The organism is Massilia rubra (genome assembly GCF_011682065.1).
Classification (GTDB): Bacteria; Pseudomonadota; Gammaproteobacteria; order Burkholderiales; family Burkholderiaceae_D; genus Telluria_A; species Telluria_A rubra.
Genome location: NZ_VUYU01000001.1, coordinates 286,232 through 343,902, shown reverse-complemented (window position 1 = coordinate 343,902; position 57,671 = coordinate 286,232). Strand labels below are relative to the sequence as shown.

The window sequence follows — 57,671 nt, the reverse complement described above, 5'->3', positions numbered from 1 at the left end:
AATTGCCGTCTTCCATGCGCAGCGCCACGTTGGCCATGCCGGGACCGCGATCGAGCGCGATCACTTCGACCCCGGCGCGCTCGCCCGCATGCAGCGCGCGCAGCAAAATCTCGCCTTCGCCGGCGTGCTTGACGATGTTGGTGGCCGCCTCGGTGATCACGATAGCCAACTGGCCGGCGCGCGTCTCGTCAAAGCCGAGCTGGCGCGCCAGCGTATTGCCGGCGCGGCGCGCCGCTGCGATCTCGCTCGATTCACCCACATGAAAGGTCGCCTGCCTGCCTAATCTGTTCAAAACAACTTCCATTTCGCGATGGTGACGGTGGTGCCTTTGCCTGGCGCGCTGTCGAGAATAAAGTCGTCGGCCAGGCGGCGCGCCCCGGACAGGCCCAGGCCCATCCCGCCGCCGCTGGTATAGCCGTCGGTGAGGGCCAGGTCGATATCGGCGATGCCGGGACCTTCATCGATGAAGCTGACCTGGATGCCGCGCTTGCCGCCGCGCTCGACCAGTTCGAGTTCGGCGCGCCCGCCGCCGCCGTAGCGCAGCGTATTGCGCGCCAGTTCGCTGGCGGCGGTGACCATCTTGGTTTGTTCGATCAACGAAAACTTGAGCGCGACCATTTCGTCGCGCACCAGCTTGCGCAGGCGGACCACGTCTTCATCGGTGATCAGCACTGCGTGGACCAGGCCTTCGGCGGCGGCGCTCACGGCGCGCTCCGCCGCTGTACCACGGCGGTCATTCCCGTTCCTGCTGCAGCAGGGCCAGTCCGCGTTCCACATTCAGTGCGGTGCTCACGCCTTCGAGCGTCAAGCCCAGTTCCACCAGCGTGATCGCCACGGCCGGCTGCATCCCCACCAGCACCGTGCGGGCGTCGAGAATGCGGGCCATGGCCGCCGTATGGCTGATCATGCGGCCGATGAAGGAGTCGACGATGTCGAGCGCCGAAATATCGATCAGCACGCCGGTCGCGCGGTCCTTGACGATGCGCGCGGTCAGGTCGTCCTGCAGGGTCATGGCCAGGCGATCGTGCATGTCGACCTGGATCGTCACCAGCAGCAGACGGCCCATTTTCAGGATCGGTATGCGTTCCATGCTTAGCGCGCGTTGTGCGGATGGGTGATGGTCGAACCGGTGCGCTTGAGCGCGACCACGAAAGCGTCCGCCAGGGTGGCCTTGGTGACCACGTCTTCCAGGTTCACGCCCAGGTGCACGATGGTCTGTGCGATCTGCGGGCGGATGCCGCTGATGATGCAGTCGGCGCCCATCAGGCGCGCGGCCGCGATGGTTTTCAGCAGGTGCTGGGCCACCAGGGTGTCCACGGTCGGCACGCCGGTGATGTCGATGATCGCGATCGAAGCGCCGGTATCGACGATTTTCTGCAGCAGGTTTTCCATCACCACCTGGGTGCGGGCGCTGTCGAGGGTGCCGATCAGCGGCAGGGCCAGCACGCCGTCCCACAACTGCACGACGGGGGTGGACAGCTCCAGCAGTTCCTGCTGCTGGCGCAGGATGACCTGCTCGCGCGCCTTCTGGTACACCTCGATGGTAAACAGGCCGAGGCGGTCGAACAGCGCGCTGGTGGTGGCGGTTTCCTCGACCAGCCGGATCGGATTGTCGGCCAGCGCGGTGCGCAGGTAGGCGAACAGCGGCTCTTTGAGGGCGAAGATGAAGCTGGCCGTCTCGATCGACGAGAAGCCCTGGCGCACGCGCGCCTGCGAGATCTCGGTGAGCATGTGGCGGGTATCGTCCCAGGCCGCGCCTTCGATATCGGTGGTGGCGCCGCGTTCGAGGGCGCGCACCAGCAGGGGCAGGAAACGGGTGGCTTGCTGGCGCAGTTCGGCCTCGGCGTTCTTATCGCGGCGAATCATACGCGTCATCAATCCCGACAGCCACACTTCCAGCAGCTCATGTTCGAACTGCGTAATAATCAGGGCTAACTGGGTGCTTTTGTCGTTGCTCATTGGATCCTTAGGGATAGTTCGGCTGAGATTGGGAAGGCATAGGCGGACCGGTCCCGGTCACGGCGATACCCCTGATATTATATAGATAGTCGACAACGTCCCGTGCACAATTAGTAAACCATGCGTAAACACAATACTCTCCACCAGCGGGGGTAGGAAGCCTGATTCCCCGAAGCGCGGCAAACGCCTACAACCGGGGTCAGAGCTTTATCTAGAAACATTTCCTCGTCCTGGCCAGCGTTGAACCCAAGATCGTCAAAAAGCGCGACATCCGGCCATTTTTTGTATAAAAGCGACACCTTCACGGATGGCTGACGTAAAAAAACCGGGAATCTTCCCGGTTTTTTGAAACTATTTCGTGAAATGTTTCAAGTTAAAGCTCTGACCCCGGTTGGGGCTCCATGAAATGTTTCAAGTTAAAGCTCTGACCCCAGTTGGGGGCTCAGAATTCTTCCCATTCCTTGTCGCCAGCGGCAACCGGGCGCGCCGGGGCGGCTTTGGCTTTGCCGGGCGCCAGCCGCACCGCCCCCGCGCGGGCCGCCGGGGCCGCCCGTTGCTGCGTGGTGCGCGCCGCCGGGGCCGCCGTCACGTGCTTGTTGCTGATCTTGAACACGCTGACCGCTTCGGCCAGGCTGGCCGCCTGCTGCTTCATCGCTTCGGCCGCCGCCGCCGCTTCTTCAACCAGCGCCGCGTTCTGCTGCGTGACCGTGTCCATCTGCGTGATCGCATCGTTGATCTGGTCGATCCCCACGTTCTGCTCGCCACTGGCGACGGCAATCTCGCCGATGATCGCCGTCACCCGCTGTACGCTGGCAACGACTTCGTTCATCGTGTTGCCCGCCTGCCCCACCAGCTTGCTGCCGGTTTCGACCTTGTCGACCGAGTCGCCGATCAGGGCCTTGATTTCCTTGGCCGCCGCCGCCGAACGCTGGGCCAGGTTGCGCACTTCGGACGCCACCACCGCGAAGCCGCGTCCCTGCTCGCCCGCCCGCGCCGCTTCCACCGCGGCGTTCAGGGCCAGAATATTGGTCTGGAAGGCAATCCCGTCGATCACGCCGATGATGTCCACGATCTTGCGCGACGATTCGTTGATCGAGCCCATGGTGTGGATCATCTGCGCCACCGCGTCGCCGCCGCGCACCGCCACCGTCGAGGCGTCGCTGGCCAGCTTGCTGGCCTGGCTGGCGTTCTCGCCGTTCTGTTTCACGGTCGAGGTCAGTTCTTCCATGGCCGAGGCCGTCTCTTCAAGCGAACTGGCCTGCTCTTCGGTGCGCGCCGACAAATCCAGGTTGCCGTCGGCGATCTCGCTCGATGCGCTGGCAATCGCATCGGTGCCGGCACGCACCTTGCCGACGATCTCGGCCAGGCTGTCGTGCATGTCCTTGAGCGACTTGAGCAGCATGCCGATTTCATCGCTGCCGCGCGCTTCGATCGAGGTCGACAAGTCGCCGCTGGCGACGATGCGGGCGATATTGACCGCTTCATTCAAGGGCCCGGTAATGCTGCGCACCAGCCACACCATGATCACCGCGCCCACCACCACCGTCACCAGCACGATCACCAGCAGTTCGATGCTGGCCGCGCGTTCGGCGGCGGCCTGCTCCTTGATCATGGCCGCCGTCAGCGCCCGCGTTTCAGTGCTGATATAGCTGACGATGGCGTCGATCTTCTGGGTTGGCTCGCGGTCCATGCCCTTGACCAGGTTGTCGATGTTTTTGTAGCTGTCCGGATTGGCGCCATCGAACTTTTGCAGCGCGCCCAGATAGTTTTTTCCCAGTTCGCCGGTGGCGCGGATGGCGTCGTCAACCAGCGGTGTTTTCAGCCCCAGCTCGCCGAGCAGGGAATTGACCTTGGCCAGTTCGGCCCGGGTGGTCTCGCCGCTCTTGCGGAACGAGGCGCTGTATTTTTCGAGCTGGGCCGCGTCCGAACCGCGCAGCAGGATATTTTTCCATTCCTGCACCTGGATCTTGAATTCGACCTGGGCGCCGCGCGCCGTGTCGACCGCTTCGGTGAGCTTGGCGGCGCGCTGCATCGCCAGCGCACTCTTGGCGTTGGCGCCGGACAGCGCCGTCCAGGCGCCTATGCCCACCAACAATAATGCGGCAAAAAAGAAAGCGCCGAGCGCACCGAGGCGCACGGCAATTCGGAGGTTGGCGAGTTTCATGGGCTCTCTCGGCTGGTTGGGGGACTTGCCGCAGCGCCTGTAAAGACGCTTGCTTTGCCAACCAATCATGCACTTATGAAAGATAAAAAGAAATGCGTTTCAGTTAACTGACAACAAGTATTTCAGGCAGTTGCACACAGTTGCATCGCATACAGCCGGGTGCCGGGGTCTTCCTGTGTAAGGTGGACAATCTTGTCAAAACGCAGGCCAAGTTTTTCGAGCAGGGCGCCGGACGCCGTGTTGTGCGGCGAGGTGATCGCCAGCAGGCGCGCCAGTCCCAGGCGCTCGCGCGCGTACCCGACCACGGCGCGGGCCGCCTCGACCGCATAGCCCTGGCCGCGCCAGGCCGGCAGGAAGGCGTAGCCGAGGTCGACCTCGGGCAAGGTGTCGCGCTTGATCAGGCCGCACATGCCGATCGGCGCGCCGCTCTCCTTGTGCGCCACCAGCCAGATGGCGTGGCCCAGCGCGGCCTGCATGCGCACCGGCCCATTGTCGATGTGCGTGCGCGCCGCGTCCAGCGTGCGGATGCCGCGGTCGCCGATGTGGAGCAGGAAATCGGGATCGTTGACCAGCTCCAGGTAGAACGGCGCATCGGCCGCTTCCACGGTGCGCAGCACCAGGCGCGCGGTGTCGAGGATCTTCATCAGGGCGCTCCGAGGCTCAGCGCCCGAGGCGAAAATTCGTGCCGGCCGGGCGTCCCGGCAGGTGCAGGGTCGCTTGCGCGCGCGGCGCCTCGCTCACCACCACGCCGCGCCGGATCACCATGCGCCGCGCCGCCCGCAGGCGGATCGCTTCGACCGTGCTGGCGGCGTCGAGCAGCACCAGGTCGGCGTGGCAGCCGGGCGCAATCCCGTAACCTTCCAGCCCGAGAATGCGGGCCGGGACCTCGGTCACCGCCAGGAAGCACTGGTGCATCGCCTCCTGCCCCGTCATCTGCGCCACGTGCAGGCCCATGTGCGCCACTTCCAGCATGTCGCCCGAGCCCAGGCTGTACCACGGGTCCATCACGCAGTCGTGGCCAAAGGCGACCTGCACGCCGGCGGCGATCAGCTCCGGCACGCGCGTCATGCCGCGCCGCTTGGGGTAGCTGTCGTGCCGTCCCTGCAGGGTGATGTTGATCAGCGGGTTGGCGATCGCCGCCACGCCCGCCTCGCGGATCAATGGCAGCAGCTTGCTCACATAGTAGTTGTCCATCGAGTGCATCGAGGTCAGGTGCGAGCCGGCCACCCTGCCCTGCAGGCCGAGGCGCTGCGTTTCGAACGCCAGCGTTTCGATATGGCGCGACATGGGGTCGTCCGATTCGTCGCAGTGCATGTCCACCCGCAGCCCCTGCCCGGCCGCATACTCGCACAGCAGGCGCACCGAGGCCGCCCCCTCGCTCATGGTGCGCTCGAAATGGGGAATCCCGCCCACCACGTCCACCCCCATCCCGATGGCGCGCTTGAGGTTGTCGAAAGCGGTGGCGCTGCGCAAAATCCCGTCTTGCGGAAACGCGACCAGTTGCAGGTCGAGATAAGGCGCCACCCGGCGCCGCACTTCCAGCAGCGCTTCCACCGCCAGCAGGCGATCGTCGCAAATGTCCACGTGCGAGCGAATCGCCAGCAGGCCGCGCGCCACCGCCCAGTCGCAGTACTGCATGGCGCGTTCGATCAGCGCGTCCTGGGTCAGGCCGGGTTTCAGCTCGCCCCACAGCGCGATCCCTTCGAGCAGGGTGCCCGACCGGTTCACGCGCGGCAGGCCGTAACTCAAGGTGGCGTCCATGTGGAAGTGGGCGTCGACGAAGGGCGGCGTCACCAGGTCGCCGCCGGCGTCGATCTCGCGCGCGCCGCGCACCGCCAGGCCGGGACCGACGGCGGCGATGAGCCCGTTCTCGACCGCGATATCGATCTGGAGGCGCCCGTCGGGCAGGCTGGCGTTGCGAAGTACGAGATCCATCGGGGACTCCTTGGGAACGGCGTTAGCGGGCCTGCTGATTGTAGCGAATCGGGCCCGACTTGGGGCGCGCGGACGCGTGTTTGTCATGCTGTCGTCATGCCAATAAGATAAATGCTGCATTGCAAGATATTTTCGTGAGCACAGTTGAAAAATTGCTTTTCAAGGCTGGCAATCATGGATAGACTTAGCAATATTGCAGCGCGTCATAAAACACTTCCAAGGAACCCCAATGAGCAACCTTCCAGAACAGTTTTCCGCAGCACGCAAAGCCCAGCTCGAAGCCCAACTCGACGCTTTCCGCCATTTTTCCGGCAAAGCGGTAGAAAATACCGAGAAGCTGATTGCCCTGAACCTGAAAACGACGCGCGCCAGCGTCGAAAAATCGACGGCCGCCATCCAGCAGTTGCTGACCGCCAAGGACCCGCGCGACCTGTTTGCGCTCACCGCGCACAGCCGCGACGGTTTCGACACCCTGCTCGCCTACAGCCGCGCCCTGTTCGGCATCGCCGGCAGCGCGCGCGTGAATGCGCCCGGCTCGTCCATCTTGTCGGCCCTGGCCGCGCCAGCCTCAGTGCGCGAATCGGCCAACGACGAAGCGCATGGCGCCGACGACGAGGACTACAGCGAAGATTACGACGAACAAGCCGACGACGCCAGCCAATCCGAATCCGCATCCGCGCGCGGCGTCGCGCCGGATTCGCACGATTCGCACGATTCGCATGACGTGCGCGACGAGCCGATCATCGTCAGCCTGCGCGCGGCCGACGAACCCGAGGCCGATCCCTTGCCGCTGGCCGAGGCCACGCCGATCGCGCGCGCCGCCGCCAGCGTGGCCGCCAGCGCCGTGCACGACACGCCTGCCGCCGCGCCCCTGGCGGCCGACGACGCCATCCAGATCGACGTCTCCGGCATCAAGCCGGTCGACGCCACGCCGCCGACGGGCACCTATCCGGGCAAGCCGGGCAGCGGCAAACTGGGCGAATCGTCCACCTCGAAAGGCGCGCGCAGGAAGTGACGGTAGTGCCCCAGGAGTCTGCGCGGCAGACTCCTGGCACGGGCGGCCTCTGCGCCAAGTTGCCAAAAGTAGTAAATTGACGGGCTTCGGCCCGTTTTTTTCGTCCGGGCGCAACATCCAAGGAACGTATTCAATGACTTTATCGCGCCTCGTAGGCAGCTTCGTGCGCCGCCATTGGCGCTCGTATATCTCGTCGGCCTTCATGCTGGCCGGCGTGGCGGCCCTCACTGTCTGGATCCCCCGCAAAATCGGCGCCCTGATCGACGGCCTGGCCGCCCACAGCCTCACGCGCGACGACCTGCTGCTGGGACTATTCCAACTGCTCGGCATGGGCGTGGCCATCTACCTGCTGCGGGTCGGCTGGCGCCTGCGCCTGTTCGCCGCCGCCTACCGGCTCGGGGTCGAACTGCGCACGCGTTTTTACGCGCGCCTGTCGGCCCAGGGGCCGGCCTTCTACCAGCAGCAGCGCACCGGCGACCTGATGGCGCTGGCCACCAACGACATCGACGCCATCGAAATGGCGGCTGGCGAAGCCATGCTGGCCGGCTTCGACGGCACCCTGACCCTGATCATGGTGCTGGGGATCATGACGCTCGGCGTCGACTGGCGCCTGGCCTGCGTGGCCCTGCTGCCCTTTCCGTTCATGGCGTTCGCGTTCTGGCGCATCTCCAGCCATATCCACGTGGCGGCCACCGAGTCGCTGCAGCGCTTTTCGAGCCTGAACGACCATGTGCAGGAAGCCCTGTCGGGCGTGCGCACCCTGCGCGCGCTGGGCCTGGAGCAGCGCAGCGCGACCCAGTTTGGCGAACTGGCCGCGCGCGCCGCCGACGCCAGCCTGCGCGCGCAAAAATGGGAAGCCGCTTACGAGCCGGCCGTCGGCCTTACCCTCACCGCCGCCAGCGCGCTCACGCTCGGCCTGGGCGGCTACCTGGTGTGGCAAAACCAGCTCACCATCGGCGCGCTGACCAGCTTTTCCATGTACCTGGGCCAGTTGATCTGGCCGATGTTCGCGGCCGGCTGGGTGCTCTCGCTGATCGAACGCGGTCGCGCGGCGCTGGCGCGCGTGCAGCCCCTGCTCGAGACGCCCCTCTCGGTGGACGACCATGGCAAGCTCGCCACCCTGGCGCCCGGCCCGCTGGTGCTCGAGCATGTCGGCTACACCTACAGCGGCCAGGCCATCGCCGCGCTGGCCGATATTTCGTGCAGCATCGCGCCCGGCCAGACCCTGGGCCTGGTGGGGCCGACCGGCTCCGGCAAGTCGACCCTGCTGCGCGTGCTGCTGCGCCAGGCCACGCCGCAGGCCGGCAGCGCCACCTGGGGCGGCCAGCCGCTGGCCGACTACACCCTGGCCACCTTGCGCGCGGCGATCAGCTGGGTGCCGCAGGAGTCGTTCCTGTTTTCGGCCACCATCGCCGAAAACATCGCGCTGGCCCGGCCCGACGCCTCGCGCGCGCAGATCGAACACGCGGCCCACATGGCCGCCATCCACGAAGATATCCTGCGCTTCCCGCAAGGGTACGACACGCCGGTGGGCGAGCGCGGCATCACCCTCTCGGGCGGCCAGCGCCAGCGCGTGGCGATCGCCCGTTCGCTGCTGGCCGACAGCACCCTGCTGCTGCTCGACGACGCCCTCTCGGCGGTCGATACCGGCACCGAAACGCGCATCCTCGAACACCTGGAGGAACTGCGGCGCGCGCGCCCCGAGCGCAGCGTGATCATTGCCAGCCACCGCCTGTCGGCGGTGGTCAATGCCGACTTCATCGTGGTGCTGCGCGACGGCCGCATCACCGAATCGGGCACCCACGAGGCCCTGCTCGAACGCGACGGCTGGTACGCCAGCCAGTGGCGCTATCAACAACTGGAGGCCAGCCTCGATGCAATCTGATACCACCGCCAAAGCCATGCCGGCGCAGGCCGCGCAAGCGATCAGCCTGTTGCGCCGCGCCGCCCAACCCGACCGCCGGCATTTGCTGTGGGCGACCCTGTGGCTGATTCTCGCGGCCGGCCTGGAAGTGATCGGCCCGATCCTCGGCAAGGCCCTGATCGACGACCACCTGCTGCCGCGCCACCTCGATTTTCCGCGCATGGCCATGCTGCTCGGCGCCATGCTGGTGAGCGGCTGGATCGCCAGCTGGCTGCGCTACCTGCAACTGGTGCGCCTGTCGGGACTGGCCATGCGTTCGGTGCAACGCCTGCGCGAATGGGTGTTCGGCCACGTGCTGCGCCTGCCGATGGCGTTTTTCGATCGCGCCATCACCGGCCAGTTGATCAGCCGCGTGACCAACGACACCGAGGCCGTCAAGACGCTGTACATCCAGGTGCTGTTCGTGATCCTCGACAGCAGCATCGTGCTGGTCGGGACCATGATCGCCATGGCCTGGCTGGACTGGCGCCTGATGCTGATCGTGCTGGCGCTGGTGCCGGCGGTGGTGGTCATCGTGTTCGTCTACCAGCGCCTGTCGGCGCCGGCGGTGACCCGCGCGCGCGCCCTGCGCAGCGACATCAACGGCCAGATCGCCGAATCGATCGGCGGCATGAGCGTGCTGCAGGCGAATAACGCGCAAGAACGCTTCGGTGCGCGCTTCGGCGCCACCAACGAGGCGCACTACAAGGCGCGCCTGGCCGAACTGCGCGCCAACGCCTTTTTGCTGCGCCCGGCGCTCGATTTGCTCAATGTGATCCTGCTGGCGGTGGTGATCTACAGCTTCGGGCGGCGCGAGATGAACGCGCTCGAAGTCGGGGTGCTGTACGCCTTCATCAGCTACATCGCGCGCGTGGTCGAACCGATGATCCAGATTACGATGCAGTTCAGCGGCTTGCAGCAAGCCGTGGTGGCGACCGCGCGCGTATCGGCCTTGCTGGGCGAAGCCGGCGCGCCGGAACACGACAGCGGCCGTGCGGCGCCTCCCGAGGCGGGGGCGCCGGACGCGCCGGCGGTGCGCATCCGCAACCTCACCTTCGGCTACGCGCCCGGCCAGGACGTGCTGCACGACCTGAACCTGGACGTGCGGCAGGGCGCCTTCTTCGGCATCGTCGGCCACACCGGCAGCGGCAAGTCGACCCTGCTGTCGCTGCTGCTGCGCTACTACCCGTCGCGCCCCGGCGCCATTGAAGTGAACGGCCAGCCGCTGGCGGCCATCGACAACGAGCGTTTCCGCTCCGAGGTGGGCCTGGTGCCGCAGGACCCGTTCCTGCTGGCGGCGTCGGCGCGCGAGAACATCGACATGGGACGCGGCCTGTCGCAGCAAGCCATCGAAACGGCGGCGCGCGCGGCCCATGCGCACGACTTCATCGCCGCGCTGGAAGACGGCTACGATACGCCGCTCGGCGAAAGCGGCTCGCGCCTGTCGACCGGCCAGAAACAGCTGATCGCGATTGCGCGCGCGCTGGCCGGCCAGCCGCGCATCCTGCTGCTCGACGAAGCGACCTCGCATATCGACAGCGCCACCGAGCAGGTGGTGCAGGAGGCCTTGAACGAACTGCGCGGACGGGTGACCATCATCGCCATCGCACACCGCCTCTCGACCATCCGCGAGGCCGACCGCATCGTGGTGCTCAATCACGGCCGCATCTCGGAAGCCGGTTCGCACGACGAGTTGATGCAGGTCGACGGCGGCCTGTACCAGCGCCTGTACCTGTTGCAGCAACTGGCGGTCTAGGACTCCTAGCGTTCCAGGCGGCCGGCGTTGTACAGGTAGCCGCCGGCCAGCGCCAGCGCGCCCACCAGCGCGTACAGCGCCACCGAGTGCAGGTTGGCGGCGCCATTGAAGCCCACCGCGTCGATCCTCGGCGCCTCGGTGGCGTTGAGCGCGACGTAGAACCCGAACAGGAACAGCGACAGGAACAGGCGCGCCGTCCTGCCGCAGCGGCCAAACAGGCTGGCCAACGCCGACAGGCTGGCCACGCCCACCACCAGCGCCAGTGCCCGCAGCGGCTGCGTGAAGGCCCAGCGCAGCGCCACCGGCCCCATGAACATCAAGCCAAGCAGCACGCTGGCGGCATACTGGCGCAGGTAGCGCAAGGCCACCCCGCCGCTCACCGTGCCGCTCAGGTCTTCGGTGGCCCCCGCGTAGTCGCGGGTACTGATGTCGCCCACCAGGATGCCCCACGACGCCACCGCCGCCATCAGCAGCGCCGGCAGGGCGTTCATCGGTGCGAATACGGCGGCGCCCGCACACAGGACAAACGCCAGCAGCGCGGCAGGGGCGATGATGAAGGTCAGCGCGAGGTCGGCCAGCACCTGGCCGGCCAGCCCCGGCACGCGCGCGGCCAGCGCCAGCAAGGGATTGGCCAGCACGGCCAAGGGGCGCAGTGCGGCATTGACCAGCGCCAGTGGGGTGCGGCGCAAGCGGGCGCGCCCGGGCTTGACCCGGTCCGGCGAATAGCGGTGGAACAGCCACCAGGCCGGCAGCAGCGGCACCAGTGCCAGCACGGCCGACGCCGCGCGCAGCCCGATCATGCGCGCGCTCCACAGCAGCGGCGGCAGCGACACCGGCGCCAGCGCGGCGTCGAAAGGGCTCGACCCAATCGAGAAATCAGTGCCGCTCACAAACCCGTGCACCGCCGCCACCGCCACCGCCAGCCCCGAAAAATCGAACACCATCAGCGCCGGGACCTCGCTGCTGCCGCTTTGCGTCATCAACACCAGCTGCGCTATCCACAGCATGAAGAACAGCACGTCCCCGCCCTTGCCCATCAGCGGCGCCCAGCTGTCGAACAGGATCGCGCAACTGGCCGCGAACAGCACCATCGGCGCCATCAGCAGCACGTAGGTTTGCAGGTAGACCAGCGGTTCGAGCGGACCGTCGCCGCGCAGCCCGTGCAGCACCAGCATGGTGAGAATGAAGGCGGCCACCAGCGCGCCGAGGTAGGCGCAGGCGCCCAGCCAGCGCCCGGCCAGGAACAGCGCGCTGCCGACCGGCGTGGCGCCGATCACGCCGCCGATGCCGCTGCGCAGGTCTTCGCTCATGCGCCCGCGCACCAGGTAAAAACCGCCAAGGCCGAACAGCAAGGCGCCCAGGGTGGCGCTGCCCAATGCCAGCGCGGAACTGGTGTACAGCACGCGCGCCTTGTTAAACACCAGCAGTGCATTGCCGCTGGCGGGGTCGGCGATCATCGCCCAGCTGACCGCCACCACCGCCAGCAGCGCCACCATGGTCGAGGTGCGCCGCATGCGCAGGCGTACCTCGTTGAGCGCCAGCGCGCGCAGCAGGTGCAGCATCGACAGCATCACGCCGCCTCCTTCAAGGCGTGGCGCTGGGCGATCAGCGCTTCTTCCAGGGTCGGTTCGGCCAGTCGCGCGCCGGCGCACGGCGAGGCGCCGTGCACGATGCGCAGCGCCACCTGCTCGCCCTCGCGCTGCGCGTGCAGCACATTCACCCTGGCGCGCAGCAGTTCGTAGTCGGCCGCGCCGACATTGGCCGACCAGATGCGCCCGCGCGCCTGGTCGAGCAGGGTGCGCGGCGTTTCGCAGGCGATCAGCTTGCCCGCGTCCATGGTGGCCAGCCGGCCGGCGATGGTTTCGACGTCGGACACGATGTGGGTCGACATGATCACCAGCTTGGTCGATCCGAGTTCGCCCAGCAGGTTGCGAAAGCGCAGGCGTTCCTCGGGATCGAGGCCGGCGGTGGGCTCGTCGACGACCAGGATGTCGGGGTCGTTCAGCAGCGCCTGGGCGATGCCGAGGCGGCGCCGCATGCCGCCCGAGAACGAGGCCGCAGGGCGCCTGGCCTGTTCGTGCAGGTTGACCAGTTCGAGCAGGTGCTTGACGCGGCCCGGATCGCGCACGCCTTTGAGGGCGGCGAAATACTGCATGAATTCGAGGGCCGACAGATTCGGGTACACGCCGAAGTCCTGCGGCAGGTAGCCGAGCCGGCGCCGGATGTGCTGCGGGCGCGCCACGATATCGACGCCGTCGAACAGGATCTGGCCGCTGCTCGGGCGCGTGAGCGTGGCGATCATCTGCATCAGGGTGGTCTTGCCGGCGCCATTGTGGCCGATCAGGCCGACCACGCCGTGTTCCAGCGACAGGCTCACGGCATCGACCGCGCGCACCTTGTTACCGAATGTTTTGACCACATTGCGCAGTTCGAGCATGGTGTTTCCTGACATGTTGATTGATGGGCTTGTACGGAATGTAAGTCAAACGCGCGGCGCCGGGCGGCAAATGCGACAGACGGCCTAATCGCGGTCATGAAGCACCGCCAGGGGCGTCGTATCGGACCAACACTTCCATGCCAAAGCGTCATCGAAACACACGTGCCTGCCATTTACATGTGCATTTAGGGGCACAATCTGAGTGCCGGTGGAACTTTCCCGCTTGCAACAAGAATATAATTGACCGCAGTTTTCCCGCTCGGAAAGCACCGGTTTTCACATGAAGGAACGTGATGTTGGCAGGTTTATCAGACACCCCGTCGGGCCGCCAGGTCCGCGTGCTGCTGGCATCGCTATGCCTGGTGTCGGGTCTCGCCCAGGCCCAGCATCCGGCCCTCGATGCGCGCCTGGTGGAAATCCGCGAAATCAACCGCTACGTTCCGCCCAAGGCGCTCGAAGCGCTGCGCCGGATCGAAACCGAGGCGCGCGCCGCGCCGGTGCGCACCAAGGCCGATTTCCTGGTCCAGCTGTGCCTGGCCCTGCGCGGCTTGAACCAGGTGCCCGAAGCGCTGGCCGCGGCCGAGGAACTGATCGCCTTCGGGCGCGACACGAAGGACAATGTGGTCAAGGCCAAGGGGCTGCTGACCAAGGCTTACGTGGTCTCGCGCATGGACCAGCTGGCGCTGTCGCACCAACTGGCGTGGGAAGGCGAAAAGATCGCCAACACCACCGACGACATGGCACTGCGCGTGCAGGCCGCGATTACCTCCGGCCAGGCCTACGCGGAAGACGGCAATTTTCCGGCCGCGATGGGCAAGATGCAGACCGCGCTGACCCTGGCGCGCCAGTACGGCCAGCCGATCCCCAAGGTCCAGGCGCTCAATTCGTTGGCCATCCTGTACGGCCAGTTGAACGAGCATGACAAGGGTTTCGAGGCGCTCGACGAAGCCACCGCGCTGGCCGAGCAAACCAATTCGCCGGGGCGCCTGGCGACCCTGAAGGATACCGAATACGGCCTGGCGGTCGAAACCAACCAGCCGCAGCGCGGCCTGCGCGCCCTGCTGGCGGGGCTCGAGTACGAGCGCCAGATCGGCGCCGAGGCGATGATCGCCGGGTCGCTGGTGAACCTGTCCGACAGCTACCTGAAGCAGCACGATTATGCGCGCACCCTGTCGTACGCAAACCAGGCCTTGAAGGCGGGGCGCAGCCTGAACGACGACAGCACCGTGGCCACCGCGCACCTGAACCTGGGCCAGGCGCACCTGGGCCTGGGCAGCCTGGTCGAGGGCAAGCGCCATTTCGACATGGGCCTGGCCTGGTACGAAAAGGTCGGCGACAAGCCGGAATTGCAGGAAGTGCTGATGGAATACGGCGCCGCGCTCGAACGCGCCGGCGACATGGCGGGCGCGGTCAAGGCCTATCACCGCGAGCGCGCGCTGTCGAACGAGCTGTTCGAAAAACGGCGCCAGAAAGCCACGCTCGAACTGCAGGAAAAGTACGAGACCGAAAAGAAGCAGCGCCAGATCGAACTGCTGAGCCGCGAAAACCAGCTCAAGACGACCGAAATCGACAACCGCCGCCTGCAGCAGCGCGTGTGGTGGCTGCTGGCGGTGGTGTTTGCGCTGGCCGCGCTGGTGGTCGGCATCCTGTACCGCAAGGTGCGCCACGCGAATGCCCAGCTCAAGGTCAAGAACCTGGAACTGAAGCAGCAAAGTTCGCGCGATCCGCTTACCGGTTTGTACAACCGGCGCCACTTCCAGGAGTTCATGCGCGGCCACCTGCAGGTGGAAAAACGCGGCGCCGGCACCTCGGGCGAGGAAATCGTCGGCGCCCTGTTCCTGCTCGACGTCGACCACTTCAAGCACGTCAACGACAGCCATGGCCACGCGGCCGGCGACGCCGTGCTGAAAATGATCGCCGACAGCCTGCGCGACATCCTGCGCGAGACCGACATGATCGTGCGCTGGGGCGGTGAAGAATTCCTCGCCTTCTTGCCGGCCATCCCGCGCAGCGGCGTCGAGGAAATCGCACGGCGCCTGTTGACCGGGATTTCGCAGCAGGGCATCGACTACCAGGACAAGCGCCTGTCGGTGAACGTGTCGATCGGCTTCGCGCCCTTTCCCCTGGTGCCGGGCACCGATGCGCTGCCGTGGGAACGCGCCGTCAACCTGGTCGACATGGCGCTCTACCTGGCCAAGGCGCACGGGCGCAACCGCGCCTACGGCGTGCGCGGCTTCGCCAATTTCGAAAAGACCACGATGGAAAACATCGAGCAGGACCTCGAGCGCGCCTGGGGCGCCGGCTACGTCGACATGTCGATCGTGCTCGGCACCTGGCCGGAATCGAAAAACGCGGCCACGCCGCCGAAGCTGACCATCGTCTGACATGCCCTCCATGCACGCCTCGTTCGCCAGGCTCGGATTGGGCCAGGACGCCGACATGCGCACGGTGCGGCGCGCCTATGCGCGTGAACTCAAGAGAATCGACCAGGAAGGCGACGCCGCCGGTTTCCAGTACCTGCGCGAGGCTTACGAACTGGCGCTGGCGTGGGCCGCGCAGGCGGCCGGAGCGGTGCCGGAATATGGCGCGCAGCCCCAGCCGCTGTTGCCCGACAGCGGGCGCGCCGACCCGCAGCATCTGTGCGACCTGGCCATTGCGCAGTACCGGGCCGCGCTGGCGCGCCTGACGCTGACGCAGGCGGCCGGCGACGAAACGTCGTGGCGGCGCGAGATGCAGCGCATCCTCGACGGCGACGCCATGATCAACCTGTGCGCGCGCGCCCTGTTCGAGGAAGTCATGGCGCACCTGCTGGCGGCCGGCTGGAAGCCGGGCCACGAAACGCTGCTGCCGGTGGCGGCCAGCCTGTTCGACTGGGCTGGCGACAGGCGCCGCCTGCTGCGCTTCGGCGCGGCCGGGTCGCTGGTCGAGCGCGCCGTGGGCGAACTGGCGCTGTTCAATGCCGCCGGCGACCCGGAACTGGGACGGCGCCGGCGCGTGCTCGAGCGCCTGCGCAAGCCGGCCCCACCCGCCCCCGAACAGCTGATGCGGGACCTGCCGTGGCTGGACCAGATGCTCGAACGCTTTCCGAACATGGTGGCGCTGGTCGTGAGCGTGGACGCCGTCGACGACTGGCGCGCCGGCAGCGCCGGCCGGCGCGGGGCAGCCTGACTACGGCGTGACTATTTGCGCGCCGATTCCTGGATCTTCTCGCCCGCCTGTTCCACCTTCTTGCCGACGTTCTCGGTGGCCCGGTCCAGCCCCTTGCTGGCGTCCAGGGTCGCTTCGTCGATCTTGTCGCCGGTGGCCTTGGCCGCATCGGTGATCTTCTTGCCCGCTTCCTCGGCCTTGTCGACGTTGGCCTTCAGGTTGGCGCCGACGGTGTCGCCGGCTTTATCGATATTGGCGCCGGCCTTCTGCGCCGGTCCCATGCCCTGCTCGTCCTTGTGGCAGCCGGCCAGCGCGGCGAGCATCATGGCGCAGCCGATGAGCGATGTGATTTTCATGATTTCCCCTACGGTTGTTGTTGCTCAGTAGCATACACCGGCGCCCGACATTTCGGTTGACAGTCGGGCGCCGAATGCACACAATCGCACGACCGTTCGATTTTTTGGAAAGTGCTCGCCATGACCTTGTCCGCCTCCCCGCCTACCGCCGTGCCCGCCACCGGCGCGCACCGCATTTGCCCGTTTTGCGAAGCTTGCTGCGGGCTTGAACTCGACCTCGAAGAGAACAAGGTGGTGCGCATCCGCGGCGACGCCAACGACGTGTTCTCGCATGGCTTTTTGTGTCCCAAGGCGATCGGCCTGAAAGACCTGCACGACGATCCCGACCGCCTGCGCACGCCGCTGATCAAGCGCAATGGCGTCTTTGAACCAGCCACCTGGGATCAGGCCTACGCCGAAATCGAACGCCGCCTGCCGCCGGTCATCGCCGCCGGCGGCGCCAACGCCGTGGCCACGGTGCTGGGCAACCCGGTGTCGCACAAAATGAGCCTGCTGCTGTACTTCCCGCGCCTGGCGCGCGCGCTCGGCACGCGCAATATGTTCTCGGCGTCGAGCGTGGACCAGGTGCCGAAGATGCTCTCGGTCGGATTGATGTTCGGCAGCTGGCTGTCGGTGCCGGTGCCGGATATCGAGCGCTGCGACTTTCTGCTCATCCTGGGCGCCAACCCGATGGTCTCGAACGGCAGCCTGTGGACCGTGCCGGACTTTCGCGGCAAGGCCAAGGCCCTGCGCGCGCGCGGCGGCCAGCTGGTCGTGGTCGATCCGCGCCGCACCGAAACGGCCGACGTGGCCGACGCCCACCACTTCATCCGCCCCGGCGCCGATGTCTTCTTTTTGCTGGGGATCGCGCACGCGCTGTTCGACGAACGACTGGTGCGCCTTGGCCGGCTGGCTGAACACACCGTGGGCCTGGAACAGTTGGAGGCGGCGGTGCGCGAGTACGCGCCCGAACTGGTGGCGGCGCGCTGCGGCATCGAGGCGGCCACCATGCGCCAGCTGGCGCGCAGCCTGGCCAACACCCCGCGCGCGGCCATCTACGGCCGCATCGGCACATGCACCCAGCAATTCGGCACCTTGTGTTCATGGCTGATCGATGCGATCAACGTGCTGACCGGGCACCTGGACCAGGAAGGCGGCGCCATGTTCCCGAAAGCGGCCGCGTTTTCGGCCAACACGCGCGGCGCGCCGGGTATCGGGCGCGGCGTGGTCACGGGGCGCTATCGCTCGCGCGTCTCGGGTGCGGCCGAAGTGTCGGGCGAACTGCCGGTGACCTGCCTGGCCGAAGAAATCGACACGCCCGGCCCCGGCCAGGTACGCGCGCTCATCGCCATTGCCGCCAATCCGGTGCTGTCGGCGCCAAACGGGGCGCGCCTGGCCCGTGCGCTCGACGGGCTCGACTTCATGGTCAGCCTCGATATCTATCTGAATGAAACCTCGCGCCACGCCGACGTGATCCTGCCGGGCGTTTCGCCGCTGGAGGACGCGCATTACGACGTCAGCTTCACCCAGTTCTCGCACCGCAATCACGCCCGCTTCAGCGCCCCGGTGCTGGCGCGCGCGCCGGACCAGCCGCACGAATGGCAAAGCATGATGCGCATCGCCGCCATCGTCAAAGGACTGGGCGCGGCGGCCGACATCGACGCGCTCGACGACGAGCATATGCAGGAAGACCTGGCGCGCGCGGCCGGTGCGGCGGCGCCCGCGCTGATGGCGGCCCTGGGTAGCGCGCGCGGCGCCGAACGCATGCTCGACCTGGCGCTGCGCAGCGGCCCGTACGGCGACCAGTTCGGCAAACATCCGGACGGGCTGACCCTGGCGCGCCTGAAGGCGGCGCCGTCCGGCATCGACCTGGGGCCGATGACCAGCCGCATTCCGGAAGCGCTGCGCACGCCGTCGGGCAAGATCGAACTGGCGCCGCAGCTGCTGCTCGACGACCTGGCGCGCGCCAGGGACGACCTGCGCGCGCCGGCGCCGGAACTGGTCATCGTCGGGCGCCGCCAGCTACGCTCGAACAACAGCTGGATGCACAACCTGCCGGTGCTGGCCAAGGGCGCCTACCGCTGCACGGCGCTGGTCCATCCGCTTGACGCGACCCGCCTTGGCCTGGTCGATGGCGCCATGGCGCAGATCCGCAATGGCGAACGGATGATCGAGGCGCAGGTGGAGATATCGGCGCAGATGATGCCGGGCGTGGTCAGCCTGCCGCATGGCTGGGGCCACAACCTGGAAGGCACGCACATGCGGGTGGCGGCCGAACGGCCGGGGGTGAACCTGAACGCGCTGTTGGACGAGAACCTGCGCGACCCCTTGTCGGGCAACGCGGTCCTGTCGGGAATTGCAATCGAGATGCGCCCGCTGCTGTGAAGTCGCCTGCGCTCAGCGCAGTTCGACCGCGTATTCGACCGGGACCTGTTCAACGAAGCGCATGACCTGGTTATCGCGTTTGCCGCGTGCGACCCTGGCCGGCGCATCGGCGCCGCGCGCCCGCGCGCTGGCGGCGTTGGCACCGCCCGCCGCCCCTGGCGTACGCGCGAGCGTCACCCAGCGTTCCACGCCGGCCGCCACTTCATCGTTCTGGCGCGCGGCATCGATGCTCCACTGGCGCGCGCGGAACTGGGCATAGCATTTTTCCCACGCGCGCACCTGGTCGTCGACGCGGCGCGCGGCCTGGATCGATACCGATTTGTCGGGAAACTCGGGCGTGACGCAATCGAAGCTGGCAGCTTGCACCGATGCTGCACCGCAGGCCAGCGCCAGCGATGGGAAAATTCTGCTGAGCGCCATCGACGTCTCCGGTGAAGTGGAAAACGTGATCGTAGACCAAGAAGCAACATTTCTGCAAGAACTTTGGCAATCTTTACAAAAAAGATACATGTCTGACGAGTTGCCACGCGCTGCGCACCTGAGTTGTACTTACATGCAGCGGTCGTTAATCCACTCGCGTCCCGCCCCCACGCAATGGCGCATGTCCGTGAGCAGGCGGTCGGCGTGCTTTTTGAAGGCGGCGCATTCGCGGCTGCCGTCGACCATGGCGATGCAGGTTTCCAGCTTGTCGGAGGCGGCCTTGTAATTGCCCTGCGCCAGTTCACGCTCCGCTTCGGCGATCAGGTTGCGCGCCGACTGGCCGGCCGGGCGTTCGATCACAGGCCGTTCCACCACCGGCGCCTCGGGTTTGACCGGCACGGCCGGCGTGTCGCGTTTGGGTGCGCTCTTGGCCTTGGCGCCGCGCGTGCGTTTGCGCTCGCAGGCACTGGCGGCCGCGCCGATCGACGACTGCAGGCGGTCAAGCTGGGCCTCGCTGGCCTTGTCGCGCCTGAGCGCGTCCAGTTCGGCCCTGGCCTCCTTGATATTGCAATCCTCGGCCTGCAAAATCGCCTGCTCGATGCGCGCCTCGAACTTCTTCGGCTCGGGCCTGGCCATGAACCAGATGCCGGCCAGGACGGCGAGCGCCATCAGCCAGTAACGCAGGCGGATCGGTTTGCGCAGCGCCGGCCCGGAGGGTGCGGCGCGCGGCACGGCTTTGGGCGGGGCCGGAGGGACGGCGGCGGCGGCCGGACCAGGGATCGGCGGCGGCGGAGGCGGAGCGGCGGCGGGGCCGGGCCTGGCCGGTGCAATCGGCACTTCCTGCACGAACGCCGGCGCTTCGACCGCTGGCGCGACGTAGGCCGCCACGGGCGGCGCGGGCGCGGGCACAGGCTCGCTCACGGCGGCGGAGGCCGGCCGCAACGCGCCCTCGTGCTGGGCGGTGCCGCAGTACGGGCAAAAATCGACCCGGCGCGGCATCGGGCGCGCGCAGGCGGCGTGGATGCAGCGGTAGATCACTTGGTCTTGCAGGTTCATGGCGTCAGTCCGGATCGGGTATGTCGTTGTCGGGGTCCGGGATGGCATCGTCGAACAAGGAGGCCAGCTCCGGCAGTTCGCCCGCGCTCTTCCACTTGTCGGCCTTGGGATTCCACTGCATGTTCCAGACCTTGGTCTGCGGCCCGGCTTCCGCGCGAGCGATGCGCAGCGCGATCTCGTCAATCGAAAACGGTCCCTGCTGCGCGCCGTTGAGGAACAGTTTATAGCGCGCGCCCGCTGCCTGCGGCGGCGGCGCCAGCGCGCGCGCGGCCAGCGCCTGCGCCGCCTCGGGCTCGCTGGCCAGGAAGGCCGCGCGAATGGCGCGCTTGTCGACCGACTTTTCCACTTCCCACGCGTAGGCGTCGCTGGCCGAACCGGGCACCGGTTCGGTCCACTCGGCCAGCGAAGCGCCGGCGGCGTCGATATCGCGCTGCGCCAGCGCCGGATTCATGGCGCGTGCGCGCTTGAACCACTCTTCGTACAGGCGGCGCGCGGTGATGTTCGGCAGCGATGGCGACGGCAGCTGGGCGCCGGTTTCATCGACTTCGAGCTTCGGTTCATACACGCGCTGCTGGAAGTGGCGCATCAGGGTCGCCAGCATGGTGAACTGGTTCGGTCCCAGCCTGGCCAGGCGCTGCTGCACGGCGGCGATCACCTGCTCGCGGTAGTACGGCGGCAGGCCGTTGGAGCGGATCGCGAACTCGTTGCCGATCTGGAGCCACTCGCCGGAACCCGGTTCGACTTCGAACAGGTACTGCCCGCGTGGCTGGAACGACGCTTCGCGGTCGGCCAGATCGCTCTTGCGGCGGATCACGCCAAGCGCGTTGGCCTGCAAGAACCACTCGTAATCGTCGGCCAGGCGGTTCAGTTCATCCATCGACGGCGAAATCGGATGGCGAAAGCGCGTCGCGTCGAAATGCAGGTGGGTCGGAATCTTGGGGTTTTCGATCTGGTACGAGGTGCGCCAGGTCGGCAGGCCGCGCAGCACCGTCATCGGAAAGCCCGACAGCTCGATGTAGCACACCGCCTTGCCGCTAATGCCGGTGTTGACCACCGAAACCAGGTCGCCATGGAAGGAACCGGCCGGCACGGCGGCGCGAATTTCGGTCTCCATCAGGCGCCAGGCATTGACGTCGCCCACGCCGATGAAGCACTTGAACTGGTCGGCCCTGGGCGTGAACTCGGCGGAAAAGCGCGCGTTCATCCACGGCATGGCGCTTTTGAGCCACTCGCCGAAAATGCGCGCGCGCTCCTGCGGGGACATGGCGCCGAGGCGTTCGAGCAGGGGATCGACGGGTTCGGCGTCGTCCAGTTCTTCCACGCTGAGCTGGGTCTGGGCGCGGCGGAACAGTTTGAGCAGCAGGCTGGCGCGCAGTTTTTCGTCGCCCAGTTGCGGGAACAGGCGCGCCGAGCCGCCGAATTCGAGCAACACTTCCTCGCTCCAGGCGTGGATGTCGCCGCTCAGTGCCACCGGGTCGGGCAGGATGTCGCTGGCCAGCTTGATGTAGGTCGCGTGTTCGTGGCGCGCGTCGGCGCGCAGCTGGTCGATGCGCTGGTCGACCGCGCCGAGCATGGCCTGCACGCAGCGGCGTCCCTCCTGGAATTCGCCGGCGATGCCGCTCCACACGGGCTGCCCCTGTTCATCGGTGCTTTGCGGGTCGCCCAGCCAGGATGACATGGTGCGCATGACCTCGATCGACTGGCCCGCCGCCACCGCCAGCAGGTGGAAACGCAGGTAGTCGGCAATGTCGCGCTTGAGGTGGGCCATTACTTCGCGCGCCTGCGCATCCTTGCCGAACAGGCGGCTGGCCGCCTGCGACAGGTTACCGAGCGACTCCTCGACCTGGCGCGTGCGCAGCGCGTCGCGGATGTCGCGATAGCGCTTGCCATTGCGTTCGGCGTTGCCCAGGTCGCGCTGCAGCAGGCGCGCCTTGATCTGTTCCAGCAGCGAGAGCACGAATTCCAGGCCGCCCTGCTTGCGATCGTCCAGCAGCGCGTACAACTGGGTGCGCGCGCGGCCCTTGAGGCGCGTGGTCAGCTCGGAAGTATGGCGCTTGATGCGGTCTTCGCTCGTTTCGGCGGTGGCGCCGGCTTCGCGGATGGCGTCGCGCTCCAGGTGCGGCAGCAGCTCGGCCACTTTTTCGCGCCACACGCCCAGGTCGTACGAGGCCATGATGCGGTCCATCTCCAGCTGCACCTTGCTCTCGACCCGTTCCAGCAGCGAGCGCTGGTCCTTGTCCATCAGCAGCTGGTCGGTCAGCGCGTATTCCTGGAACGGGGTCAGGTCGACCGTGCCCTTTTTGAAGTCGGGGAATTCGTCGAACGGATGCTCGCTCATCGACATCTGCTCGCGCATGAAGACGTCGCGTTCCTGATCGCCCGCGCGGCGCGCCGCCACGCCGTCGCTGCCCGCCAGGCCGAAGAAGGCCTTGACCATCAGCGCGGCCAGTTCGTAGGCGCGGATATCGTCGCGCAGGCTTTGCTGGGTGTCGAGCACCGCCTGGCCGAAGGCCGAATACACCTTGGAGTACGACAGGCGCATGTCGCCGAAGCGCTGTTCCGGCACGCGCGGGTTGAACGGCCCGAGCTTGTGCTGCTGTTGGTTGACCGCGATCGAGCGCTTGCGGTTGGCAAAATCGGCCGACGCGAAGTCTTCGAACAGGGTGTCGGCCACCATCTGGTAGACATCCTTGACGTCGCTGGTGGCCTTGTTGGCCAGGTTGGCGGTATCGACGAAATACACATCGTCGAAGGGCGCGCCCTTGCCGACCAGGTTGTCCGGTTCGGCCCAACGGACTTGCGCGTTCATGTCGCGCATGGTCGTCTCGAGTTCCATCAGGGTGGCGTAGGCGTTGGCCTCGGTGCGCTCCTTGTTGGCCTTGGCGAAACCGGACGGCATGAACAGGACCAGGTCGACCTGGTTGTCGGACACTTCCTGGCGCGCGATGGCCTTGGAAATCCAGCCCAGGTCGATGGCGCTGCCGGCGCCCGTGCCGCCCGCGCACGAGGCGATGACGACGATGCGGAACTTGGACGTATCGACCTGGAGCCCCAGGCGCTGGTAGGTTTCCTTGCGCTCGTTGCCGGCGTTGCTGCTCAAGAAATTGAGGGCACCCTTGATGCGTCCGCGCAGCTTGGGATATTTATCGAACAGGTACAGGCGCGCCAGCGCGCGGATCTGGCCCGCGCCCTTGGACGGATCGATCCCGAGCGAGCGCAGTTTTTTAGGCCGCAGCGGCATCCAGTTTTCGATCAGCGGAAAGCGCGCCAGGCTGTCGTCGGACTCGTGATACTGGGGCAGGTCGAGCGACTCGACCAGGCGCTCGTCGTCGCCCAGCTTGACCAGCTCGTACCACGGGTCGGTGCGCTGCGATTTTCCTTCGTCGATGATGGCGTTGTTATCGAGGTCGAAGTGCAGGAAGCGCGCGACCGGGAACTGCGCGATCGATTCGACGCGGGTCGGGTTGTGGCGGTTCCAGACCTCCGACAGGATGCGGCGGCGAATCCGCAGCATCACTTCCATGCCGGTGCCGCCGGCGCCGATGAACAGCGTGGGCCGCAGGTCGACCTTCAGTTCGGCCTTGGCCGCTGCGCTGCCGGTGTTGGGAAATTCTGCCATTGTCATTGTCTTTCAATCATTGGGTCGTCGGAGGCGGGGGCGGATCAGCGCCGGCCCACGAACAGGGCCGCGCCGAGGGCGACCAGGCCAATCCCCACCAGCGGCGCGGTGATCGCCAGCGTCAGGAATTTACTCGCGTTGATGACCGCCAGCACCGCCGCCGCGCTCACGAACGACAGGCCGACGAACAGCAGCCAGCCGGCGCTGCCGGCAGTCGACGGCGCCACGCGCTTGACCACCAGGTGGTGCACATACGCGTTACGCACGAAAAAGTACACGATCAGCAGCACCAGGAACACGGCGCCGCCGATGGCCAGGTCGCGCGAGGCGGTATCGGTTGCGGGCGCGCCAAGCACGGGCGCCACTTCGATCGGCGCCTGCGTGCTCAAGGCGCCGTCGGCGTCCTTGCCGGCCTGTCCGGCAGGCGCGCTGCTGTCGCCGGGAAGCTTGAAGCCGGGATCGGCGGGTGCGCTTGCGGGAGCCTGGGGATTTTGCATGAAGATCGTCCTGATAGAGTAAAAGTTTAGCGGCCCAAGCGTACCTGCGCGCCTTCGCGCAGGTCGATCAGTTGATGGCCGAACAGCGTGGTTTTCAGTTGCGCCACCTTGTTGCCCGCCTTGTCGTAAATCGGCTGCACGGTGCCGGCGCGCGCCTGCATGGTACGCAATTCATCCTCCACCGTCACGTAGGCCTTGCGCGGGCGCGCCATGGCCAGCATGGCCCAAGCGGCGGCGCCCAGCAACGCCAGCGCCGCGCCGATGGCGGCCAGCAGCGGGCCGACGCCGTAATGGACCCGCACTTCGATCGGCAGCGCGGCGCTCGAGCCCTTGATCTGGGCCGGCGGCGTAAAGATATCCGGCAGCGGGTCGCCCGGGAACAAGGTCGCCATGCGCTGGCGGAAATCCTGCGACAGCTCCAGCCGCTGCTCGCTCAGTTGCAGTTCGATCCGCCCTGGCAGCACGTAGGCCGAGCCGGCCGAGGTGACGGCCTTGAGCGACCACGTGCCCGGCAATTGCGTCACCGGCAGCTGCATGGTCGACGCCAGCGGCGCGCTCTTGCCCGGTGCGAGCTTGCTGACCTGGGTGCTGGCCAGTTCGATGGCGCGGTTTTCGCCGCCCAGCACCGAACGCGCAGCGAGAGTGGCGCTGGCGATGGTGTAGGGGTAGATGGTGTTCTCCAGGTTCCACTCGATTTTTGCGGCCGGGGCGCGCGTGCCGGCATCCACGTCGGCGTGCAGCACGCCGCCGGGCGCCATCGAAAACGCCACGCCCGGCGCATCGCTGACCTTGCGCGGCACCAGGCGCAGCGTGTCGCGGTCGAGCGGTTTCAGGCGCGCGGCCGGTTCGGTGATGACGCGTTGCAGGCGGCCCGACAGCAGCAGCGCATCGAGCTCGCGCGCGCCCTGCGCGCCCACCGCGAACACGTACACCATCAGCCCATTGGCGCGGTACTGCGCGCCGCGCACCGGCATTTGCAACGGGAACGCGAGCGCCTTGCTGATCGCGTCGCCACGGTGAATCAACTGGTAAAAATCGCGGTTGCGCAGCGCCGTGGCCTGGTCGTTGTTCGGGCTATTGCGGTTGTTCGTGACCAGCCACACCAGGCCCGGCTTGCCGCCGAGCGCCGTGCCGATGGCCGAACCGACGGCTTCATTGAGGTCGGTGTCGGCCAGCGCCGTGCCACCCGGCTTGTGCGCGACCTCGAGCGCGGCCAGCGCCTTGACCACCTCGCGCCGCGTCGGCACCGGGTCGACCTTGAGCGAGAGCAGCGCCCTGGGCGAGGGCGCGCCGGGCAGGCTCTGGTTAAAGGCGGCCAGCACCATCGGGTCGCCCGGGCCGGTGGCGGCCATGATGATCTCGGCCACCAGCGGCTTGAAGGGCGAGGCCGGGTCGGTATAGAACGGCTCCATCCAGCCGGAATTCTGGATCAGGAATACGTGCGAGGCGGCCAATGCGGGAACGCTCGCGCACAGCAGGGCAACGCTGGCGGGAATGCACGCGTAGCGCGACAGCGCGCCGGTCACGGCAGTGCGTCCAGGCGCCAGCCGCGCACCTGGTTCCAGTCGGGATGGTGCAGCCACAGGCAGTTGTCGTACACGAAGGGCACGCACTCGAGCGGATGCGCCAGGCGCGCGATGTCGTCGAGGATGACGTTGCGCTTGCCGATCCATTCGAACGTGGTGCGTGGGATGATGCGTCCGGCCAGCGCGTCTTCGGCCATGCCGGTGTACTGGTGGAAGCGCAGCACCAGGCCACTGGGCTGGCTGCGGTTGTTATTGAAGCCGCGCAGCAGCGGCAGCACCATGGCGTCGTCGTCGTGCGGATCTTCCACGTGCTCCAGGCCCCACGGTTCGTCCACCACCGCGTGGCCGCGCCGGAACAGCAGGCTGGCGAAACCGAGGCGCGCGCCGCTCAAGGCTTCGCGCTGGCCGGCCAGCTTGCCCAGTTCGAGGAAAGAATAGGCCTGGCCGTCATGGCCGATCAGCCACAGGCGGCCGTCGCGGCTTTGGGTGGGGCCGCCGAACTGCAGGCGCGGCGACCAGCCGGCCGGCCAGGCGATCCATTGCGGCGGCGCGCCCGGCTGCCATACCAGCTGGCCCTGGGCGTGCAGCCAGAACAGCTTGCCGTCGTAGCCGACCGGGCGCGCCCACTGGCCGGCCGGTGCGTCGCAGGCGTAGACGGTTTCATTACTCATGTCGCTGTGCGCGCTCCACAGGACCGTGCCGGCCTCGCCGTGGACCAGGCAGGCCACATGGCGGCGCATGGCGCCCGGGGCGCTGGCGAGCTGGCCGTCGAACACGACTTCGGTGCGATAGGTCTCGCTGACCGGATTGATGAACAGGCGGCGCAGGCCACGGTCGGTCGGCACCAGCGCCACTTCGCCGCGCCGCGGATCGCTTGCCGGCAGCCAGGCGTAGGACGCGGCCGGGACGCTGAAGGTCAGGTCGGACGCGTTGTCTTCGGGCGCCATGACGTGCCAGGCCTGGCCGAGCGGGTCCCAGTACTGCAGCACGTTGCGGGCGTGGGCCAGCGCGATCAGGCGCTGGGTGGGAAAACCGAAGGCGCCGGCCGCGAACACGCAGTGCGCATTGGGCGGGGCCGGCATATTGAGGTCGGGGCGGCCGGGGGCCGGCGCGGCCGGGCGTTCTTCCAGGTTCTCGCCCAGCGCCAGCGCGGTCACGTTCAGGCCATGCGGCACATGGCGCGGCAGCAGATGGTCGGACCATGGCCCCCACCAGTCGGGCGACGTCTTGGCGCGTCCGGCCAGTTTGTCGAGCGGCGCGCCGCAGGTGGGGCAGAAGGCGAAACCTTCGGGATAGATGGGCGAGCAGTCGCAGGACAGCGGCAGCGAAGCGCCCAGCAGGTGCGCGATATCGGGGAGGCGCCCGCGCGACTGCGCCTGGCGCTCGATGCGGCCAAGTCCCTCGCTCGACGCCAGTTCAAACTGCGCCGTGTGTTCGTCTTCCAGCCATACGCTGCCGGGCGTTTCCCATCGGTGTGCCATGTCGCTTGCCGCCATATATGTATAAGAGTCGCGGCCCGTCGATGAGGGCCAGTGTTGCTCTTCAAATCATAGCGCAAACAGATTGCACACGCGGTTTATTTACCGGGTACCGTTCCACGGCATGTCAAGGGGCGGCTCGGGATGCCCGGAGGGAATCGTCCATTCCGCCAATGGCGAAACGGACAGGAACGCTATTTATAAGTACCCACGCCAATGAGCACATCGCCATTGCGCTCGATGTAGGTATTTTTCTCTTCCATGGCCTTGGTGATCGAATTGGGCCACTTGTAGCCGAACCAGCCGGTCCCCGCGGGGCTTTTGGCGATCTTGATGAATTCACGGATCGGAAACACCTCGCCGGCCTTGAGGTCGATCAGGTTCTTGCCGACCATCTTGGCATTCTGCCCGTGCGCGAGGGCGGTGCCGTCGAAGGTGAACATGAAGACGTACAAGTCACCCTTGATGAACTCTCCCTTGGGATCGTTGAAGGCGGCGATCGCCTTGTCGCGGCCATTGTCGTTAAGGTAGGCGCTGGCCTTCTTGACCATGGCCACCGCTTCGTCGGCCGTGCCGCGCTTGGGGGCGTCCTGCGCGCTGGCGGCGCCGGTCAGGGTGATGGCAAACAGCGCGAACATCAGGTGCTTGAACAGTGACTTCATCTTGATCTCCTTGGTTGGTCAGATGGTTGGGTCCGGCTTTGCGCCGTGTAGTTTTACCTGACGTTAACACATGCCCATTGGGTCATCGCAATTAATTACACGAAGCATTATTGCTTCGACAAGGAAGTGTGGCTCCCGAGCAAAACAGGGCACGTATAATGGACGCCATCGAAGACCTTGCACCGCACCATGACCTCCCCTGACCTGACCGCCGCCCCCTGGGGCGAGATTCCCGCGCACGCCGTCGACGCCGCCACCGCCCACCTGCGCGAGGTGCTCGCCACCGTCGTCGAACACGGCCCGGCGCAGCGCGCACTGGTGGTATACGACTGCCGCTCCGACCTGGCGCGCGCGCTCACCGAAGGCTACCGCCGCAACCTGCCCGACGCCGTCTTCATCGACTTCGACAGCGTCGCCCCCGAGGACGTGCTGGCCGCCTTCAAGGGCATGGCCGCGCACGACCTGGTGCTGCTGATCCAGTCGACCAACTTCCGCCTCGAAGCGTTCCGCATCCGGGTCGAGCTGTTCAAACTGGGGCTGAAAGTGATCGAGCATGTGCACCTGTCGCGCATGCCGGGCGCGCAGGGAGAGCATTACATCGCGTCGCTGGCCTACGACAGCGCCTATTACCGCGGCGTGGGCAAGGCGCTCAAGCGCCGCATCGACGCGGCATCCTCGGGCGTGGTGCACAGCGGCGGCGAAACGCTGGTGTTTGCTTCGCCCTTCGAATCGGCCAAACTGAATGTGGGCGACTACAGCGGCATGAACAACGTCGGCGGCCAGTTCCCGATCGGCGAAGTGTTCACCGAAGCGCAGGACCTGGAGGCGGTCAACGGGCGCGTGCGCATCCACGTCTTCGGCGACACCTCGTACATGGTCAACCGCCCCGAGACACCAATCACGCTGATCGTCGAACGTGGGCGCGTAGTCGGCACCGAGGGCGCCACGCCGGAATTCGAACGCGTGCTGGAGATCATCCGGCTCGAGGAAGGCGAAGTCTGGCTGCGCGAGCTGGGCTTCGGCATGAACCGCGCCTTTACCCGCGAGCGCCGCGTCAACGACATCGGCACCTATGAGCGCATGTGCGGCATCCACCTGTCGCTGGGGGCCAAGCACGGCGTCTACCAGAAGCCGGGCTTCAAGCGCAAGGATGCGCGCTACCACGTCGACATCTTCGCCGTGACCGAGGCCGTGTACCTGGACGATGAACTGGTCTACCAGGATGGCGCCTGGCAGGTCGGCGCCGGGGAATAGACCAAGAGCGCCTGACAAAACCGTTCAACATACCGCCAAAAGATGAGCGGGCAGGCAAGCGAAAGGAACGCCTGATGAATGTCTGCTCGTCGTTCGTGTCGGATGCGCAGCCTGCGAAAGCGGCGTATCCAACCTGAGGTACGCTCGACGACCCAACGCCATCGTCCAAGCCTTTCCCGCGACTCCATGCCATAGTGCGCGATCCTCGCTGCGATCCCCCGACGGCGTAGCCAAACCCGCTGTGCTCTCGAAGCGTACGCCCGATCGGCATGCGGCTTGCCTGGACGTTTGCGCGCACGGCCGGCCAGCCCTTTGACTGCCGGGATTGACTTTACGAGTGGGATGACGAGACGCGAGTCATGCACCTGCGCGCCCGAGATCCGGGCGACCAGCGACGGCTCACGCTGATCCACCAGCACATGGTGTTTGCAGCCGAGTTTGCCATGATCGGTCGGGTTACGGCCCGTATGGTCGCCACTGGCAGGTGCCGGTACGCTAGCGGCGTCAACGCTAGCTCGATCCCACATGATCTGGTCGTGCTCGCGGAGCAGTCGCAGAAGCGCCTCATGGATACGCTGCCAAACACCGGCTTGCATCCATTCGTGAAGTCGACGCCAGCATTGTCATGTGCCGTAGCCGAGTTGGCGCGGCAGGTACTCCCACGGTATTGCAGCCTTGAGGACAAATACGATCCCAGTCAGGGTCGCGCGATCATTGATACGTGGCCGACCGCCCTTCGGCGATCGTCGGTGGGCCGGGAGATGGGCTGCCATGAGCGACCAAAGGTCTTCGGGAAGAAGTGCTTGGGCCATGGCATTACTCCGTCTGCGAACACTGCCGCTATCTTAATGCTCCGACTGAGCCCGTGTACGTCCGCTATCGCCCCAAACCGGACCGTGGCGTCTCATCAGGAGTCGCTTAGAAATTGAAAGGTCCGGACCACTATTCCTGATCGAATGACCCGCCTCGGGCTTTCAGGTATCCGCAAATGTCTCAAAAAAACACATAGATTTATGCTTTTTCTATAAAACATCTATGGTTAGGCTTTCTATTATTCTGCACATGCCACGGTTACGCGTCCGATAGGCAGTTGAGAAGATGTGCCCCCGGGAGCCCATTTCCAGTTTGGTCTTACATTGATTTCCATCGGTTCTTCCCTCTGTATCTTGTGACGTTGAGTATGGAAAAGCCCAATGACGTCATGGTCATCGGGCTTCGTGAATCTGGTCCAGCGGAGCCTTTTGCGCTAATTGATCTTGAAACCTGCCACGAGAGACTTGGAAGAGCGAGTTCGATCGGACGAGGTCATTCTCCACCACGCGTATGAGCGAGCAACACAAGCTCGATCCAACATGATTTGGTCATGCTCTCGGAGGCGTCGAAGAATCGCCTCATGGACGCGCTGGTTCGCAATTAGCCTGAGACCTTCCACCTTCGGCATTTTTGACGCGTTTCCAGATGAGGCCGGGCGCCGGGTACATCTGGCCGGCAAGGTCGCAGCCGCGCTCGTGGAAAAAGCCGGTGAATTTTTCGCCACGCCGCCATCGATCCAGAAGGTTGACGTTCCTGCGGCCAAGCTGCCCGGCTAAATTCATTGCCATCCGGAAGAGGGCTAGAATGGTCACATTCCACCGTTTGCATGTGAACGGTGCCTGCGTGCGCCGATGTAAATGGAGAGGTGAAACATGGAACGCGAACCTGACTCACGCGCTGCCCAGCCGACAGACGTCGCTGCCGGCCATCCGGCGCCCGCCCACCTGAGCGACATGCTCGATAGTCTGAGCGATGGATTCATGTCGATCGACAAATTGTGGCGCTTCACATATCTCAACCACACAGCCGAGCGGTACCTGCAGCAAAAGCGGGAAAACCTGCTCGGACGCGACATGTGGCACTGTTATCCGGACCTGGTGAACACCGATTACTATTGCGTTTACCGGCAGACTGCTGCCACCGGTATTCCCGGCAGGCACACCGGCTACTACGCACCGTTGAAGACGTGGTTTGAAGTACGCTCGTTCGCACACGACGATGGCATCACCGTGCTGTTTCGCGATGTGACGAGCGAACATGAGCACGGGGCGATGCTGGCCTATGAAGCAAGCCACGACTACCTGACGGGATTGGCAAACCGGCGCAAGTGCATGGAGATGATCGCCCTTGCAGTGGCCGACGCTGCGTCGCCGGCGCTGCCGCGTGCCGGTCTCGTCGCTGTACTGTTAATCGACCTGGACCATTTCAAGGAAGTCAATGATGCATTTGGCCATGCGGTCGGTGACGGCGTGCTGCGCGACTTTGTGGAAAGGCTGCTTGCCGTTCTCGATCCCGCCGTCTTTGCCGCCCGGATTGGCGGCGACAAGTTCATCCTCCTGCTACGCCAGGCTACCGACCGCGCGGCGGAACAACTCGCGCAAGTGGTGCTGCGGCAGTTCGCGACGCCGTTCGAAGCAGGTGGACGCTCGCTCTCGCTGTCGGCGAGCATCGGCGTTGCTCTGCTGAGGGATGTGTCGGAGTCGGCCGAGACCCTGTTACGCCACGCCGACGCAGCCATGTACGCGGCCAAGTTTGCCGGCCGGTTTCAGTTGCGCGTGTACGACGAGGCGCTGGACCGCGGCATGCGCGACCGGCTCGACTTGCGCATTGAGCTGCGCGAAGCATTTGCCGGGAACCAGTTCGAACTGCATTTTCAGCCGCAGATGGCGCTCTCCGATGCATCGATCACCGGCGCCGAGGCACTGCTGCGCTGGCGTCACCCAGCACGGGGCCTGCTCTCACCGGCTGCGTTTCTCGACGTCCTGCTCGAGTCGGCGTACGAAGGCCTGCTGGTCGACTGGCTGGTCGCGGCAGTCTGCCAGCAAATCGATGGATGGCGACGCATGGGAATACGCGTGCCGCGGATCAGCCTGAATTTGTCTGCCCGGCAGCTGACCGGCGCGGGACTGGTCGACAAAATTCTTCGCATCGCGCAGGAACACGGCATTGATCCCGCCATGCTCGATGTTGAAGTCACCGAGGACTCGCTGGTCAGCGATATCGAAAAAGCGGCGGCGGTTCTCGCCGCCTTGAATGGAGCTGGCATCTCCACCTCGCTCGACGACTTCGGCTCGGGCTACTCCAGTCTCGGCTATCTGGTACGGCTGCCGATTGACACCCTGAAGATCGACAGATCGTTTGTGCTGGCGCTGCTCGATTCGGCAAAGGCAGCGGCGGTGATACAAGGGGTCGTTGCTCTCGCCCGCTCGCTGGGCATGCGCACGGTCGCTGAAGGCGTGGAAACCGAGGGCCAGCTCGCCGAACTGAAAGCGGCCGGGTGCGATGTTATCCAGGGGTATTTCATCAGCCGTCCACTCGAGGCGACTGCCTTTGCCGCTTTCATGCAGCGCATGTAGCAGACACCTTTGTCGATTCAACGAAGCGAACTCGAGAGGTTTACATGAGAGGTATTGAGCTAAGTTCTTGATCTCTTAGAGCACGCAGCGGCCTGCAAAACCGCCTAGACGGGTTCGATTCCCGTCCTCGCCTCCAGCATAACCGCGCATCCTCGATGGACATCGAGGTTTGTCAAATAACAGCCCCCTTCGGGAGACTGTTTGCATTTGTGCTTCAAAACCTAGATTTGATACAGTTTTTCTCGAATCGAAGGGCGCTACCGTTGGTCTGTTTTCGACCCATAACAGCCGTAGACCCTGAGCCGCTGAGTGCATTTTTGATCGCCGCACTGGTCCGAGAGATAGTCAGCAGCGCGTCTTCTAACTCTTCGACCAACGATACGAAAATCCGCCGATCGCTACCAGTCCGATAACGAAGTAGATGGCTACGTCTAGCGTGAAAGCGCTCACTGAGAAACTGTCCTCGGGACCGAGTTTTCGTGGAACCGAAATGCCTGGCGCGTCGAACACGTATGCAATCGGAAAGCCGGCCTTTAATACCGGCTCGTAACAGAACTCGTCATGTAGTGGCCCACACAGGTTGCCAAACTCGATCACCTCAGGACCGTTGCGCTGCACGACGAATGACACGAGCGTCAGCGTAAAAGCCAACAAAAATGAGAGGCAGATCACGTGTATTGAGTTCGGATAGTCATCATCTCCACATCTTGCATTCAAATTTTCGAAGGTCCGCTTTTGGCCGATAGCAGACCGTCGGTATGACTCAGTGTACGAGCTTGTTGCCGTCAGGGCAAGTAACAGGCTTTGTCAGGCGCTCTAAAGCAGGATGCCGGCCTGCGCCAGCGCCAGGTCCCACGGCGCCACGCGATACTCCTCCACCAAAAAATCGACCAGCGCCCGCACCTTGGGCGAGAGCTGGCGGCTGGCCGGATACAGGGCCGACAGATCGTTAAGCGGCAGCTGCCACTGCGGCAGCACCGGCGCCAGCGCGCCGTCGATCAGCTTTTGCCACGCCAGGAAGGTCGTGTTGTAGACGATGCCCAGCCCGCGCTCGGCCGCCTGCTGCAGCACCAGCCCGTTATTCGAGGTAAAACCGGCGTTGACCCGCACCGTGCGCCGTTCGCCGGCGCGCGTGAAATGCCAGCTGGTGCCGTCGGTCAGATGGGAAAAATGCAGGCACTGGTGATCGAGCAGATCCTCGGGCGTTTGCGGCACGCCCCAATTGGCCAGGTAAGCGGGACTGGCGCACAGCACCCCACGGCACGGCGCCAGGCGGCGCATGGCCAGGCCGCTGCTGTCCGGGATGCCGCCCACGCGGATGGTCAGGTCGAAGCCATGCCGGATCGGGTCGAGCAGCGCATCGTCGACGAACAAGGAGGGCGTGAGCAACGGGTGGCGCAGGCTGAAACGGGCCACCGCGTCGGCCAGCCACGCGCCGCCGAAACCGGACGGCGCCTGGATCCGCAGCGCCCCCGCCAGGTCGGCGCCGGCCGGGCTGATGGCGCGCGCCGCCTCGCGCGCCTGCTCCACCGTCGCCTGGCACGGGGCCAGGTAGGCCTGGCCGGCGTCGGTCAGGCTCACCTCGCGGGTGGAGCGATGCAGCAGGCGCGCATCAAGCTTGCTTTCTAACTGCATGATCTGCTTGCTGACCATCGCGCGCGTGACTCCCAGGCGGCGAGCGGCGGCCGAAAAGCTGCGCAAGCGCGCCACCTCGACAAATATCTCCATTGCGCGCAATTGATCCATGCCGACGATTGTCAACCGGATGGCGACAATCTGTCAACCGATCCGGCGATTGCCGGGTTGCCGGAGCAACCCTACAATGGCAGCTTCCATCATGGCAGGAGCCACACCCATGCTCAGCACCGAACAACGCGACCAATTCCAGCGCGACGGCTACCTCGTCGTCCCCGATTTCAAGTCGATGGACGAGATCGCCCGACTGCGCCAGCGCGCTGGCGAGATTGTCAACGAATTCGATCCAGGCCAGGGCCGCTCGATCTTCACCACGCGCGACCAAACCACCGCGACCGACGAGTACTTCCTGCGCTCGGATAACACCATCCGCTGCTTTTTCGAGGAAGAAGCGTTTGGCCCGGACGGCCAGCTGCGCCAGGAAAAAGCCCTCTCGATCAACAAGATCGGGCACGCGATGCACGATCTCGATCCGGTGTTCGCCGCCTTTTCGCGCGATCCGAAACTGGCCGCGGTGGCGCGCGAGCTGGGCCTGGTCGACCCCAAAGTATGGCAATCGATGTACATCTTCAAGCAGCCCGGCATCGGCGGCGAAGTGCGCTGGCACCAGGACGCCACCTTTTTCGAAACCACGCCGGTCAGCGTGACCACCTTCTGGTTCGCGCTGGAAGACGCCACCATCGACAATGGCTGCCTGTGGGTCGAACCGGGCGGCCACCGGGGACCGATGCGCGAGCGCTTCGTGCGCAACGGCGACGACATCAAGATGGAAACGCTCGACACCATGCCGTGGCCAAGCGACAGCAGCGCCGTGCCGCTCGAAGCGAAGGCCGGCAGCCTGGTATGTTTTCACGGCCTGCTGCCGCACTACAGCGCGCCGAACCGCTCGCCGGTGTCGCGCCATGCCTACACGCTGCATGCGACCGACGGCGCGACCGCCTACTCGCCGCGCAACTGGATCCAGCGCGACGCCAGCTTTCCTGTGCGCGGCTTCGAGTAAGCGATGGACATCCGCATATTCGCCCCGCACTGGGGCAGCAACGAGCTCGCGCCCGCCGTGTTCATCGAGCGCGTGAAGGCGGCCGGCTTCGACGGCATTGAAATGTCGCTGCCGCTGGACGCCGCCGCGCGCGACGACTGGAGCGCGCGCATCGCCGACGCCGGCCTGCTGCTCATCGCGCAGCAGTGGGAAACCGCGTTCCATGCCGGGTTCGACGCGCACCGCGAGGCGCTGGCGACTTACCTCGCCAACGCCTGCAGCGCGCGTCCGCTGTTGGTCAACACGCACACCGGCAAGGACTTTTACACGCATGAACAGAACCTGGAACTGATCGCGCTGACGCAGGCCATCGCGCGCGAGCACGGCGTGCCGATCGTGCACGAGATCCACCGCAGCCGCTTCTCGGGCCACCCGATGCTGCTGCTGCCGTACCTGCGCGAACTGCCCGACCTGGAACTGACGGCCGACCTGTCGCACTGGTGCTGCGCCTGCGAATCGCTGCTGGAGGACCAACCGGCCGCGCTGGCGGCGACCTTGCCGCGCGTGCGCCACATCCACGCGCGCGTCGGCCATGCGCAGGGACCGCAGGTGAGCGACTTCCGCGACCCGCGCTTCGCGGCCGAGCTGGCGTGCCATCTTCAGTGGTGGGACCGCATCGTGGCGCTGCGCCGCGCCGCCGGCGCCACATTGACGACGCTCACGCCCGAATTCGGCCCGCCGCCGTACACCCAGAGCATGCCGTTCAGCGGCGAGCCGCTCTCGAACGCATGGGACCAGAACGTGGCGATGCTGCGCCTGCTCAGGGAACGCTACGGCGCCTGAACCTGCATCCGCGCCACGCCGGTGGCGCGCGTTACATCAGCAGCATGTTCACCTCGGCCGCTTCGCTCTCGCGGTTGGGCGCCTTGCGCGGAATGCGGATCGTCACGCTGGTGCCATGCTCGGGCGAGGATTCGATCTCGATGCTCCCGCCCAGCATGCCGGTGACGATGTTGTAGACGATATTCATCCCCAGCCCCGAGCCGCCCTGCCCCATCTTGGTCGTAAAGAACGGATCGAACACCTGGTGCAGGATCTTGGGCGGCATGCCCACCCCATCGTCGCTGAAAATGAGCAGCAGCTTGTCATCCTCGATTTCGCGCGCGGTGATCGTAATGAGCGCGCTGGCGCGCCCCTCGAACGCGTGCAGCAGCGCGTTGTTGAGCAGGTTCGACAGCACCTGTCCCACGCTGCCAGGATAGGAATCGAGCGCCATGCTGGTCGGGCCATCCACACGCGTCTCGCAATTGGCGCGCCGCAGCTGCGCCGCGTAGGTCGCCAGCGTGTCGCGCACCAGGTCGCACAGATCGAAGCGGCGGCGCTGGTCGCAGGTCTGGTCCACCGCCACCTGCTTGAACGAGGTAATCAGGTCGCCCGCGCGGCGCAGCGAACTGGCCATGATGTCGCACGCCAGGCGCGTGTCGGCCATGTGCGCCTCCAGCGCCGAACGCTTGATGCCGCCGCCGGCATACTTGCGCTCGAAGTCGGCCACCATGTCGGCCAGCGCGGTGGCGGTCAACAGGCTGTTACCGATCGGGGTATTGAGTTCATGCGCGATGCCGGCCACCAGCGACCCGAGGGACGCCATTTTTTCGGATGTGATCAGATTGGTCTGGGCTTGCTTGAGCGTGGCCAGCACCGTCGACAGGTCGCGATGCGCGCTTTCGACGTTGGCCTTTTGCTGTTCGAGTTCGGCCAGGCTGTGCTCCAGGCCATCCTTGGCGTCGACCAGCGCCGCCTCGGTGTGTTTGCGGTCGCTGATATTCTGGATCACCCACACGCCGCCCTTCGACAGGTCCGACGCGTCGAGCGCCTTGCCGTTGATCAGGCACCAGATCGTGCTGCCGTCCTTGCGCAGCAGTTTCAGTTCGCCCTGCCAGCGCCGGCTTTGCGGATCGACCGCGAACGGATCGGCCGCGCCGGCCGCCGCCGCGCGCGAGAGCACCTGCGTCTGGCAGCCCGCCAGCTCGCCCGGCGCATAACCCATCATCTCCTCCATGCCCCGGTTGCAGCGCATGATCACGCCATGCGAGAACAGCGCGATGCCGACATTGGCGCTGTCCTGGAAGGCGCGCTGCTCGTCGAGCGTCACGCGCACCTGCTGCGCCAGGGTGCGGCTGCGGCGCGAAGCGATCATCAGCGCCGCGATCAGGGTGCTGATCACCAGGCCGCCGGCGGCGATGACCAGCACCGGCCGCACATCGCGGCTGTAGCGGCTTCCCGGCAGCGCCTGGAAGCGCATCACCCACTGGCGCTGCGCCACGTTCAGGCGCGCTTCGTTTTGCACGCCGGGCAGCGCCAGCGTATCGGCGCGGGTGGTATCGAACATCACGTTCGACGCGGCGAAAGGCGCGGCCGCGCCGTCGGCCACATTGCCGGCATCGTGGATGCGAAACGCCATCTGGTTCAGCAGCGACGGGTCGATCACCTCGTGCATCAGGTTCTTCACGCGGAACACGATCGCCACCATGCCGATCAGCGCGGCGCGCCGTTCGGCCACGGTGGTCAGCGGCATGTTCTGGCGATAGACCGGCGCGCGCGCCACGAAACCGGGCTGGCCGGTGTTGTCCTGCACCAGCGTGATGCGTTCGGTGGCGACGATCTCGCCGCTGTCGCGGCCCGATTCGACCGCCTGCAAGTGCGGCGGCAGCGCGGCCAGATCGAGGCCGAAGGCGTTCTCGTTCCCCTTGAGCGGCTCGGTGTATTCGATGATGAAGTGCTCGGCGCGCACCACCGGCGGATGGACTGCGAAGGTCGGATAACCTTGCGCGACCAGGCGCGTATCGCCTCGCACGGCATCGGTGAAGCGGGCCAGGTCGGCGGCCGGCACCTGGCGCACGAACTGGATCGCCTGGAAGCCGGGGTAGCGCGTGGTCAGATTGAGTTCGCGCACGAAGCGGGCGAACTGCGCGCGGTCGACCTGGTCGGTGACCGCGAAGGCGCCCTTAATACTAAGCAGCATATCGAAATAGGTTTGCAGGCGCACGTTGGTGTCGGTGGCGACCTTGTCGGCGTCGCGCTGGAAGGCGGCCGCGATGCGCGCCTGCTGCGCATCGAGTACGGCGATGCAGGTCCACATGGTCAGACAAATACCGACTACAAAGGCCAGGTATCCTTGAGTCCGCATCGGTTTGCTCCACGTTGTACCGAAGGCCGGGCGCGCCCGGGTATGCGAATTGACTATAACATATTGGTATGCGGAAATCGCACAAATGGCGCGGCCCAACAACACTTCCGTACCGCCCCGACTTCCTACCCGGTCTCCTCTAAACTTCCTACAACCGGGGTCAGAGCTTTAACTTGAAATCTTGCCCACTGAACACAACCCCGCCAACCGGGGTCTGACCTCTGATTCGAAACATTGCACCAGAACAGCCCTTGCAATCCACGTACAGAACCCGTTTTTGCCAAGAAAACGGTTTCAACACGGGACGAGCACCGCTGACCGACCGCGTTATCGGGTTTTACAAGGGCTGGGGGACTGTAAATCGATGTCGCGATGAAAAAAATTTCGAATCAGAGGTCAGACCCCGGTGCGGCATCAGTGCGGCAACAAAAAAGTTGCAAGTTAAAGCTCTGACCCCGGTTGGCGCGGCGGGAAGTCGGCGGCGATGGCTTTGAAGCGTTCTTCGATCGCCAGCATGGCGTCCACCACGTCCGGATCGAAATGTTCGCCGCGCCCCTGGCGGATCAGCTCGACCGCCGTTTCGTGCGTGAACGCCGGCCGGTACGCGCGCGCCGTGGTCAAGGCGTCGTACACGTCGGCCACCGCCATCAAGCGCGCCGACAGCGCAATCGCATCCCCTGCCAGCCCTTGCGGATAGCCCGAGCCGTCCCACTTTTCGTGGTGCGAGTAGGCGATCTCGCGCGCGTAACGCAAAAAGCCGTTGCTGCCCCCGAGCGTGCGTTCGACGCCGGCAATCGCGTCACGTCCGTACACGGTGTGCAGTTTCATCAGCTCGAATTCGCTGTCGCTTAATTTGCCCGGCTTGAGCAGGACCGCGTCGGGCACGCCCACCTTGCCGATGTCGTGCAGCAGCGCCGCCTTGTGCAGCAGCGCGATCGCCTCGTTGGTCAGTTCGGCCGTGTAGGCCGCCACAAAGCGCAGCTCGCGCGCCAGCGCCGTCACGAAGCGCTGCGTGCGCAGCAGATGCTGGCCCACGCCGGGGTCGCGCGATTCGGCCAACACCGCCATCGCCAGCACCGTGGCGTCCTGCATCAAGCCGGCGTCGCGCATCCGCTCGGCCACCAGGTGCTCGAAATGGCGATGCTGGTCGCGCAGCATGGCGTCGGCCGCGCGCATGTGGAGCTGGGTGGCCACGCGCGCCAGCAGCGCCGCCGGCGACAACGGCAGCCGCACCACGTCGGCCACGCCGTCGTGCCACGCGCGCTCTTCAAGCTGCGCGTCACCTTCGGCAATGAGCATGATCACGGGCGTCTCGCTGCTCAATACCTGGCACTTCAAGCCGTGAAACACGCGCAGGCTGTCGGCATCGGCCAGCGCGCCGCCGAGCACAATCAGGTCCGGCAGCGGCGCCTGCTGCGCAATGCGCAACGCGTCCTCGCCATTGCGCGCCAGGCGCACGTGATAACGCTCCTGCAGCAGCTCTTCGATCTGTACAAGGTTGTCGGATACGCCATCCACGATCAGGATGCTTGCCTTGAAATTCATGTCCATTCCGCCACGCCTCCCCGCGCCCGCACGCCGCAACAATCGGCCCCGGCAATCATAGCGTGCGCCCGCGTGTATGTTTCAGCTTTTTTACAATTCCCTGAAACAATTGACTAATCGGTACGTTTAGAATACCTCCTCTTTTTCACGAGAAAAGTCAGGGAAAACATGATCCGTATGCCGGTCTTAGCTGCGTTGTTCGTCATTGCGGGCATCGCCCCGGCCGCCGAACCGTTCGACGACAAGTTCCGCCAGCTCGAGGAAGTGCTGCCGACGCCAAACACGATCCGCAATGCCGCCGGCGCTCCCGGCCACGCTTACTGGCAGCAGCGCGCCGATTACACGATCCGCGCGCGCCTCGATGAAAACAAGCGCAGCATCAGCGCGACCGAAACGGTCACCTACCACAACAACTCGCCGGACACCCTGTCCTACCTGTGGGTGCAGCTGGACCAGAACATCTTCAAGAGCGATTCGGATGCGCGCATGTCGGCCACGGTGGCCTCGCGCGAGGCCTGGGCCAAGGCGCGCAGCGACGAAGACGGCATGCGCTTCGAAGGCATGCGTTCGATCCTGGAAAACCCCGGCTTCGATGGCGGCTTTGCCATCGGCGCGGTCAAGGGCGCGGACGGCAAGCCGCTGCGCTACACGATCAACAAGACCATGATGCGGATCGACCTGCCGCAGCCGATGAAGCCGGGCGCGCGCCTGTCGTTCAACATCGACTTCAGCTTCAACATTAGTGACGCCAAGGTGCAGGGCGGGCGCACCGGTTACGAAAAATTCGACGACAAGAACGACCTGTTCGAAATCGCGCACTGGTTCCCGCGCATGGCCGCTTACTACGACGTGTACGGCTGGCAGCACAAGCAGTTCCTCGGCGCCGGCGAGTTTACGCTCGAATTCGGCGACTACGACGTCCAGCTGACCGTCCCGGCCGACCATATCGTGGCCAGCACGGGCGAGCTGCAAAACCCGGGCGAGGTGTTGACGGCGGCCCAGCGCGAGCGCCTGAAAAAAGCGCGCACCAGCAGCAAACCGGTGATCATCGTCACCCAGCAGGAAGCCGAGGCGGCCGAAAAATCGCGCGCCAGCGGCACCCGCACCTGGCACTACAAGGCGAAGAACGTGCGCGATTTCGCCTTCGCCAGCAGCCGCAAGTTCATCTGGGACGCGCAGGGCTACAAGAAGGGCGGCACCGACACGATGGCCATGTCGTACTATCCCAAGGAAGGCAATCCGCTGTGGGAAAAGTATTCGACCCAGGCCATCGTCCACACCATCGAACAGTACAACAAGTATTCGCTGGACTACCCGTACCCGGCCGCGATTTCGGTCAATGGCCCGATCGGCGGCATGGAATACCCGATGATTTCGTTTAACGGCCCGCGTCCGACCAAGGACAAGAAGACCGGTGAACTGACGTATTCCAAGCGCACCAAGTATGGCCTGATCGGCGTGATCATCCACGAGGTGGGCCACAACTACTTCCCGATGATCGTCAATTCCGACGAGCGCCAGTGGACCTGGATGGACGAGGGCCTGAACACTTTCATCCAGGGCCTGGCGCAGAACGCGTGGGAAGAAAATTACCCGCAGTCGCGCGGCGAAGCGCGCACCATCGTCGACTACATGCGTTCGCGCGACCAGGTGCCGATCATGACCAATTCCGAGTCGCTGCTGCAGTTCGGGAACAACGCCTACGCCAAGCCGGCGGCGGCCCTGAACGTGCTGCGCGAGACGGTGCTGGGGCGCGAGCTGTTCGACTTCGCTTTCCGCGAATACGCGCAGCGCTGGAAGTTCAAGCGGCCCACGCCATCGGACTTTTTCCGCACCATGGAAGACGCTTCCGGCACGGACCTCGACTGGTTCTGGCGCGGCTGGTTCTACACCACCGACGCGGTCGACGTGAGCGTGGACGCCATCACCGAATACGGCGTGAGCACCAAGAACCCGGAGATCGAAAAAGCCTGGAAGAAGTCGCAGAAGGAGGCCGAGCCGGTGTCGGTGACGACCCAGCGCGACAAGGGTACGCCGCGCCGCGTGGACGCGCATCCGGAGCTGAAGGACTTCTACAACGAGCACGACGACTTCACCGTCACCAACAAGGACCGCAACAACTACCAGGAAGCCGTCGACGGCCTGGAAGACTGGGAAAAGGCGCTGCTGGCCAAGGGCAAGCACCTGTACCTGGTCGACTTTTCCAACATCGGCGGGCTGGTGACGCCGCTGGTGCTGGAGATCGAACTCAAGTCCGGCAAAAAATATATCGAGCGCATTCCGGCCGAAGTGTGGCGCTACTCGTCCAGGAAGATCACGAAGCTGATCGTCACCGACGAACCGCTGGTGGGCCTGACCCAGGACCCGTACTGGGAAACAGCCGATATCGACAACAGCAACAACGCCTGGCCGCGCAAGATCACGCCATCGCGCCTGGAACTGTTCAAGACCGACCGCACCAAGGACGACTTGATGAAGGACTTCAACACGCCGTTGAAGACCAAGTAGCAAGGCGGGCGCGATAAGGCGCCCGCTTTTTCATGACACTACCCTGCCCCCAATGATCATCAAACACCTTTCCCTGGCCCTGGCGGCCTGCCTGGCTGGCGCCGCCGCCAGCGCGGCGCCAGCCTTCGACGACAAGTTCCGCCAGCTCGACGAACTGCTGCCCACGCCCGGCATCACGCGCACCGCGTCCGGCGCGCCCGGCCACGCCTACTGGCAGCAGCGCGCCGACTACAAGCTGCGCGCCACGCTCGATGAAGCCAGGCGTCGCATCGACGGCAGCGGCACGGTCACGTACCACAACAATTCGCCGGACACGCTGTCGTACCTGTGGGTGCAGCTGGACCAGAACATGTTCCGTGCCGATTCGGACAACCGCGCCATTGCCACCGTGCCGTCGCGCGAGGCCTGGGCCAAGGCGACCGAGGCGGACGGCATGCGCTTCGAGGCGATGCGCTTCATCGTCGATAGCCGCACGTTTGACGGCGGCTTCAATATCACCGCGCTGACCGATGGCGGCGGCCAGCCGCTCAGGTATACGATCAACAAGACCATGATGCGGATCGACTTGCCGCAGCCGATGAAGCCCGGTTCACGCTTTTCGTTCCAGATGGCGTGGAACTTCAACATCCCCGAAATGAATGTGCTGGGCCGCCGCTCGGGCTACGAAAAATTCGAGGAAGACAAGAACGACCTGTTCGAAGTGGCGCAGTGGTACCCGCGCATGGCGGCCTACTACGACGCCGCCGGCTGGCAGAACAAGCAGTACCTGGGCGACGGCGAATTTACGCTGGAATTCGGCGACTACGATATCGAACTGACCGTCCCGGCCGACCATATCGTCGCCAGCACGGGCGAATTGCAAAATCCGGGCGCGGTACTGACGGCCACCCAGCGCGAACGCTTGCAACAGGCCCGCGGCAGCGCCAAGCCAGTGCTGATCGTCACCCAGAAAGAGGCCGAAGCGGCCGAAAAATCGCGCTCAAGCGCCAGCAAGGCCTGGCACTACAAGGCCAAAAACGTGCGCGATTTCGCCTTTGCCAGCAGCCGCAAATTCATCTGGGACGCGCAGGGCTACAAGAAGGGCGACACCGACGTGATGGCGATGTCCTACTACCCGAAGGAAGGCAATCCGCTGTGGGAGCGCTATTCGACCCAGGCCATCGTCCACACCATCGAGCAGTACAACAAGTACGCCTTCGACTATCCGTATCCGATCGCAATCTCGGTCAACGGCCCGGTGGGCGGCATGGAATACCCGATGATTTCGTTTAACGGCCCGCGTCCGACCAAGGACAAGAAGACCGGCGAACTGACCTACTCGCGCCGTACCAAGTATGGACTGATCGGCGTGATCATCCACGAAGTGGGCCACAACTACTTCCCGATGATCGTCAATTCCGACGAGCGCCAGTGGACCTGGATGGACGAGGGGCTGAACAGCTTCCTGGAGTACCTGTCCGAGCGCGCCTGGGAAGACAACTTCCCCGACACGCGCGGCGATCCGCGCGCCATCGTCGACTACATGCGCAGCAAGAACCAGGTGCCGGTGATGACCAATTCGGAGTCGGTTCTCCAGCGCGGCAACAACGCCTACGCCAAGCCGGCCACCTCGCTGATCGTGCTGCGCGAGACGGTGCTGGGACGCGAATTGTTCGACTTCGCCTTTCGCGAATATGCGCAGCGCTGGAAGTTCAAGCGCCCCACGCCGGCCGACTTTTTCCGCACCATGGAAGACGCTTCCGGCACGGACCTCGACTGGTTCTGGCGCGGCTGGTTCTACACCACCGATGCGGTCGACGTCAGCGTGGACGGCATCACCGAGTACGGCGTGAGCAGCAAGAACCCGGAGATCGAAAAAGCCTGGAAGAAGTCGCAGAAGGAGGCCGAGCCGGTGTCGGTGACGAGCCAGCGCGACAAGGGAACGGCGCGCCGCGTCGATGCGCATCCGGAGCTGAAGGACTTCTACAACGAGCATGACGACTTCACCGTCACCAACAAGGACCGCAACAAGTACCAGGAGGCGGTGGAAGGACTGGAAGACTGGGAAAAAGCGCTGCTGGCCAAGGGCAAGCACCTGTACCTGGTCGATTTTTCCAACATCGGCGGGCTGGTGACGCCGCTGGTGCTGGAGATCGAACTCAAGTCCGGCAAAAAGACCATCGAGCGCATTCCGGCCGAAATATGGCGCTATTCGTCGAAGAAGATCACGAAGCTGATCGTCACCGACGAACCGATGGTGGGCCTGACCCAGGACCCGTATTGGGAAACGGCCGATACGGACGTGTCCAACAACGCCTGGCCGCGCAAGATCACGCCTTCGCGCCTGGAGCTGTTCAAGACCGACCGCAGCAAGGATGACCTGATGAAGGACTTCAATACACCGTTGAAGTCCAAAGACAGCAAGGCCGCGCAATGAAGCGTCGCCTCGCGCTCGGCGCGCTGCTGGCGTGCGCCTGCGCAGGCGCGTGGGCGCACCGCTTCCACGCGGGGATCACCGATATCTCGTTCAACCGGAACACCGGCAGCATCGAAGTCGTGCACACCTACATGGCGCACGATATCGAGGCGCTGCTGGCCAACCTGTACCAGCGCCAGTTCGACCTGTCCGACCCGCAGGACGAAGCGGTGCTGCGCAAGTACATCGACAAGCAGTTCTACCTGCTCGGCGCCGACCGCGCGCGACTGCCCCTGCGCTGGGTCGGCGTGACCACCAGCGTCGAGAGCGTGGTGATCTACCAGGAGGTGGAAAAGACCGCGCTGGCGGACGCCGTGCGCGCGCACGACGAGGTCTTGTCCGATTTTTTGCCGGACCAGGTCAATACCGTCAACATCAACCGTGCCGGCGCCATCGCCACTCTCACCTTCGACCGCAACAAGAAAGAACTCGACTTACCGTGACCAAGCACAGCGCCTTACGCCTTACCCCGATCGCCCTTTCCTTCCTGTTGTGCCATGTCGCCGCGCGTGCCGACGATCTTGCCTTGCAGCGCGTGCTGATCGACGGCTCGCGCGCCAGCCAACTGGGCATCGCCGATTCGGCCAATGCCGGCAGCATCAATCAGAAGCAGCTGGAAATGCGCACCGTGTACCGGCCCGGCGAACTGCTCGAAGCGGTCCCCGGCCTGATCGCCACCCAGCACAGCGGCGAGGGCAAGGCCAACCAGTTTTTCCTGCGCGGCTTTAACCTCGATCACGGCACCGACCTGCGCACCACGGTCGACGACATGCCGGTCAACCAGCGCAGCCATGCCCACGGCCAGGGCTGGACCGACCTCAATTTTCTGATTCCCGAGCTGGCCGCGCGCATGGATTACCGCAAAGGCCCGTACTCGGCGCGCGATGGCGACTTTGCCTCGGCCGGCGCGGCGGCGGTCACCTACGCCAACCGGCTGGCGCAAACGACCACCAGCGCCAGCGTGGGGCAGAATGGTTTTGCGCGCGCGCTGCTGGCCGGCTCGCCCGAAGCGGGTGCAGGCAACCTGCTGTACGCGCTGGAAGCGATGCGCAACGATGGCCCGTTCACCCGCCCCGACGACTACCGCAAGCTCAACGCCGTGCTGCGGTTCAGCCAGGGCTACGCCAACAACGGTTTCACGGTCAGCGCCATGGCCTACCGCGCCAGCTGGAATGCAACCGACCAGATTCCCCAGCGCGCCGTCGATGACGGTTCCCTCGGCCGCTTCGACGCCATCGACGACAGCGACGGCGGCCAGGCGCGCCGCTACAGCGTCTCGGGCGCGTGGCGCCGCACCGGCGCGGAGCAGGCATCGAAGGTCAACGCCTACGTGATCCGCAACCAGCTCGACCTGTATTCGAACTTCACCTATTTTCTCAACGATCCGGTCAACGGCGACCAATTCAGCCAGCCGGACCGGCGCGTGACCAGCGGCGTGGACGCCACCCACACCTGGCATGGCCACGGCACCGGGATCAATGCCGATGTCACCATCGGCCTGCAACTCCAGAACGACAATATCTTCAACGGTTTGTACAACACGCGCCGGCGCGAGCGCCTTTCCACCACGCGCGCAGACCACGTCGTCGAATCCAGCCTCGGCCTGTTCGCCGAACACCAGGTGCGCTGGAGCGACAAGCTGCGCAGCGTGGCCGGCCTGCGGGCCGACAGCTACCGCTTCGATGTGCAGGGCAGCGCCAGCGGCACCGCTGCGCGCTCGCGCGACCATCAGCTCAGTCCCTCGCTGAACCTGATCTTCGGGCCGTGGGCGCAGACCGAGTGGTATCTCAACGCCGGCAATGGCTTTCACAGTAACGATGCGCGCGGCACGGTCGAGCGCACCACGCCGGCTCCGGGCCTGGCGCGCACGCGCGCTCTGGAAGTGGGCGTGCGCAGCGAACTTGTGCCCAAGCTGCAAAGCGCGCTATCGCTGTACCGGCTCGACATGGCGTCGGAACTGGTCTACGTCGGCGACGCCGGCAACACCGAAGCCGGCCCCGCCAGCCGCCGCACCGGGATCGAACTGTCGAACTACTACAAGCCGTTCAAGTGGCTCTCGCTCGACCTGGACCTGGCCTTTGCCAAGGCACGCGCACGCGGCGTGGGCGTGGCTGCGGGCGAGGACCGTATCGCCGGCGCGGTCGAAGGCGTGGGCCAGTTCGCGCTGACGCTCGAGCGTGGCCCCTGGTCGGGCGCGCTGCGCCTGCGCTACGTGGGCGCGCGTGCGCTCGTCGAAGATAACAGCGTGCGCGCAGCGGGCAGCACCAGCATGAATGGCCGCATCGGCTACCGCCTCGCCAACGGCCTGCTGCTCGAGATCGAAGGCTTCAACCTGACCAACCGGCGCGATTCGGCGATCGCCTATTATTATGAATCGCGCCTGCCAAATGAAATGGCCGCGCGCGAGGACGTGCACTTCCACCCGATCGAATCGCGCTCGCTGCGGCTGACGCTTGTGAAAAAGTGGTAAGTGCCCACTCCTCACATCCCACGGCGAAAAATGCTACGCTATCGGGATGACAACACACGCGCCACCCTTTAACGATATCGCCCAACTCACCGATGCGCTGCGCACCAGCGGCTACGCCCTGCTGCGCCCTGCGGACGTGGCCTCGCTGGCGGGCTGCAGCCTCGATGACCTCAACACGCTGGCCGCCAGCTGGGACCATCTGGCGCCCGATAACTACCTCAAGGACGGCGGCAATTACCGGCGCCGGCGCCACTCCTGCTTCATCCAGGACGGCGCCACCTTGACCCAGACCGCGCACCGCGCGCACTGGCAGCCGATCGAATACAACGCCCTGCACGGCGGCATGCACCGCCTGTTCGAACCGGTCGAGCCAAGCACGGTGGCGCTGCCGGCATGGGGCAAGCTGCTGCGCGCCCTGGGCGACGCCTGCTCGCGCGTGCGGGCGGCGCAGCCCTGGTACGTGGAAGCGCACCAGTTCCGCATTGATACGCTCGAAGGCATCGGCCGTCCCACGCCGGAAGGCGCGCACCGCGACGGCGTCGACTTCGTGGCCGTGCTGCTGGTCGGGCGCAGCCATATCAAGGGCGGCGAGACGCGCATTTTCGAAGCCGCCGGTCCGGACGGCAAACGCTTCACCATGCTCGAGCCATGGACCCTGATCCTGCTCGACGACGCCACCGTCATCCACGAATCGACCCCGATCCAGCCCGACGGCGAGAACGGCCACCGCGATACCCTGGTGCTGACCTGGCGCACGGGAGGCTTCCAGGGCGACACGGAGTGAAAAACAGTGACATTATGGTATCTGTAAATTTACCATGTGGCGCGATAAATCCGATATAGTCGTGTGCAACGCAGCCGTCGTGCAAGGAGCCATGTCGTGGACTCGACGTACCAAATCCAGCCAGAAGAATTCGAGATACTGATCGTCGAAGACAGCCCGACCCAGGCCGAGCGGCTGCGGCGGCTGATCCAGTCCAAGTCATACCGGGTGCGCGTGGCGCTGAACGGCCAGTTGGCCCTTGCCCTGATCCGCGAGCAAAAACCCGACCTGGTCCTGTCGGACATCATCATGCCCGAGATGGACGGCTACGAACTTTGCCGGACTATCAAGTCCGACCCGGCCCTGCGCGACATTCCGGTCATTCTGGTGACGGCGCTGAACGACCCCAAGGACATCATCCGCGGCATCGAGTGCGGCGCCGATAATTTCGTGCGCAAGCCGTACGCCGAGGAGTACCTGCTCGGCAGGATCAGCCACATGCTGCTCAACCTGCGCCTGCGCGAAGGTCCCCCGGTGGAGGTGGAAGCGGGCATCGCGCTTTATCTCGGCAACCAGAAGCACTTCATCAACGCCGGGCGCCAGCAGATCCTGGACTTGCTCATTTCGACCTACGAACAGGCGGTGCAGGTCAACAGCGAATTGCAGGCGCGCGAGCGCCAGGTGATCGAACTCAATATGCGCCTGGCGCACCACGCGGCCGAGCTGGAAACCATCAACCGCGAAATCGCGCACAAAAACCTGGAACTGGCCGAGGCGAGCCGCATGAAGTCGGCCTTTATCGCCAATATGTCGCACGAGCTGCGCACGCCGCTCAACGCCATCATCGGCTTTACCGGGGCGCTGTTGATGAAGCTACCCGGCCCGCTCACGCCGGACCAGGACAAGCAGCTCAACACCATCCGTTCGAGCGCGCGCCATTTGCTATCGCTCATCAACGACATCCTGGATGTGGCCAAGATCGAGGCCGGCAAGGTAACGCTGGCGCTCGAGCGCGTGCAGTGCCAGGACCTGATCAACCATACGGCCGACACCCTGCGCCCGCTGGCCGCGCAAAAGGGCTTGTCGCTGTCGCTGGAGCTGCCGCCTGAAGCGATCGTGATCGATTCGGACCGGCGCGCGCTGACCCAGATTATTATCAATCTGGTCAATAACGCGATCAAGTTTACGGACCAGGGATCGGTAAGGGTGGCCTTGTCGCAGCGGCTCGAGGCCAGCCAGTTGCTCACCGAGTTCAGCGTGACCGACAGCGGGGCCGGCATCAAGCCGGAAGACCAGTCGAAGCTGTTCCAGGCGTTTTCGCAGCTCGATTCCACCTCGACCCGGCATGCCGAGGGGGCGGGATTGGGACTGTATCTGTGCCAGAACCTGGCCAATCTGCTGGGCGGCAGCCTGTATTTCACCAGCGCCTACGGCAGCGGCAGCACCTTCATCCTCGCTTTGCGCGAAAAACGCTGAACGCCGCGATAGCGACAATTCTCGCGTTGACCTGACGACCGTCCTGCCACCCAAAAAAAACGCCCGCGACCTTGACGGTGCGGGCGGCAATCCAATCTTCTGAGAAAACTGGAGGAGACAAGTCCACTATATTCTCATTCATGGTGCACTGCAATACGGTAGTTCTACGGTGTTGCGCTACAGATACAAATATTTCACCCTACACTTGCAATAATTGAAACCCGAGTGCTTTGCGTGGCATGTCCGGAAACAATCTGGCCAGTTGGCCATCCGGCAAACGCAGGTGTTTTTCGGCCACCTGCGCCAGCACCGAGCGAAAATCGGTACTCACCGGCAGGTCGCGTCCTTCGTTGAGCGCGTCGTCGCCCACGCCCTGCCAGTCGCCATACACCTTGCCGCCGGCCACGCGCCCGCCCAGCAGCCACATGGCGTTGCCATGACCATGATCGGTGCCGGCGTTGCCGTTCTGGCGCGCGGTGCGGCCAAATTCCGACATCACGATGATGGTCGTGTGCTCGAACATGGGCCCGAGGCGCTGGGCCAGGGTCGCCAGTCCCAGTCCCACGGGCGCCAGCCGGTTGGCCAGTTGTCCGCTCGCCGCGCCCTGGTTGGCATGCGTGTCCCATCCGCCCAGCGCGATAAACGCCACCTGCATGCGCGGGTCGCTGCGCATCAGGCCCGCCAGCCGCGCCGCATCGTCCGGAAAACCATTCGGCAGAGGCGCCCCGTTGTCGGCGGCCTGCATTTCCTGGCTCATCGCCGCCTGCATCACCTCTTTGTGCGCCACCCTGCCCTCGCTGTAGGCGCGCCCGAAGCGCGCGTGCGACGCATACAACTGGTCGAACGCGGCGCCCACCGCCGGGCGGTCGAGTACATCGGCGCGCGTCGCCCCGGCGCCATTGGGCAGGTTGATGGCCGCCGCCGGCCCGCTCAGGATGCGTGGCATCAGCGGGCCGATACTGATGGCGCGGCTGGCCGCGGAGTGACCCGGCAGCGCCGTCACCAGCCGGTTCATCCAGCCATCCGGCGTGCTTTTGCGGCCCGGCGTGGCCGTCTCCATATAGATCTGCGCGTCGAAGTGCGAACGGCTCTCGTCGGGCGAGCCGCTGGCATGCACGAACGCGAGCTGCTTTTGCCGCCACAGCGGCATCAAGGGAGCCAGCGCGGGATGCAGGCCGAAGTAGCCGTCCAGGTCGAGAGCGCCCCCTTCCGCGCCAGGCAATTCCAGCCCGATGGTCGGGCGCAGGCGCCGGTAGTTGGCGTCGCCCACCGGCGCGACCACGTTCAGGCCATCGACCGCGCCGCGCAGCATCACGACGATCAGTTTCTGGCGCGTGGCGCCGGTGTCGCCAGTGTCGCTGGCCCCGCTGGCGGCCCAGGCGCTGCGCCCGACCGGCACCAGCAGGCTGGCGCCGGCCGCCATCGAGGATAGAAAGTCTCTGCGTTGCATGTGGTTCTCCTGTTAGCGCTGCATGAAATCGGGGCCGCCGAGCAGCATCGCCGCGCGCAGGGCGACCGGCGACGCCGCCACCAGCTCCTGGGTGCGCGGCGATACCGAAGCACCCAGGGTCGACGCCAGTTGCAGCGGATCGAGCGGGGCCGGCGTGACCGAACTGGCATCGGCCAGCGCCACCACGGGCGCGCCTTTGGCCAGCGCCAGCCGCCCCGCGCCGAGCGCCGTGGCGAACACGATGCGCCGGGTCAGCGCGTGCGGATTCATCCAGGCCGCCTCGGTATTCTTGTAGCCGTCCGGCGTCTGGCAGCCGTACAGCGGCATGCCGAGCTGGTTCAGGGCGCCGAGCAGCGGGCCGATGTCGCCCGGCGGCGTGGCGCTGGCGCGCGCCGCCGACACCACATACTGGTACGGGGTCTTGAACTTGGCGCCGATTGCGCTTGGGGCCATGAATTCGTCGCTGGCGAACAGCACCCGCAGCACGCCGCGAATGTCGCCGCCATTGGCCTGCCAGGTTCCCGCCAGCCGCTCGACCAGCGCCGGCGGCGGATCGTCGCGCACGAAATACTGGGCCAGCTTGTAGCTCAGGTGGCGCGCCGTGGCCGGATGCATGGCCAGCACGTCGAGCGCCATCTCGCCTTCCTGCTGGCCGGCGGCCGGCACCGCGCGTCCCAGCCAAGTCTTGGCGCCCTGGTCGTGGCGCTTCGGATCGAAGCGAAATAGCTGGTCTTCGCCGATCAGGGCGCGCTGGTCGTAAGTCCAGCCGGTCAGCATGCGCGCCAGTTCGGTCACGTCGCGCTGGCTGTAGCCGCCGTCGACGCCGAGCGTGTGCAGTTCCATCAGTTCGCGCGCGTAGTTTTCGTTCAGGCCGCGCGCGCGCCCCTTGGCTTTGGCCGGCGCGGGGCCGGCGGACAGGTAGTTGTCGAGGTAGTACAGCATGGCCGGGTGCTTCGCGGTGGCGCCCAGCAGTTGGCGGAAGGAGCCGAACACGTAGGGCCGGATCGCATCGCGCTCGTAGCTGGCGACCAGCGCCTGCACATTGCCCTTGGAGGCGGCTACGTTGAAGTGGTTGAACCAGAAGTCGACCATCACTTCTTCGAGCTGGCGCGGACTCTGGAGCGCGCGCAGCAGGCGCGCTTCGGCCGTTTCGCGGGCAATGCGCGCCACGCGCGCGCGGCGCAGCTCCTGAGCGGCCGGCGTTTCGTCGCGCGCGTTGCGGCGCGCTTCTTCAAATTCGGCCAGGGTCTTGCCGGCGCTGCGGTTCGGCGTTTCCAGGCCGGCCAGGCGCGCGCTCAGGGCGGCCGGCAAGGCGATCGATTCCGGCGCGAGCTGGCTGTCGATATAGGCGCGCACGCCGCTGCGGCTCACGCGTTCCAGGTCTCCCGGCGCGGGGCCGAAGGCGATCCGGTTCAGTACATGGGCGGCCTCCTGGCCGGGCGGCAGCGGCGCGGCGCGCGCGCCGGACAGCGCGGCGGCGGCGAACAGGGCAAATACATAGCGTTTCATGGGCAAGCCGATCGAAAAGTGGCGGGAATATCCCCGCCTTACAGGTATTGCGCCGGAACCGGCAAAAAGTTCCCGTTCATTTGCATACAAGTTGGGCCACAATGTAACCCAAATGTAAAGATTTGTCGGTTTAGTTAAAACGAACGCTTTAGTTATATCAATCGTTTAGTTTTCGTGATTAAATCGCGGAATGGAAAAAACACCGACTTCACTGGCCGACGATGCGCGCCGCACGCGCTCGGACGGCGCGCAGTCGCGCGAGCGGCTGCTGCTGGCGGCGACCCGCCTGTTCGCCGAGCAGGGCTTCGCCAAAACCTCCACCCGCGAGATCGCGCTGGCCGCCGGCACCAACATCGCGTCGATCAGCTACTACTTCGGCGACAAGGCCGGCCTGTACCGCGCCGCCTTCACCGAACCGTCGCCCGGCTGCGAGGCCAGCCTGGACGCGTTCACCGCGTCCGACGCCACCCTGCGCGAGACGCTCGAAGGCTTCTACGGCATCATGATGGCCGACCTGAAACGCGGCGACAGGGCGCGCCTGTCGATGCGGCTGTGGTTTCGCGAGATGCTCGAGCCGACCGGCGTATGGGCCGAGGAAATCGACAACGGCATCAAGCCGGCCCACGCGGCGCTGGTGATGGTGCTGGGCCGTCACCTGGGCCTGGCCACGCCGGACGACGACCTGCTGCGCCTGGGCTTCTCGGTGGTCGGCCTGGCGGTGCAGCTGATGGTCACGCGCGACGTGATCGACCGCATCAACCCGCACCTGCTGGAAAACGACGCCGCCATCGATACCTGGATGGCGCGCCTGGTCGACTACGGCGAAGCGATGGTCAATGCCGAACTGGCGCGCCGCAAGGCCGGCGCCGCACAACCTATTACCAAGCCACGAAAGAAGAAAGCATGAAGATCGTCTATGTACTGAGTGCGGCCCTGCTGCCGCTGGCGCTGGGAGGGTGCGCGCTGGCGCCACCAGGCAAGACCGAGGCCCCCATGCCGCCCCAATGGCAGGCGCCCCTGCCGCACAACGGCAGCCTGACCGACCTGTCGCTGTGGTGGCGCGAGCAGGGCGACCCGCTGCTGGCGCAACTGGTGGAGGCGGCGCAGACGGCCAGCCCGAACGTGGCCACGGCGCGCTCGCGCATCGTGCAGTCGCGCGCCGACCGTGTCGCCGCCGGCGCCGCGCTGGCGCCGACCCTGGACGCGAGCATGAGCGTGAGCCGCGTCAACCAGCAAGGCGCCCAGCCCGGCGGCACCACCGGCCAGGGGGGCCTGCAAAGCGCATGGGAGATCGACCTGTTCGGCGGCCTGCGCGCCACCCGCAACGCCACCGAGGAACGCCTGGCGGGCGCGCGCGCCAGCTGGCACGATGCGCGCGTGGCGGTGGCGGCCGAAGTGGCGAACCAGTATTACAGCCTGCGCTCGTGCGAGCAGTTGCTGGCGGTGGCGCGCCTGGACGCCGCCTCGCGCGAAGACACGGCGCGCCTGACCGGCCTGTCGGCCGACGCTGGCTTCCAGGCCCCCGCCACGGCGGCCCTGGCGCGCGCCAGCGCGGCCGAGGGCAAGAGCCGCGCCACCTTGCAGCGCGCCTTGTGCGACATCGATATCAAGACCCTGGTGGCGTTAACGGCAATCGACGAACCGGACCTGCGCGCGCGCCTGCTGGCCACGACGCCGGTGGCGCCGCCGGCGCCCGCGATTGCGGCCTTGCCGGCCCAGGTGCTGGCCCAGCGGCCCGACGTGTTTACCGCCGAGCGTGAAGTGGCCGCCGCCAGCTTCGAGGTCGGCAGCGCGCAGGCGCAGCGCTACCCGCGCCTGTCGCTGCAAGGCTCCATCGGCCGTGCGAATTTTCGCAGCGGCGGCGAGAACAACCAGTTCGACACCTGGAGCATCGGCCCGCTGGCCTTGACCCTGCCGATCTTCGATGGCGGGCGGCGCAGCGCCAATGTGGACGCGGCCAGGGCGCGCTACGACGCGGCCGTGGTGTCGTACCGCGCCAGCGCGCGACGCGCCGTGAGCGAGGTCGAACAGGCGCTGGTGAACCTGGACAGCGCGGCCGAGCGCGGCTTTGATGCGCAAGTGTCGCTGGACGGCTACCGCGCAGCTTTTCGCGCCGCCGAAGACCGCTACAAGAATGGACTGGGCAGCCTGCTCGAACTGGAAGACGCGCGCCGCACGCGGCTGGCCGCTGAAAATGCGGTCGTGACCTTGCAGCGCGAGCGCAGCGCCGCATCGGTGGCCTTGTACCGCGCCGCCGGCGGCGGCTGGACCGCCACCCCGAACTGACCGCCCCGACACGACTACGGATAGAACACCATGACAAACTCCACACACTACACTTTGAAGAACCTCAAGCTCAAACCGGCCGCCGCGCTGGTGATCGGCGCCCTGGTGCTGGCCACGGGCGGCCTGATGGCCGTCTCGCCCGATTCGGTGGCGGCCGACGACAAGAAAGACGCCGCGCCCAAACCCGCGCTCACCGTCACCACCACCCGGCCGTCGCCAGCCAGCCTGGCCATCAAGCTGGGCGCCAACGGCAACGTGGCCGCCTGGCAGGAAGCGGTGATCGGCAGCGAGTCGGGCGGGCTGCGCCTGACCGACGTGAAGGTCAACGTCGGCGACGTTGTCAAGAAAGGCCAGGTGCTGGCCGTGTTCTCGGCCGACAGCGTCAACGCCGATGTGGCGCAGGCGCGCGCCGGTTTGCTGGAAGCCGAGGCGAATGCCGCCGAAGCGGTGGCCAACGCGGCGCGCGCCCGCACCCTGGAAAATTCGGGCGCGCTGTCGGGCCAGCAGATCAGCCAGTACAAGACGGCCGAGCAGACCGCCAGGGCGCGCATCGCCTCGGCCAAGGCGGCGCTGTCGTCGCAGCAGCTGCGCCTGAAGTACACGCAGGTGGTGGCGCCCGACGATGGCGTGATTTCGGCGCGCACCGCCACCGTCGGTTCGGTGGTGGGCGTGGGCACGGAACTGTTCCGCATGATCCGCCAGGGGCGCCTCGAGTGGCGGGCCGAAGTCACGGCGGCCGAACTGGCGCGCATCAAGCCCGGCACCAGCGCCGTGGTCAAGGCGGCCAACGGCAGTGAACTGACCGGCAAGGTGCGCATGATCGCGCCGACCATCGATCCGCAGACCCGCTCCGCGCTGGTGTATGTCGACCTGCCGCAGAGCGCAGGCGCCAACGCGCCCTTCAAGGCCGGCATGTTCGCCAGCGGCCAGTTCGAACTGGGCACCTCGGACGCCATGACCGTGCCGCAGCAGTCGGTGGTGGTGCGCGATGGCTTCAGCTATGTGTTCCGCCTGAACCAGGACGGGCGCGTCAGCCAGCTCAAGGTGCAGGCCGGTCGGCGCCTGGGCGAGCGCATCGAAGTGACCAAGGGCTTGACTGCCGATTCGCTGGTGGTGGTCAGCGGCGCGGGCTTTTTGAACGAGGGCGACCTGGTACGCAACGTCGCCGCGCCCGCAGCCGCGCCGGCGAAGGTGTCCGCAAGCGCCGCCAAATAAGGAACCGCCATGAATTTTTCATCTTTATCGATCAAGAACCCGATACCGGCGATCATGCTGTTCGCGTTGCTGACCCTGGCCGGGCTGCTGGCCTACAAGGCCAACGCGGTGCAGGACTTTCCGGACATCGAACTGCCGATCGTGCTCGTCACCGCCACGCTCGACGGCGCCGCGCCGGCCCAGCTGGAAACGGAAGTGGCGCGCAAGATCGAGGATTCGATCGCCACCTTGCAAGGCGTGAAGAACATCGCCACCAAAGTGCTCGATGGCGTGGCCACGGTCACGGTCGAATTTATCCTCGAGAAGAATATCTCGGAAGCCGTGAACGATGTGCGCGACGCGGTGGCGCGGGTCAAGCCCGACCTGCCCGCCGAAATGCGCGATCCGACCGTGACCAAGATTTCCACCGCCGGGCGCGTGATCCTGACCTACACCGCGGTGGCCGCGCCGGGCAAGGGCGGCGTGCCGCTGGACGACCAGGAACTGAGCTGGTTCGTCGACAACACGGTGGCCAAGCGCCTCTTGAACGTGCCGGGCGTCGGTTCGGTCAAGCGCGTGGGCGGCGTCACGCGCGAGATCCGCGTGGAACTCGACGATGCCCGCATGGCGGCGCTGCAGGTGGCGGCGGTGGACGTGTCGCGCCAGTTGCGCAACGTGCAGCGCGAGGCGCCGGGCGGACGCGGTGACGTGTCGGGCGCGGAGCAGTCGGTGCGCACCATCGCCACCGTGCAGACGGCGGACCAGCTGGCGGCAATGGATATTCCCCTGCCGGACGGACGGCGCGTACGCCTCGACCAGATCGCCAGCGTAAGCGATACGGTGGCCGAGCCGCGTGCGGTGGCCGAGCAGGATGGCAAGCGCGTGGTCGCCTTCGAGATTTTCCGCACCAAGGGCGCCAGCGAAACCAAGGTGGCCGAGGGCACCCGTGCGGCCGTGGCCGAACTGCAGGCGGCGCACGCCAATGTGGGATTGAAAGAAGTGATCGACAACGCCCAGCCGGTGGAAGAAAATTTCGACGGCTCGATGGAACTGCTGTACGAAGGCGCGATCCTGGCGGTGCTGGTGGTGTGGTGGTTCCTGCGCGACTGGCGCGCCACCCTGGTGGCGGCCGCCGCGCTGCCGCTGTCGGTGATTCCCGCTTTCCTTGGTCAATATTTGTTCGGCTACACGCTCAACACCGTGACCCTGCTGTCGCT

42 protein-coding genes and 2 pseudogenes (2 of these 44 running past the window's edge) are annotated in these 57,671 nt (G+C 65.7%); 21 read left to right on the top strand and 23 right to left on the bottom strand.

All coding sequences use genetic code 11. The annotated features are described in order from the left end of the window. From F0185_RS01455 to F0185_RS01425, 7 genes are all read right to left on the bottom strand, one after another. Nucleotides 1-292 carry the start of an ATP-binding protein gene (locus F0185_RS01455; protein ID WP_308622604.1) on the bottom strand. The gene continues 725 nt to the left of window position 1, outside the view, so 292 of the gene's 1,017 nt are visible here — the first part of the coding sequence; its start codon is at nucleotides 290-292; its stop codon lies off the left edge, out of view. After that, complete coding sequence (locus F0185_RS01450; protein ID WP_370663956.1) at nucleotides 289-705, bottom strand: anti-sigma regulatory factor; 417 nt, start codon at nucleotides 703-705, stop codon at nucleotides 289-291. Before F0185_RS01450 ends, F0185_RS01455 begins: the two co-directional genes overlap by 4 nt. A 28-nt stretch (nucleotides 706-733) precedes the next feature. After that, nucleotides 734-1,090, bottom strand: a complete 357-nt coding sequence (locus F0185_RS01445) for an STAS domain-containing protein (protein ID WP_166893867.1) — start codon at nucleotides 1,088-1,090, stop codon at nucleotides 734-736. A gap of 2 nt (nucleotides 1,091-1,092) precedes the next feature. Continuing rightward, nucleotides 1,093-1,959 carry an STAS domain-containing protein gene (locus F0185_RS01440; RefSeq protein ID WP_167220906.1) on the bottom strand — a complete coding sequence of 289 codons (867 nt, stop codon included), beginning with the start codon at nucleotides 1,957-1,959 and terminating at the stop codon, nucleotides 1,093-1,095. A 442-nt stretch (nucleotides 1,960-2,401) separates the two neighbouring features. Next, a complete protein-coding gene (locus F0185_RS01435; protein ID WP_167220904.1) occupies nucleotides 2,402-4,123 on the bottom strand; it encodes a methyl-accepting chemotaxis protein in 1,722 nt (573 codons plus the stop codon). A gap of 122 nt (nucleotides 4,124-4,245) precedes the next feature. Beyond that, complete coding sequence (locus F0185_RS01430) at nucleotides 4,246-4,767, bottom strand: GNAT family N-acetyltransferase (RefSeq protein ID WP_187362409.1); 522 nt, start codon at nucleotides 4,765-4,767, stop codon at nucleotides 4,246-4,248. 16 nt (nucleotides 4,768-4,783) lie between these two features. Continuing rightward, nucleotides 4,784-6,058, bottom strand: coding sequence for an amidohydrolase family protein (locus tag F0185_RS01425; protein WP_167220902.1), 1,275 nt, complete (start codon nucleotides 6,056-6,058; stop codon nucleotides 4,784-4,786). Between the two features lie 229 nt (nucleotides 6,059-6,287). Here F0185_RS01425 and F0185_RS01420 point away from each other — a divergent pair, with 229 nt between their 5' ends. The 3 genes from F0185_RS01420 to F0185_RS01410 all read left to right on the top strand — a co-directional run bounded on the left by F0185_RS01420 (nucleotide 6,288) and on the right by F0185_RS01410 (nucleotide 10,732). Then, nucleotides 6,288-7,073, top strand: coding sequence for a phasin family protein (locus tag F0185_RS01420; protein WP_167220900.1), 786 nt, complete (start codon nucleotides 6,288-6,290; stop codon nucleotides 7,071-7,073). Between the two features lie 133 nt (nucleotides 7,074-7,206). Continuing rightward, a complete protein-coding gene (locus F0185_RS01415) occupies nucleotides 7,207-8,958 on the top strand; it encodes an ABC transporter ATP-binding protein (protein WP_167220898.1) in 1,752 nt (583 codons plus the stop codon). Continuing rightward, nucleotides 8,948-10,732, top strand: coding sequence for an ABC transporter ATP-binding protein (locus tag F0185_RS01410; protein WP_167220896.1), 1,785 nt, complete (start codon nucleotides 8,948-8,950; stop codon nucleotides 10,730-10,732). The genes F0185_RS01415 and F0185_RS01410 overlap by 11 nt, the downstream gene beginning before the upstream one ends. Before the next feature lie 5 nt (nucleotides 10,733-10,737). On the opposite strand, the gene F0185_RS01405 is transcribed toward F0185_RS01410, so the two are convergent. Next, entirely contained in the window at nucleotides 10,738-12,303 is a 1,566-nt protein-coding gene (locus tag F0185_RS01405; protein WP_229476681.1) for a hypothetical protein, read from the bottom strand. Then, nucleotides 12,303-13,169 carry an ABC transporter ATP-binding protein gene (locus tag F0185_RS01400; RefSeq protein ID WP_167220894.1) on the bottom strand — a complete coding sequence of 289 codons (867 nt, stop codon included), beginning with the start codon at nucleotides 13,167-13,169 and terminating at the stop codon, nucleotides 12,303-12,305. The genes F0185_RS01405 and F0185_RS01400 overlap by 1 nt, the downstream gene beginning before the upstream one ends. A 293-nt stretch (nucleotides 13,170-13,462) precedes the next feature. Here F0185_RS01400 and F0185_RS01395 point away from each other — a divergent pair, with 293 nt between their 5' ends. Further along, nucleotides 13,463-15,553, top strand: a complete 2,091-nt coding sequence (locus F0185_RS01395; protein WP_167220892.1) for a tetratricopeptide repeat-containing diguanylate cyclase — start codon at nucleotides 13,463-13,465, stop codon at nucleotides 15,551-15,553. Between the two features lies 1 nt (nucleotide 15,554). Beyond that, the gene (locus F0185_RS01390) at nucleotides 15,555-16,337 is read left to right on the top strand and encodes a hypothetical protein (RefSeq protein ID WP_167220890.1); all 783 of its coding nucleotides are present in this window, start codon (nucleotides 15,555-15,557) and stop codon (nucleotides 16,335-16,337) included. Between the two features lie 11 nt (nucleotides 16,338-16,348). Here F0185_RS01390 and F0185_RS01385 read toward each other — a convergent pair whose 3' ends face one another. After that, nucleotides 16,349-16,672 (bottom strand): hypothetical protein, encoded by a 324-nt coding sequence (locus F0185_RS01385; protein ID WP_166893891.1) that lies wholly within the window; start codon nucleotides 16,670-16,672, stop codon nucleotides 16,349-16,351. A 120-nt stretch (nucleotides 16,673-16,792) separates the two neighbouring features. Here F0185_RS01385 and F0185_RS01380 point away from each other — a divergent pair, with 120 nt between their 5' ends. Then, the gene (locus F0185_RS01380; protein WP_167220888.1) at nucleotides 16,793-19,036 is read left to right on the top strand and encodes a molybdopterin-dependent oxidoreductase; all 2,244 of its coding nucleotides are present in this window, start codon (nucleotides 16,793-16,795) and stop codon (nucleotides 19,034-19,036) included. A 12-nt stretch (nucleotides 19,037-19,048) separates the two neighbouring features. On the opposite strand, the gene F0185_RS01375 is transcribed toward F0185_RS01380, so the two are convergent. The 7 genes from F0185_RS01375 to F0185_RS01345 form a co-directional block, all read right to left on the bottom strand. Further along, the gene (locus F0185_RS01375; protein WP_167220886.1) at nucleotides 19,049-19,456 is read right to left on the bottom strand and encodes a hypothetical protein; all 408 of its coding nucleotides are present in this window, start codon (nucleotides 19,454-19,456) and stop codon (nucleotides 19,049-19,051) included. Nucleotides 19,457-19,585: 129 nt separating this feature from the next. Next, entirely contained in the window at nucleotides 19,586-20,512 is a 927-nt protein-coding gene (locus tag F0185_RS01370) for a hypothetical protein (RefSeq protein ID WP_167220884.1), read from the bottom strand. 4 nt (nucleotides 20,513-20,516) lie between these two features. After that, nucleotides 20,517-24,131 (bottom strand): tubulin-like doman-containing protein, encoded by a 3,615-nt coding sequence (locus tag F0185_RS01365; protein WP_167220882.1) that lies wholly within the window; start codon nucleotides 24,129-24,131, stop codon nucleotides 20,517-20,519. A 44-nt stretch (nucleotides 24,132-24,175) separates the two neighbouring features. Further along, complete coding sequence (locus F0185_RS01360; protein WP_167220880.1) at nucleotides 24,176-24,628, bottom strand: hypothetical protein; 453 nt, start codon at nucleotides 24,626-24,628, stop codon at nucleotides 24,176-24,178. 26 nt (nucleotides 24,629-24,654) lie between these two features. Beyond that, the gene (locus F0185_RS01355) at nucleotides 24,655-26,154 is read right to left on the bottom strand and encodes a hypothetical protein (RefSeq protein WP_370663955.1); all 1,500 of its coding nucleotides are present in this window, start codon (nucleotides 26,152-26,154) and stop codon (nucleotides 24,655-24,657) included. Continuing rightward, nucleotides 26,151-27,635 carry a hypothetical protein gene (locus tag F0185_RS01350; protein ID WP_167220878.1) on the bottom strand — a complete coding sequence of 495 codons (1,485 nt, stop codon included), beginning with the start codon at nucleotides 27,633-27,635 and terminating at the stop codon, nucleotides 26,151-26,153. The genes F0185_RS01355 and F0185_RS01350 overlap by 4 nt, the downstream gene beginning before the upstream one ends. Before the next feature lie 191 nt (nucleotides 27,636-27,826). Beyond that, nucleotides 27,827-28,294 (bottom strand): cache domain-containing protein, encoded by a 468-nt coding sequence (locus F0185_RS01345; protein WP_167220876.1) that lies wholly within the window; start codon nucleotides 28,292-28,294, stop codon nucleotides 27,827-27,829. Between the two features lie 189 nt (nucleotides 28,295-28,483). On the opposite strand from F0185_RS01345, the gene F0185_RS01340 reads away from it, so the two are divergent. Continuing rightward, nucleotides 28,484-29,548, top strand: coding sequence for a M29 family metallopeptidase (locus F0185_RS01340; protein WP_167220874.1), 1,065 nt, complete (start codon nucleotides 28,484-28,486; stop codon nucleotides 29,546-29,548). Here F0185_RS01340 and F0185_RS01335 read toward each other — a convergent pair. After that, nucleotides 29,509-30,360: pseudogene (locus F0185_RS01335) on the bottom strand (IS5 family transposase). The gene F0185_RS01340 and the pseudogene F0185_RS01335 sit on opposite strands and share 40 nt — an antisense overlap. Before the next feature lie 585 nt (nucleotides 30,361-30,945). On the opposite strand from F0185_RS01335, the pseudogene F0185_RS34595 reads away from it, so the two are divergent. Continuing rightward, nucleotides 30,946-31,137 (top strand): annotated as a pseudogene (locus tag F0185_RS34595) (NIPSNAP family protein); the annotation flags it as partial. Nucleotides 31,138-31,233: 96 nt separating this feature from the next. Then, nucleotides 31,234-32,937, top strand: a complete 1,704-nt coding sequence (locus tag F0185_RS01325; protein ID WP_229476659.1) for a sensor domain-containing protein — start codon at nucleotides 31,234-31,236, stop codon at nucleotides 32,935-32,937. Between the two features lie 816 nt (nucleotides 32,938-33,753). On the opposite strand, the gene F0185_RS01320 is transcribed toward F0185_RS01325, so the two are convergent. Beyond that, nucleotides 33,754-34,683, bottom strand: a complete 930-nt coding sequence (locus F0185_RS01320) for a LysR family transcriptional regulator (RefSeq protein WP_229476658.1) — start codon at nucleotides 34,681-34,683, stop codon at nucleotides 33,754-33,756. Between the two features lie 109 nt (nucleotides 34,684-34,792). Here F0185_RS01320 and F0185_RS01315 point away from each other — a divergent pair, with 109 nt between their 5' ends. Together F0185_RS01315 and F0185_RS01310 are read left to right on the top strand one after the other, a co-directional pair. Next, a complete protein-coding gene (locus tag F0185_RS01315; protein WP_167220872.1) occupies nucleotides 34,793-35,632 on the top strand; it encodes a phytanoyl-CoA dioxygenase family protein in 840 nt (279 codons plus the stop codon). Nucleotides 35,633-35,635: 3 nt separating this feature from the next. Continuing rightward, nucleotides 35,636-36,454, top strand: coding sequence for a sugar phosphate isomerase/epimerase family protein (locus F0185_RS01310; protein WP_167220870.1), 819 nt, complete (start codon nucleotides 35,636-35,638; stop codon nucleotides 36,452-36,454). Between the two features lie 31 nt (nucleotides 36,455-36,485). On the opposite strand, the gene F0185_RS01305 is transcribed toward F0185_RS01310, so the two are convergent. Both F0185_RS01305 and F0185_RS01300 read right to left on the bottom strand, forming a co-directional pair. Then, entirely contained in the window at nucleotides 36,486-38,798 is a 2,313-nt protein-coding gene (locus F0185_RS01305; protein WP_167220868.1) for a sensor histidine kinase, read from the bottom strand. Between the two features lie 441 nt (nucleotides 38,799-39,239). Beyond that, complete coding sequence (locus F0185_RS01300) at nucleotides 39,240-40,343, bottom strand: HD-GYP domain-containing protein (RefSeq protein WP_167220866.1); 1,104 nt, start codon at nucleotides 40,341-40,343, stop codon at nucleotides 39,240-39,242. Between the two features lie 177 nt (nucleotides 40,344-40,520). On the opposite strand from F0185_RS01300, the gene F0185_RS01295 reads away from it, so the two are divergent. From F0185_RS01295 to F0185_RS01270, 6 genes are all read left to right on the top strand, one after another. Next, nucleotides 40,521-42,851 (top strand): M1 family metallopeptidase, encoded by a 2,331-nt coding sequence (locus tag F0185_RS01295; protein ID WP_167220864.1) that lies wholly within the window; start codon nucleotides 40,521-40,523, stop codon nucleotides 42,849-42,851. A gap of 52 nt (nucleotides 42,852-42,903) precedes the next feature. After that, complete coding sequence (locus F0185_RS01290) at nucleotides 42,904-45,267, top strand: M1 family metallopeptidase (RefSeq protein WP_167220862.1); 2,364 nt, start codon at nucleotides 42,904-42,906, stop codon at nucleotides 45,265-45,267. Further along, nucleotides 45,264-45,749 (top strand): DUF6702 family protein, encoded by a 486-nt coding sequence (locus F0185_RS01285; RefSeq protein WP_167220860.1) that lies wholly within the window; start codon nucleotides 45,264-45,266, stop codon nucleotides 45,747-45,749. Before F0185_RS01290 ends, F0185_RS01285 begins: the two co-directional genes overlap by 4 nt. Continuing rightward, nucleotides 45,746-47,776 (top strand): TonB-dependent receptor, encoded by a 2,031-nt coding sequence (locus F0185_RS01280; RefSeq protein WP_370663954.1) that lies wholly within the window; start codon nucleotides 45,746-45,748, stop codon nucleotides 47,774-47,776. Before F0185_RS01285 ends, F0185_RS01280 begins: the two co-directional genes overlap by 4 nt. A gap of 46 nt (nucleotides 47,777-47,822) precedes the next feature. After that, nucleotides 47,823-48,560 carry a 2OG-Fe dioxygenase family protein gene (locus F0185_RS01275; protein ID WP_167220858.1) on the top strand — a complete coding sequence of 246 codons (738 nt, stop codon included), beginning with the start codon at nucleotides 47,823-47,825 and terminating at the stop codon, nucleotides 48,558-48,560. Nucleotides 48,561-48,656: 96 nt separating this feature from the next. Then, the gene (locus F0185_RS01270) at nucleotides 48,657-50,015 is read left to right on the top strand and encodes a hybrid sensor histidine kinase/response regulator (protein ID WP_167220856.1); all 1,359 of its coding nucleotides are present in this window, start codon (nucleotides 48,657-48,659) and stop codon (nucleotides 50,013-50,015) included. A 199-nt stretch (nucleotides 50,016-50,214) separates the two neighbouring features. Here the strand turns inward: F0185_RS01270 and F0185_RS01265 are convergent, their stop codons facing one another. Continuing rightward, nucleotides 50,215-51,465 carry a DUF1501 domain-containing protein gene (locus F0185_RS01265; protein WP_167220854.1) on the bottom strand — a complete coding sequence of 417 codons (1,251 nt, stop codon included), beginning with the start codon at nucleotides 51,463-51,465 and terminating at the stop codon, nucleotides 50,215-50,217. A 12-nt stretch (nucleotides 51,466-51,477) separates the two neighbouring features. Next, entirely contained in the window at nucleotides 51,478-52,974 is a 1,497-nt protein-coding gene (locus tag F0185_RS01260) for a DUF1800 domain-containing protein (RefSeq protein ID WP_167220852.1), read from the bottom strand. 190 nt (nucleotides 52,975-53,164) lie between these two features. Between F0185_RS01260 and F0185_RS01255 the strand changes: the two genes are divergently transcribed. The 4 genes in view from F0185_RS01255 to F0185_RS01240 are tightly spaced (at most 54 nt apart) and all read left to right on the top strand, a layout consistent with a single transcriptional unit that may run on beyond the window. Continuing rightward, nucleotides 53,165-53,881, top strand: coding sequence for a CerR family C-terminal domain-containing protein (locus F0185_RS01255; RefSeq protein ID WP_167220850.1), 717 nt, complete (start codon nucleotides 53,165-53,167; stop codon nucleotides 53,879-53,881). Beyond that, nucleotides 53,878-55,260 (top strand): efflux transporter outer membrane subunit, encoded by a 1,383-nt coding sequence (locus F0185_RS01250; protein WP_167220848.1) that lies wholly within the window; start codon nucleotides 53,878-53,880, stop codon nucleotides 55,258-55,260. Before F0185_RS01255 ends, F0185_RS01250 begins: the two co-directional genes overlap by 4 nt. Before the next feature lie 54 nt (nucleotides 55,261-55,314). After that, on the top strand, nucleotides 55,315-56,475 hold the full coding sequence (locus F0185_RS01245) for an efflux RND transporter periplasmic adaptor subunit (RefSeq protein ID WP_229476677.1): 1,161 nt from the start codon (nucleotides 55,315-55,317) through the stop codon (nucleotides 56,473-56,475). A gap of 9 nt (nucleotides 56,476-56,484) precedes the next feature. Then, nucleotides 56,485-57,671, top strand: the start of a protein-coding gene (locus F0185_RS01240) for an efflux RND transporter permease subunit (RefSeq protein ID WP_167220846.1). 1,933 nt of this gene lie beyond the right edge of the window; only the first 1,187 of its 3,120 coding nucleotides appear in the window; the start codon lies at nucleotides 56,485-56,487; the stop codon falls past the right edge of the window.

Excerpts from the sequence above, each read along its gene's own strand:
- F0185_RS01445 (WP_166893867.1), bottom strand. The coding sequence starts at position 1,090 with ATGGAACGCATACCGATCCTGAAAATGGGCCGTCTGCTGCTGGTGACG.
- F0185_RS01440 (WP_167220906.1), bottom strand. The coding sequence starts at position 1,959 with ATGAGCAACGACAAAAGCACCCAGTTAGCCCTGATTATTACGCAGTTC.
- F0185_RS01435 (WP_167220904.1), bottom strand. The coding sequence starts at position 4,123 with ATGAAACTCGCCAACCTCCGAATTGCCGTGCGCCTCGGTGCGCTCGGC.
- F0185_RS01430 (WP_187362409.1), bottom strand. The coding sequence starts at position 4,767 with ATGAAGATCCTCGACACCGCGCGCCTGGTGCTGCGCACCGTGGAAGCG.
- F0185_RS01425 (WP_167220902.1), bottom strand. The coding sequence starts at position 6,058 with ATGGATCTCGTACTTCGCAACGCCAGCCTGCCCGACGGGCGCCTCCAG.
- F0185_RS01420 (WP_167220900.1), top strand. The coding sequence starts at position 6,288 with ATGAGCAACCTTCCAGAACAGTTTTCCGCAGCACGCAAAGCCCAGCTC.
- F0185_RS01415 (WP_167220898.1), top strand. The coding sequence starts at position 7,207 with ATGACTTTATCGCGCCTCGTAGGCAGCTTCGTGCGCCGCCATTGGCGC.
- F0185_RS01410 (WP_167220896.1), top strand. The coding sequence starts at position 8,948 with ATGCAATCTGATACCACCGCCAAAGCCATGCCGGCGCAGGCCGCGCAA.
- F0185_RS01405 (WP_229476681.1), bottom strand. The coding sequence starts at position 12,303 with ATGCTGTCGATGCTGCACCTGCTGCGCGCGCTGGCGCTCAACGAGGTA.
- F0185_RS01400 (WP_167220894.1), bottom strand. The coding sequence starts at position 13,169 with ATGCTCGAACTGCGCAATGTGGTCAAAACATTCGGTAACAAGGTGCGC.
- F0185_RS01395 (WP_167220892.1), top strand. The coding sequence starts at position 13,463 with ATGTTGGCAGGTTTATCAGACACCCCGTCGGGCCGCCAGGTCCGCGTG.
- F0185_RS01390 (WP_167220890.1), top strand. The coding sequence starts at position 15,555 with ATGCCCTCCATGCACGCCTCGTTCGCCAGGCTCGGATTGGGCCAGGAC.
- F0185_RS01385 (WP_166893891.1), bottom strand. The coding sequence starts at position 16,672 with ATGAAAATCACATCGCTCATCGGCTGCGCCATGATGCTCGCCGCGCTG.
- F0185_RS01380 (WP_167220888.1), top strand. The coding sequence starts at position 16,793 with ATGACCTTGTCCGCCTCCCCGCCTACCGCCGTGCCCGCCACCGGCGCG.
- F0185_RS01375 (WP_167220886.1), bottom strand. The coding sequence starts at position 19,456 with ATGGCGCTCAGCAGAATTTTCCCATCGCTGGCGCTGGCCTGCGGTGCA.
- F0185_RS01370 (WP_167220884.1), bottom strand. The coding sequence starts at position 20,512 with ATGAACCTGCAAGACCAAGTGATCTACCGCTGCATCCACGCCGCCTGC.
- F0185_RS01365 (WP_167220882.1), bottom strand. The coding sequence starts at position 24,131 with ATGGCAGAATTTCCCAACACCGGCAGCGCAGCGGCCAAGGCCGAACTG.
- F0185_RS01360 (WP_167220880.1), bottom strand. The coding sequence starts at position 24,628 with ATGCAAAATCCCCAGGCTCCCGCAAGCGCACCCGCCGATCCCGGCTTC.
- F0185_RS01350 (WP_167220878.1), bottom strand. The coding sequence starts at position 27,635 with ATGGCACACCGATGGGAAACGCCCGGCAGCGTATGGCTGGAAGACGAA.
- F0185_RS01345 (WP_167220876.1), bottom strand. The coding sequence starts at position 28,294 with ATGAAGTCACTGTTCAAGCACCTGATGTTCGCGCTGTTTGCCATCACC.
- F0185_RS01340 (WP_167220874.1), top strand. The coding sequence starts at position 28,484 with ATGACCTCCCCTGACCTGACCGCCGCCCCCTGGGGCGAGATTCCCGCG.
- F0185_RS01325 (WP_229476659.1), top strand. The coding sequence starts at position 31,234 with ATGGAACGCGAACCTGACTCACGCGCTGCCCAGCCGACAGACGTCGCT.
- F0185_RS01320 (WP_229476658.1), bottom strand. The coding sequence starts at position 34,683 with ATGGATCAATTGCGCGCAATGGAGATATTTGTCGAGGTGGCGCGCTTG.
- F0185_RS01315 (WP_167220872.1), top strand. The coding sequence starts at position 34,793 with ATGCTCAGCACCGAACAACGCGACCAATTCCAGCGCGACGGCTACCTC.
- F0185_RS01310 (WP_167220870.1), top strand. The coding sequence starts at position 35,636 with ATGGACATCCGCATATTCGCCCCGCACTGGGGCAGCAACGAGCTCGCG.
- F0185_RS01305 (WP_167220868.1), bottom strand. The coding sequence starts at position 38,798 with ATGCGGACTCAAGGATACCTGGCCTTTGTAGTCGGTATTTGTCTGACC.
- F0185_RS01300 (WP_167220866.1), bottom strand. The coding sequence starts at position 40,343 with ATGAATTTCAAGGCAAGCATCCTGATCGTGGATGGCGTATCCGACAAC.
- F0185_RS01295 (WP_167220864.1), top strand. The coding sequence starts at position 40,521 with ATGCCGGTCTTAGCTGCGTTGTTCGTCATTGCGGGCATCGCCCCGGCC.
- F0185_RS01290 (WP_167220862.1), top strand. The coding sequence starts at position 42,904 with ATGATCATCAAACACCTTTCCCTGGCCCTGGCGGCCTGCCTGGCTGGC.
- F0185_RS01285 (WP_167220860.1), top strand. The coding sequence starts at position 45,264 with ATGAAGCGTCGCCTCGCGCTCGGCGCGCTGCTGGCGTGCGCCTGCGCA.
- F0185_RS01275 (WP_167220858.1), top strand. The coding sequence starts at position 47,823 with ATGACAACACACGCGCCACCCTTTAACGATATCGCCCAACTCACCGAT.
- F0185_RS01265 (WP_167220854.1), bottom strand. The coding sequence starts at position 51,465 with ATGCAACGCAGAGACTTTCTATCCTCGATGGCGGCCGGCGCCAGCCTG.
- F0185_RS01260 (WP_167220852.1), bottom strand. The coding sequence starts at position 52,974 with ATGAAACGCTATGTATTTGCCCTGTTCGCCGCCGCCGCGCTGTCCGGC.
- F0185_RS01255 (WP_167220850.1), top strand. The coding sequence starts at position 53,165 with ATGGAAAAAACACCGACTTCACTGGCCGACGATGCGCGCCGCACGCGC.
- F0185_RS01250 (WP_167220848.1), top strand. The coding sequence starts at position 53,878 with ATGAAGATCGTCTATGTACTGAGTGCGGCCCTGCTGCCGCTGGCGCTG.